General features: G+C 39.0%; 47 protein-coding genes, 1 tRNA gene, 1 pseudogene and 1 other annotated feature. Of the genes and pseudogenes, 16 read left to right on the top strand and 33 right to left on the bottom strand.

The window, feature by feature from the left end:
• Positions 1 to 405 precede the first annotated feature (405 nt).
• The 12 genes from F606_RS0116670 to F606_RS0116615 form a co-directional block, all read right to left on the bottom strand.
• Positions 406 to 687, bottom strand: coding sequence for a hypothetical protein (locus tag F606_RS0116670; RefSeq protein ID WP_019555029.1), 282 nt, complete (start codon positions 685 to 687; stop codon positions 406 to 408).
• Positions 688 to 870: 183 nt separating this feature from the next.
• A complete protein-coding gene (gene aroF, locus F606_RS0116665; protein WP_019555028.1) occupies positions 871 to 1,902 on the bottom strand; it encodes a 3-deoxy-7-phosphoheptulonate synthase in 1,032 nt (343 codons plus the stop codon).
• A gap of 21 nt (positions 1,903 to 1,923) precedes the next feature.
• The gene (gene pheA, locus F606_RS0116660; RefSeq protein WP_019555027.1) at positions 1,924 to 2,787 is read right to left on the bottom strand and encodes a prephenate dehydratase; all 864 of its coding nucleotides are present in this window, start codon (positions 2,785 to 2,787) and stop codon (positions 1,924 to 1,926) included.
• 48 nt (positions 2,788 to 2,835) lie between these two features.
• Positions 2,836 to 3,086, bottom strand: a binding site (T-box leader).
• Between the two features lie 124 nt (positions 3,087 to 3,210).
• Positions 3,211 to 4,710, bottom strand: coding sequence for a glycerol kinase GlpK (gene glpK / locus F606_RS0116655; RefSeq protein WP_019555026.1), 1,500 nt, complete (start codon positions 4,708 to 4,710; stop codon positions 3,211 to 3,213).
• A gap of 193 nt (positions 4,711 to 4,903) precedes the next feature.
• On the bottom strand, positions 4,904 to 5,293 hold the full coding sequence (gene dhaM / locus F606_RS0116650; protein ID WP_019555025.1) for a dihydroxyacetone kinase phosphoryl donor subunit DhaM: 390 nt from the start codon (positions 5,291 to 5,293) through the stop codon (positions 4,904 to 4,906).
• A 1-nt stretch (position 5,294) separates the two neighbouring features.
• The gene (gene dhaL, locus F606_RS0116645) at positions 5,295 to 5,930 is read right to left on the bottom strand and encodes a dihydroxyacetone kinase subunit DhaL (RefSeq protein WP_019555024.1); all 636 of its coding nucleotides are present in this window, start codon (positions 5,928 to 5,930) and stop codon (positions 5,295 to 5,297) included.
• A gap of 15 nt (positions 5,931 to 5,945) precedes the next feature.
• Complete coding sequence (dhaK, locus tag F606_RS0116640; RefSeq protein ID WP_019555023.1) at positions 5,946 to 6,935, bottom strand: dihydroxyacetone kinase subunit DhaK; 990 nt, start codon at positions 6,933 to 6,935, stop codon at positions 5,946 to 5,948.
• A 152-nt stretch (positions 6,936 to 7,087) separates the two neighbouring features.
• Complete coding sequence (locus tag F606_RS0116635) at positions 7,088 to 8,302, bottom strand: anaerobic glycerol-3-phosphate dehydrogenase subunit C (protein WP_019555022.1); 1,215 nt, start codon at positions 8,300 to 8,302, stop codon at positions 7,088 to 7,090.
• Positions 8,303 to 8,313: 11 nt separating this feature from the next.
• Positions 8,314 to 9,561 carry an anaerobic glycerol-3-phosphate dehydrogenase subunit GlpB gene (glpB, locus tag F606_RS0116630; protein ID WP_019555021.1) on the bottom strand — a complete coding sequence of 416 codons (1,248 nt, stop codon included), beginning with the start codon at positions 9,559 to 9,561 and terminating at the stop codon, positions 8,314 to 8,316.
• A complete protein-coding gene (gene glpA / locus F606_RS0116625) occupies positions 9,558 to 11,165 on the bottom strand; it encodes an anaerobic glycerol-3-phosphate dehydrogenase subunit GlpA (RefSeq protein ID WP_019555020.1) in 1,608 nt (535 codons plus the stop codon). Before glpA ends, glpB begins: the two co-directional genes overlap by 4 nt.
• Positions 11,166 to 11,277: 112 nt before the next feature.
• A complete protein-coding gene (gene glpK / locus F606_RS0116620) occupies positions 11,278 to 12,777 on the bottom strand; it encodes a glycerol kinase GlpK (protein WP_019555019.1) in 1,500 nt (499 codons plus the stop codon).
• Positions 12,778 to 12,858: 81 nt separating this feature from the next.
• Positions 12,859 to 13,593 carry an MIP/aquaporin family protein gene (locus F606_RS0116615; protein ID WP_019555018.1) on the bottom strand — a complete coding sequence of 245 codons (735 nt, stop codon included), beginning with the start codon at positions 13,591 to 13,593 and terminating at the stop codon, positions 12,859 to 12,861.
• A gap of 468 nt (positions 13,594 to 14,061) precedes the next feature.
• Between F606_RS0116615 and F606_RS0116610 the strand changes: the two genes are divergently transcribed.
• Positions 14,062 to 14,388, top strand: coding sequence for a helix-turn-helix domain-containing protein (locus tag F606_RS0116610; protein WP_019555017.1), 327 nt, complete (start codon positions 14,062 to 14,064; stop codon positions 14,386 to 14,388).
• Between the two features lie 167 nt (positions 14,389 to 14,555).
• On the top strand, positions 14,556 to 16,112 hold the full coding sequence (locus tag F606_RS0116605) for an ABC-F family ATP-binding cassette domain-containing protein (protein WP_019555016.1): 1,557 nt from the start codon (positions 14,556 to 14,558) through the stop codon (positions 16,110 to 16,112).
• A 44-nt stretch (positions 16,113 to 16,156) separates the two neighbouring features.
• Here the strand turns inward: F606_RS0116605 and F606_RS0116600 are convergent, their stop codons facing one another.
• Both F606_RS0116600 and F606_RS0116595 read right to left on the bottom strand, forming a co-directional pair.
• Positions 16,157 to 16,756, bottom strand: a complete 600-nt coding sequence (locus F606_RS0116600) for a DMSO/selenate family reductase complex B subunit (RefSeq protein ID WP_019555015.1) — start codon at positions 16,754 to 16,756, stop codon at positions 16,157 to 16,159.
• A 15-nt stretch (positions 16,757 to 16,771) separates the two neighbouring features.
• Positions 16,772 to 19,030 (bottom strand): DMSO/selenate family reductase complex A subunit, encoded by a 2,259-nt coding sequence (locus tag F606_RS0116595; RefSeq protein ID WP_019555014.1) that lies wholly within the window; start codon positions 19,028 to 19,030, stop codon positions 16,772 to 16,774.
• Positions 19,031 to 19,205: 175 nt separating this feature from the next.
• On the opposite strand from F606_RS0116595, the gene F606_RS23375 reads away from it, so the two are divergent.
• Together F606_RS23375 and F606_RS22020 are read left to right on the top strand one after the other, a co-directional pair.
• On the top strand, positions 19,206 to 19,337 hold the full coding sequence (locus F606_RS23375) for an NAD-dependent epimerase/dehydratase family protein (protein WP_169558437.1): 132 nt from the start codon (positions 19,206 to 19,208) through the stop codon (positions 19,335 to 19,337).
• Positions 19,295 to 20,146 carry a TIGR01777 family oxidoreductase gene (locus F606_RS22020; protein WP_169558436.1) on the top strand — a complete coding sequence of 284 codons (852 nt, stop codon included), beginning with the start codon at positions 19,295 to 19,297 and terminating at the stop codon, positions 20,144 to 20,146. The genes F606_RS23375 and F606_RS22020 overlap by 43 nt, the downstream gene beginning before the upstream one ends.
• An 82-nt stretch (positions 20,147 to 20,228) precedes the next feature.
• Here the strand turns inward: F606_RS22020 and larE are convergent, their stop codons facing one another.
• The 5 genes from larE to F606_RS0116565 all read right to left on the bottom strand — a co-directional run bounded on the left by larE (position 20,229) and on the right by F606_RS0116565 (position 26,831).
• Positions 20,229 to 21,044, bottom strand: coding sequence for an ATP-dependent sacrificial sulfur transferase LarE (gene larE, locus F606_RS0116585; RefSeq protein WP_019555013.1), 816 nt, complete (start codon positions 21,042 to 21,044; stop codon positions 20,229 to 20,231).
• A 333-nt stretch (positions 21,045 to 21,377) separates the two neighbouring features.
• Positions 21,378 to 22,616, bottom strand: a complete 1,239-nt coding sequence (locus F606_RS0116580; RefSeq protein WP_019555012.1) for a hydantoinase/carbamoylase family amidase — start codon at positions 22,614 to 22,616, stop codon at positions 21,378 to 21,380.
• A 46-nt stretch (positions 22,617 to 22,662) separates the two neighbouring features.
• Positions 22,663 to 23,919, bottom strand: a complete 1,257-nt coding sequence (preA, locus tag F606_RS0116575) for an NAD-dependent dihydropyrimidine dehydrogenase subunit PreA (protein WP_019555011.1) — start codon at positions 23,917 to 23,919, stop codon at positions 22,663 to 22,665.
• Positions 23,920 to 23,955: 36 nt separating this feature from the next.
• Positions 23,956 to 25,347, bottom strand: a complete 1,392-nt coding sequence (hydA, locus tag F606_RS0116570; RefSeq protein WP_211210090.1) for a dihydropyrimidinase — start codon at positions 25,345 to 25,347, stop codon at positions 23,956 to 23,958.
• An 11-nt stretch (positions 25,348 to 25,358) separates the two neighbouring features.
• Entirely contained in the window at positions 25,359 to 26,831 is a 1,473-nt protein-coding gene (locus F606_RS0116565) for an NCS1 family nucleobase:cation symporter-1 (RefSeq protein WP_019555009.1), read from the bottom strand.
• Positions 26,832 to 27,325: 494 nt separating this feature from the next.
• Here F606_RS0116565 and F606_RS0116560 point away from each other — a divergent pair, with 494 nt between their 5' ends.
• The 4 genes from F606_RS0116560 to F606_RS0116545 all read left to right on the top strand — a co-directional run bounded on the left by F606_RS0116560 (position 27,326) and on the right by F606_RS0116545 (position 32,466).
• The gene (locus F606_RS0116560) at positions 27,326 to 28,486 is read left to right on the top strand and encodes a PucR family transcriptional regulator (RefSeq protein WP_019555008.1); all 1,161 of its coding nucleotides are present in this window, start codon (positions 27,326 to 27,328) and stop codon (positions 28,484 to 28,486) included.
• A gap of 193 nt (positions 28,487 to 28,679) precedes the next feature.
• A complete protein-coding gene (locus tag F606_RS0116555; protein WP_019555007.1) occupies positions 28,680 to 30,002 on the top strand; it encodes an aminotransferase class III-fold pyridoxal phosphate-dependent enzyme in 1,323 nt (440 codons plus the stop codon).
• 51 nt (positions 30,003 to 30,053) lie between these two features.
• The gene (locus tag F606_RS0116550) at positions 30,054 to 31,157 is read left to right on the top strand and encodes an iron-containing alcohol dehydrogenase family protein (protein WP_019555006.1); all 1,104 of its coding nucleotides are present in this window, start codon (positions 30,054 to 30,056) and stop codon (positions 31,155 to 31,157) included.
• Positions 31,158 to 31,317: 160 nt separating this feature from the next.
• A complete protein-coding gene (locus tag F606_RS0116545; RefSeq protein ID WP_019555005.1) occupies positions 31,318 to 32,466 on the top strand; it encodes an ABC transporter substrate-binding protein in 1,149 nt (382 codons plus the stop codon).
• A 237-nt stretch (positions 32,467 to 32,703) separates the two neighbouring features.
• Here the strand turns inward: F606_RS0116545 and F606_RS0116540 are convergent, their stop codons facing one another.
• Positions 32,704 to 33,618: a YitT family protein gene (locus F606_RS0116540; protein ID WP_019555004.1), complete on the bottom strand. Its 915-nt coding sequence runs from the start codon at positions 33,616 to 33,618 to the stop codon at positions 32,704 to 32,706.
• A 356-nt stretch (positions 33,619 to 33,974) separates the two neighbouring features.
• Between F606_RS0116540 and F606_RS0116535 the strand changes: the two genes are divergently transcribed.
• The 3 genes from F606_RS0116535 (at position 33,975) to F606_RS0116525 (ending at position 37,636) form a co-directional block, all read left to right on the top strand.
• Positions 33,975 to 34,748 (top strand): DeoR/GlpR family DNA-binding transcription regulator, encoded by a 774-nt coding sequence (locus F606_RS0116535; protein ID WP_019555003.1) that lies wholly within the window; start codon positions 33,975 to 33,977, stop codon positions 34,746 to 34,748.
• On the top strand, positions 34,726 to 35,628 hold the full coding sequence (gene pfkB, locus F606_RS0116530; RefSeq protein WP_019555002.1) for a 1-phosphofructokinase: 903 nt from the start codon (positions 34,726 to 34,728) through the stop codon (positions 35,626 to 35,628). Before F606_RS0116535 ends, pfkB begins: the two co-directional genes overlap by 23 nt.
• Positions 35,629 to 35,755: 127 nt before the next feature.
• Positions 35,756 to 37,636 (top strand): PTS fructose transporter subunit IIABC, encoded by a 1,881-nt coding sequence (locus F606_RS0116525; protein ID WP_019555001.1) that lies wholly within the window; start codon positions 35,756 to 35,758, stop codon positions 37,634 to 37,636.
• Positions 37,637 to 37,704: 68 nt separating this feature from the next.
• Here the strand turns inward: F606_RS0116525 and F606_RS0116520 are convergent, their stop codons facing one another.
• Positions 37,705 to 38,364, bottom strand: a complete 660-nt coding sequence (locus F606_RS0116520) for an MgtC/SapB family protein (protein WP_019555000.1) — start codon at positions 38,362 to 38,364, stop codon at positions 37,705 to 37,707.
• Positions 38,365 to 39,014: 650 nt separating this feature from the next.
• Between F606_RS0116520 and F606_RS0116510 the strand changes: the two genes are divergently transcribed.
• Positions 39,015 to 39,401 carry a hypothetical protein gene (locus F606_RS0116510; RefSeq protein ID WP_019554998.1) on the top strand — a complete coding sequence of 129 codons (387 nt, stop codon included), beginning with the start codon at positions 39,015 to 39,017 and terminating at the stop codon, positions 39,399 to 39,401.
• Positions 39,402 to 39,605: 204 nt separating this feature from the next.
• Entirely contained in the window at positions 39,606 to 40,844 is a 1,239-nt protein-coding gene (locus F606_RS0116505) for an LCP family protein (protein WP_019554997.1), read from the top strand.
• Positions 40,845 to 40,882: 38 nt separating this feature from the next.
• Here the strand turns inward: F606_RS0116505 and gyrA are convergent, their stop codons facing one another.
• From gyrA to F606_RS0116485, 4 genes are all read right to left on the bottom strand, one after another.
• Positions 40,883 to 43,315, bottom strand: a complete 2,433-nt coding sequence (gene gyrA / locus F606_RS0116500) for a DNA gyrase subunit A (RefSeq protein ID WP_019554996.1) — start codon at positions 43,313 to 43,315, stop codon at positions 40,883 to 40,885.
• Between the two features lie 243 nt (positions 43,316 to 43,558).
• Positions 43,559 to 44,722 carry an ABC transporter permease gene (locus tag F606_RS0116495; protein ID WP_019554995.1) on the bottom strand — a complete coding sequence of 388 codons (1,164 nt, stop codon included), beginning with the start codon at positions 44,720 to 44,722 and terminating at the stop codon, positions 43,559 to 43,561.
• On the bottom strand, positions 44,719 to 45,879 hold the full coding sequence (locus tag F606_RS0116490) for an ABC transporter permease (protein ID WP_019554994.1): 1,161 nt from the start codon (positions 45,877 to 45,879) through the stop codon (positions 44,719 to 44,721). The genes F606_RS0116495 and F606_RS0116490 overlap by 4 nt, the downstream gene beginning before the upstream one ends.
• Positions 45,880 to 45,884: 5 nt before the next feature.
• Positions 45,885 to 46,898: an HlyD family secretion protein gene (locus F606_RS0116485; RefSeq protein ID WP_019554993.1), complete on the bottom strand. Its 1,014-nt coding sequence runs from the start codon at positions 46,896 to 46,898 to the stop codon at positions 45,885 to 45,887.
• 506 nt (positions 46,899 to 47,404) lie between these two features.
• On the opposite strand from F606_RS0116485, the gene F606_RS21480 reads away from it, so the two are divergent.
• Complete coding sequence (locus tag F606_RS21480) at positions 47,405 to 48,298, top strand: LysR family transcriptional regulator (RefSeq protein WP_019554992.1); 894 nt, start codon at positions 47,405 to 47,407, stop codon at positions 48,296 to 48,298.
• A 27-nt stretch (positions 48,299 to 48,325) separates the two neighbouring features.
• Here the strand turns inward: F606_RS21480 and F606_RS0116475 are convergent, their stop codons facing one another.
• From F606_RS0116475 to F606_RS0116455, 5 genes are all read right to left on the bottom strand, one after another.
• Complete coding sequence (locus tag F606_RS0116475) at positions 48,326 to 49,234, bottom strand: Ppx/GppA phosphatase family protein (RefSeq protein ID WP_019554991.1); 909 nt, start codon at positions 49,232 to 49,234, stop codon at positions 48,326 to 48,328.
• Between the two features lie 131 nt (positions 49,235 to 49,365).
• Entirely contained in the window at positions 49,366 to 51,108 is a 1,743-nt protein-coding gene (locus F606_RS21475; RefSeq protein WP_019554990.1) for a methyl-accepting chemotaxis protein, read from the bottom strand.
• Positions 51,109 to 51,423: 315 nt separating this feature from the next.
• Positions 51,424 to 51,855 carry a peptidylprolyl isomerase gene (locus tag F606_RS0116465; protein WP_019554989.1) on the bottom strand — a complete coding sequence of 144 codons (432 nt, stop codon included), beginning with the start codon at positions 51,853 to 51,855 and terminating at the stop codon, positions 51,424 to 51,426.
• A 62-nt stretch (positions 51,856 to 51,917) separates the two neighbouring features.
• A complete protein-coding gene (locus tag F606_RS0116460; protein ID WP_019554988.1) occupies positions 51,918 to 52,685 on the bottom strand; it encodes a sulfite exporter TauE/SafE family protein in 768 nt (255 codons plus the stop codon).
• Positions 52,686 to 52,786: 101 nt separating this feature from the next.
• Complete coding sequence (locus F606_RS0116455; RefSeq protein ID WP_019554987.1) at positions 52,787 to 53,779, bottom strand: pyridoxal-phosphate dependent enzyme; 993 nt, start codon at positions 53,777 to 53,779, stop codon at positions 52,787 to 52,789.
• A 391-nt stretch (positions 53,780 to 54,170) separates the two neighbouring features.
• Between F606_RS0116455 and F606_RS0116450 the strand changes: the two genes are divergently transcribed.
• Together F606_RS0116450 and F606_RS0116445 are read left to right on the top strand one after the other, a co-directional pair.
• Positions 54,171 to 54,247, top strand: a tRNA-Pro gene (locus F606_RS0116450).
• Between the two features lie 392 nt (positions 54,248 to 54,639).
• Complete coding sequence (locus F606_RS0116445; RefSeq protein WP_019554986.1) at positions 54,640 to 55,233, top strand: nucleoside/nucleotide kinase family protein; 594 nt, start codon at positions 54,640 to 54,642, stop codon at positions 55,231 to 55,233.
• 51 nt (positions 55,234 to 55,284) lie between these two features.
• Here F606_RS0116445 and htpX read toward each other — a convergent pair whose 3' ends face one another.
• The 3 genes and pseudogenes from htpX to F606_RS23740 form a co-directional block, all read right to left on the bottom strand.
• The gene (htpX, locus tag F606_RS0116440) at positions 55,285 to 56,148 is read right to left on the bottom strand and encodes a zinc metalloprotease HtpX (protein ID WP_019554985.1); all 864 of its coding nucleotides are present in this window, start codon (positions 56,146 to 56,148) and stop codon (positions 55,285 to 55,287) included.
• Between the two features lie 57 nt (positions 56,149 to 56,205).
• The gene (locus tag F606_RS0116435) at positions 56,206 to 56,934 is read right to left on the bottom strand and encodes a TerC family protein (RefSeq protein ID WP_019554984.1); all 729 of its coding nucleotides are present in this window, start codon (positions 56,932 to 56,934) and stop codon (positions 56,206 to 56,208) included.
• Between the two features lie 158 nt (positions 56,935 to 57,092).
• A pseudogene (locus tag F606_RS23740) lies at positions 57,093 to 57,211 on the bottom strand (IS200/IS605 family transposase); the annotation flags it as partial.

The raw sequence follows: 57,211 nt of genomic DNA, 5'->3' as shown, positions 1-57,211 counted from the left end.
TTAGTTGTTGTTTTCAAACGCAAGCGTTCGAAAACCGCACATCTGGCTTGATACATGTTGGTGTACATATATCTTTTTGTTTTCTACATTGTTTAGTTTTCAAAGAACACGTTGCTGGCACTTGCTTAAGTCAGCTTGTATAGATTATCACATCCGCAAGCGGCTGTCAATATCTTTTTTTGAAACCAGTTGATGACTTGCGTTAAAGACAAGTGAATCGGTGATTTCGTTTTTCGCCGTTGTTCTTGGCGACTTATAATATACTACACGCTTTCAACTTGACTGTCAATACTTTTTATTGAAATTTCTATTAAATTTCAATAAAAACAATTTTCTTTCGAAACGCACTTTGCTAATGACGACTTTCCTACTATATAAAAATCCCGCTCTGATTTCATCGAGTACTTAATCTTTGCAAACCTTACTGCTGCCTTCTATGTAGCGGATAAATAAACTGTCATCTAATATTTCATCATCCATTTGAACCCCACATTGATGCAGTTGAATTGAAACCCACATTTTATTTTTCTTACTGCCCTGTTCTTTGTATTCTTCCGTATATCGTTCTTTCATCGCCTGAGCAGTACTGTAACTCGATGTTGCATTTAAAATTTCCGTAAATACATTTTCTTCACCTGCTCCATATTCTATTTTTAAGATCAAAAATAGTTTCATGTTTTTTTTCATAATACATACACCCCTCATCATCTTTATTATCTTTCCATTTCACTAAATTGCATTTGTCAGAAAATTGTCCTGATTAATTATAACGTATTTCTAGATTTCTGCAAATCAATTGTCCAGTTGCTATTGTTTTGTAAAAAAAGCTGCTTTTTACATCATGCAAAAGCAGCTTCCTACTATATAATATTATAAAGTATCAATTGCGAGTTTTTCTTCACGCATAAATTTTGCTAATTTAAATACACCATTCATGACTTCATTATAATTTTCCGGTGTCAATGACTGTGGACCATCGGAAAGAGCTTTCGCTGGATTTGGATGTACTTCCACCATTATACCATCAGCCCCAGCCGCAATTGCCGCATAGGCCATAGGTTTTACCATTCTCCATTTTCCGGTTCCATGACTAGGATCAACAATAATTGGTAAATGGCTTAAATGTTTAACAGCTGCAATCGCACTCATATCAAGTGTATTTCGTGTATATGTTTCATAGGTACGAATTCCACGTTCACAAAGCACAACATTTTGATTGCCTTCACTCATAATATATTCTGCAGCATTTAACCATTCATCGAGGGTTGCTGCTAAACCACGTTTTAAAAGAATTGGTTTACTGCCACGACCGACTTCTTTCAACAATCGGAAATTCTGCATATTACGAGCACCAACTTGCAGCATATCAGCATATCGCGAAACGGTTTCTACAGCTTCTACCTCTGTCACTTCTGTAACAATCTTCAGCCCTGTCAAATCACGTGCTTCAGCAAGATAGCGCAGTCCTTCGTCTTCCAGTCCTTGAAATGAATAAGGTGAAGTCCGTGGTTTATAAGCACCGCCGCGTAAAAATTGAGCACCTGCTGCTTTTACAATTTTTGCCGACTCAAATAACTGTTCTCTTGATTCGACCGCACAAGGTCCCGCCATAACCACAATGTTGCCGCCGCCAATCTTAACACCATCCACATCAATAATACTCGAGGCTGGGTGAAATTCACGACTGGCAAGTTTGTAGCTTTTAGAAATTTCCACGCTTTTTTCCACACCATCCATAGCATCAATCGCTAAACAAGCCATCAGTCTTTTATCCCCGATTACACCAACAATTTTTTGTGATGCACCTTCCATAATTTGCGCTGTCAGTCCAACACTTTGTATGGATTCAATAACCGCTTTTATATTCTCTGCTGTTGCTTCTGTAGTCATAATGATAACCATAATAATACCACCTTTTTCTTTTTATTTTTTTATATTTTCATCAACATAAGTCACGGGAAATGACCCTAAGTTTTTGAGCCATAAACTTTTTTGCTGAATTGCCAAAATCGCGGCATTAACATTTTGTTCCTGCGTAGACCCATCCACCTCAAAGAAAAAAATGTATTCGCCAAGCCCCGTTCGAGCTGGTCTCGATTCAATCCGCGTCATGTTGACATCACGTTTCGCAAATTCTGACAAGACCGCACAAAGACTACCCGCTTTCTTACCATCAATCTGACAAACTAAAGAAGTTTTATTCGCCCCCGCGATAACAGCTTGTTTTATTTTTGTCAAAACAAAAAAACGAGTGCAATTTGTCAAAGTGTCCTGAATCTCTGTATCCATAGTCGTCAAACCATAAAGTTCACCAGCACGCTGCGTTCCAATGGCAGCATACCCAGGGGGTCCGCTTGCAACAATTTCAGCTGCCCTGGCTGTACTGGCTGTCTGACGAATTTCAATGCCTGCATAATTCTTTTTTAGATATTCCCGGCACTGTGCCAAAGGCTGCGGATGCGAAAGTATTGTCGTAATGACGTCTTTAGGATATTTTGTCATGAGTTGATTATGGACCGTCCAGACGATTTCCTGTTCTACTTGCAAATCAACTTCATGCGCCAAAGTATCCAACGTAATATTAATAGATCCTTCTATTGAATTTTCGACTGGAACAACACAACGTTCAATCACACCATCGGCGACAGCCTGAATGGCTTCATAAATCGTATCATAAGCAAATAAGTTCCAATCGCCTGCTTGTTTATAATTCAAATATAATGCTACGGCCTCACTATGTGTACCTTTTGGTCCTAAAAAACCCAATGTGTTTTGCTGTTTTAACAAATTAGTCTCGCACTCCTTTCTATATGTATCAAAAAACCCCCGTCCTAATAAAAGGACGAGGGTTATACTCGCGTTACCACCTTAGTTATTCATTCAAAAATGAATATCTCTGTAAAGTACAGGCTGAAAAACCGATACTCTCCTTTTTTTAACGGCAAAGGCTCCGACACCACCTAAAGAAATGTTTCAGCGGGTAACTCCAAGGTGAACTTCAACAAATTTTCATATACCGGGTTTTCAGCGCCCCCGGTTCTCTGCAATAATCTAAAATGTTTACTTTTCCTCTTCATTGTCTTTGTACAAAATTAAATTATTAACAGTATAACAGGTAATGTTAACTTATGCAATAATATTTTTTCATATTGCATATAGGCATCTCTCACAAACGAACATTCGTCCCTCTACGATTTGAATTTTAACCAATCAAACTTTATCAACCCAGCTCATAACATGCGAAACCGCATTTTGCCAGCCAGTGTAATAGTCTTCTCGTTCTATTTCTGTGATCTGAGGGGTAAAACAAACATCTTCTTGCCATTTTTTCTTTAATTCGTCCGTATCTTTCCATATGCCAACAGCTAGACCAGCAAGATAAGCAGCTCCAAGTGCAGTAGTCTCGCGAATTCGTGATCTTTTTATAGGAATGCCCAAAATATCTGCCTGAAACTGCAGCAAAAGATTATTATTACTTGCTCCGCCGTCAACTTTCAAATCTTGAATCTTCATTTTTGTATCGGATTCAATTGCCTCCACAACATCACGAACTTGATAAGCCATCGCCGCCAATGCCGCTCGTACAATATGAGACTTGGTCGTATCATTTTTCAAACCAATCATCAAACCACTTGTTTGCATATCCCAATAAGGGGCACTTAACCCACGAAAAGCCGGAACAAAATAGACACCACCAGAATCTCCCACTTTTTTTGCCAGCCATTCAGATTCAGCTAGCGTATCTAAAATACCAAGACCACTCTTAAGCCATTGAATCGCTGCTCCAGCAACAAAAATACTGCCTTCTAGTGCATATGTAACTTTACCATTAATGCCCCAGGCAATGGTTGTAATCAAGCCATTGTTCGACTGATAGAATTTTTGCCCGGTATTCATTAAAAAGAACGAACCTTCACCGTACGTGTTTTTTGCCATTTGAGGCTCAAAGCAGCATTGTCCAAACAAATCCGCCTGTTGATTGCCCGCATCACCGGCAATTGGTATTTTAATCCCAATTAAACTCGGATCTGTATAGCCATAAATTTCACTAGATGAACAGACTTTCGGCAGCATACATATAGGAATATTTAAATACTGCAATAAATCTTCATCCCACTTTAATTCCCGCAAATTATAAAGCAGCGTTCGGGATGCATTCGAATAATCCGTTGCAAAAATCTTCCCACCACTCAGTTTCCACATAACCCACGTATCCATAGTTCCAAAAAGCAGCTGCCCCGCTTCAGCTTTTGCCTGCGCACCCGGTATATTGTCTAAAATCCACCGTATTTTGCTGCCAGAAAAATATGAATTGATAACCAGTGAGGTTTTTTGGCGAAAATCTTCTTCTAATCCCAATTTACGGAGTTCACGGCAAATATCCTCTGACTGCCGTGACTGCCAGTTTATGGCATTATAAATTGGTCTACCAGTCATCTTATCCCAAACCACCGTTGTTTCCCGCTGATTTGTTATGCCAATTGCTGCAATTTCTTCTTTTTTAATTCCTGATTTTTCAATTGCTTCCTGTGCAACAAGAAGCTGTGTACTCCAAATTTCCTCTGCATCTTGTTCCACCCAGCCCGGTTTTGGATGAAAAGATACAATCTCCTTTTTCGCTACCGATACAATATTAGAGTCGTTATCAAAAATAACAGCCCTGTTTCTAATTGTGCCTGTATCTAAAGCCAATATATACCTTTTTTTCATGCCAAATTCTCCTTCATCCTGACTGCAAAAGCCGCTGCTTTTCTTTCAGTTTTGAGATAACAAAAATAAGATGAAAATTAGTTTCATCTTATTTTATCCCATTTATAATCTTATGAAATATTATAGCATTCTTTTATCAATATCTCAAACATCACCCATAAACACTTGTCATCTTTCGCCTGTTTTTTATCTGTTATATTTTCCGCAACGTACATGCTCCAATAGCGGTTTTCAGAACGTCTTTGAGCATCGCCCCCGTTGATGCCTGCACCGCTGCGACAATCGTACCTTCAACAATAGGTGCATCTGCAATACATACATTTTGTCGGAGTTCTTCATCTAAAAATTCTAGTGCTGTTTCTGCGCTTAATACAGCACTGCCCAAGTCTACCATAATTAGTACACCATTTCCTGTATTTGCTTTCAGAATAGCCTCTTGGATTTTGAAGGCATCTGTGCCAATTTCGCCGTCGGCAGTCCCTCCGGCGGCAATAATATTTACATCTTTTGCCATTTGTTGGGCGATATCTTTAATTCCATCTGCAACTTTAGAACTGTGAGAAACAATAACTATGCCTACCATCTTAAACGCTCCCTTGACTACGAAAAAAATCAAGTAATGCCTTTATCATAATAAAAGAAGACGTTGCTCCAGGATCTTGATGTCCAATGCTGCGTTCACCCAAATAACTAGCGCGCCCTTTCGTTGCAACAATTGTTTTTGTATATTCAACACCATTTTGAGCCGCCACCGACGCTAGATTTAAACAATCCAAGAGTCTTTTACCATCACGAATTCCTACGGAGAAAGCTTCCAACGCGGGTTCCAATGCATCGAGCATTGTTTTTTCGCCACGACTTGCCTTGCCCCGTTCTTTTATCCCCGTTATGGCTGCTTCCCACATGGCTTGCACCGTAATGGCGTCCAATTCAAATTTGCCGGTTGCCGGCACCGCAGCTCTAAGAATAGCTGTACCATAAAGCGGTCCAGCTGCCCCGCCAACGGAAGAAATTAAAGTCATGGCTACAGTTTTTAATACAAAACCAACATCTTTATCTTCATCCAACCCACTTAGTTTATGAATTACGGCCTCAAAGCCTTTCGCCATATTAATCCCATGATCCGCATCACCGATTTCCCGGTCTAGCTCCGTCAAATATTCTTTATTTGTGATAATAGCCTGCCCGATGGCTATTATTGCTGCAACATGCTTGCTCATCAATAGAACGCCTCCTTAATTTTGCACCAATGATGGTGTATCGGCTGGTGCGAAGAGCAATTCCTTTAATTCAGTATCCAATTTTAAAATGGATATAGAGAACCCCCCCATATCTAATGCCGTCATATAATTGTTTACATATGTTTTGGCAACTCGTATTTCTTTACTGGCTAAAATTTGAGAAACTTTACGATTTATAATGTACAGCTCCATAAGCGGAGTAGCTCCTAGCCCATTTATCAAAACCGCAACTTCATCTTTTTGGCTAACATTCAACGCATTGAGTATTTTATCCATAAGCTGGCTGGTAATTTCATCCGCAGTTTTTAACGCCTCACGATGTGTACCTGGTTCGCCATGAATTCCTATGCCGATTTCCATTTGATTTTCATCCAGAAAAAAACTCGGTTTACCAACTGCGGGGACGGTGCAAGATACAAGTGCCATTCCCATAGAACGTACATTGTCAATTACTTTTTCCGCGACTCGTTTTACATCATCTAAATCTGCACCGGCTTCTGCCTTGGCACCTGCAATTTTATGCACAAAAATAGTTCCCGCAATACCACGACGCCCAGTTGTCCAAGTGCTGTTTTCTACAGCCACATCATCGTTAACAATTACTTTTTCTACTCGAATTCCATCCGCTTCAGCCAATTCACCGGCCATTTCAAAATTCAATACATCGCCCGTATAGTTTTTTATAATAAGCAGTACGCCTTTTTTTTGATCTACAGCTTTAATTGCTTCATACACTTGATCTGGAGTAGGTGAAGTAAAAACGGACCCAGCAACTGCGCCGTCTAACATTCCTTTTCCAACAAAACCACCATGTGCTGGTTCGTGACCACTACCGCCGCCACTTACCAATCCGACTTTTGGGGAAATTACCTCTCTTACGAGCACATTAAATCCTGGTAATCTTCTTACGGTCGGATGAGCAGATACAATACCTTGGAGCATTTCTTCAACTACTTGGTCAGGATCATTAATAATTTTTTTCATTGAAATGGAACCTCCTCATATCTATTTATTGATATATTTCTCTACTGCAAGTCTTCTTCCTCTAAAAAGCTGAAAAATATAATAAAGAATAGCGCTATACCCCATTCATGACAAATGCCAGAGAGAATAGTTAAGGTAGCTATCCATATTGTTTAAACATCATAAGCTGCGCTCAGTACCTCAATTGGATGAACGGCTTTAATCCCCGCCCCATGTTCTATCTGCATGCGGCAAGTACCACACTCTGAAATGACGGTATCTATCGAAGATGCTTTGATCTTTTGGAAAAGTTCTTGACCCACCTGCATTGAAATTTCATATTTGTCTTCTTTAAAACCATAATTTCCTGAAATACCGCAACAACCTGCATCTGCATTTTCAACAACAAGATTTGGCACAAGCGATAATAATTCTAGTGCTGGTAAGCCGATCCCTTGTACACGCAAATGGCAAGGTGCATGATAAATATAGCTGCCACCTTCATGATTAAAATTCTGATCAAAACGATTTTTTTCATGCAATTCTAATAAAAACTCACCAGCATCATATACAAATTTTGCATTTTCATGCAGACCAGGAAAATCAAATAGTTCCGCATATTCTTGTTTGAGCATCAACGAACAACTTGTGCAACAAGTAAGAATTGGGTAGCCTTGCTCCGTCCACTTACGAATTAATGCCGTATTGGTACGCGCATTTGCCTCTGCTTCATCCAAATATCCGGTTACAACCAATGGTGAACCACAGCAGACGAAATTCTCATCAACAATAACTTCATACTTATTTTTCTGCATAACTTTTACAAAAGCAATGCCAACATTTGGATCATTTTCATTGATATAACAGCCTGGGAAAAACACGACTTTATCTGGATACGATTTTTGCTTGATTGCGCGAAATTGCTGTAAAAATGATTTGCTTGCATATTTAGGCATAGGCCGTTTCGATGCAATGCCAATCAGCTTGAGCATACCTGTTTTACGTCCGAGATCCGAACCTAAATTCGCGAAAAAGCTGCCAAATGGTATTTTACGCGCCATCTTTATCATTTTTTCCCCATGTGCCAATATATGATCTCTGAGCAAATGTGAATGACTTCTATAATATTCGCCGCGCTGTAACATATTTAACGTTGAAACTGCCACGCCTGACGGACAGGAAATATCACAATTCTTGCAATTTGAACAATATTCTAGTGATGCCTCTGCATCCGGCTCCGCAAAATTCATGCGACTTTGTGCCGGCCCAACCAGTTTAGGCCCACGAAACTTACTTGTTGCAGCTGATACTGGACAAGTTGTAATGCAAGATGTACAAGCTGTGCAATAATCGGCTGTTCCTTTTGGATTTTCTTCTAATGTCCCCATAATAACCCCTCCTAAAATGACATAGCTGCCTGATAAGCAGATACCAATGCCACACCATTTCCTGATTGTTCAAAGCAAAAATCATACCCGCTAAGATTACGCCCGGCAACAAAAACATTGTTTATAAAACAATTGCCAACTTCGTCCAGTGGACGCATCTTCTCATCTGTCTCAACTCCAACCTCAGCAAATGGTTGTTTTTGACTAGAAAAAAGCTTTTCATTGGCCCATTCTTCGGGGTTACCCTTAACCCGCACTGGAATATTAAAAATTGGTTCTTTTATGATAGGGAAAGTCTCCATTTGCAGTCCACCACCATAAAAACCGCCAGTTGCCAAAATAAAATGATCGGCTTGATACATCTGTTCTCGCGCAGCATTTTGCGTAGTGATTGATAGACACGTTTGATTGTTTACCGTAGAACCAATCACCTTAGCATTTTCAACCATCATTACATTGTTTTTTTTCAAATAACCTAAAAGCATACTTTGAAGTCTTAACCCGTTGGCGGCTGGCGGTAAACCCGTACTTTCAAGAACCTCACATTGTAAATCTTTTTTCATTTTATCCAAAATTGCATAATCAGGTTTTACCCCTAAAACTTGTGGTAAAATCACGACACTATTAGCTTTGACAGAGCCGCGCAGTTGCTTTAAGCAGCTTTCATAGCCTTGCGGTGTGTTAAGCCAACGAGCGATATCCAAAGTGCTTAGATCTCTGCCCGACTCTATATCAGCATCCACCATGATGGACGTATAATTTTTTTCCTTACCTAAACTTTGTTCAAGATTCTCTTTCATTACATGTATATAATGATCTTTTAAGCGGTTAAAGCCAATAAGAACAATCTCTTTGTTCTTTAAGCAAATATCTCCCAACATCGTTTTTGGAACCAGACAAGTGGGTTTCATTGTCCCGAGCGCAGTCACAACCCATTGATGTTTTGTAAGACTTCCACTGTACGGATAGTTTTCTTGTTCACACAACTCCATAAAAAATGCGACTGCATCTTCCACTATGTCAGTACCTATTTTTGTATAAGGATGCGCCTCAGGCAAAGCCCTAACTCCGTCAAGTGGCGTAGCACAAACAGTTTCATCGATTGGTCTCGCCATAATATCAATCAAACCACTATTTAAAGGAAAAGTACCCGAACCATATGTGATCAGCGTTACTTTTTTACCACGTTTCGCACTAACGGCAGCTGCCATCAAGCCAGCGAATCCAGCACCAATCACGATTACATCAGACTTTATCATTTTGGACTTCCCCCATTCACATTTAATCCAACACCATAGATGCCTCGCGCCATTTCAGTTTCACGCAATGCATTGCCCCAAAGAACTGGGCGAATACCTTTCCAGCGAGCCTGCAAAAATTCCTGGAGTTGCTGCAGTGATTGCTGCTTTTGATCGATGCTCTCCGCACGCGACAAAATGCCAACACTCCGCAACGAACAAAAATTCCCCTGACAAGTTCCCATTCCCATACGCGTTTTTCTTCGGATATCACTCAACGTAAAACTTGTACCTTCTTTGATAACTTCTTCAATTTCTGCCATTGTTACATTTTCACATTCACAGACTAATTGACGCTCGTCCGGGTTCTTCTCTAAGCGCTCTACTACACGCTGGAATCGATCCGCCCCCAGGCGACTCGCCGCCAGTTCTGTTCCATATGCTGGGAAATATTTGCGTGCTTTCGTCTTTACCTCTTCCGTTACCTCTGGTACCAATGCTTCTTCAGCCGTTCGACATGGCGTAGTCACTTGCAATTTTTTACAAACAATATCCGTCATTTTTTCTGCCATAAGTCGATACGTAGTAAATTTACCACCCGTAATCGTCATAAAGCCATCGAGTCCATCTTCCAAATGATCTAAAATCACAAAACCACGTGATGCACCGCGGCCTTTTCCACCAGATGCACTGTACAATGGTCTTGATCCCGCAAAGGCTCTCAAGACACGATATTTGCGAAGATTTTCAAATGTTTTCTCACCAATTTGCAGCAAACTTTCGATTTCTGAAAAAGAAGAGCTTGTATCTTCAGGATCTTTCACTGACATCGAAGTTGTCCCTAAAATCGTAATAGAACCATGTGGTACAAAAATATCTCCATCGGATGGTACATGCAAACGATTTACAATTCGGCTTGAAATTCTTTGGTTAAAGGCAATCAACGTCCCTTTATCCGGCTGTACATTGACATCAAGTCCCGCCAAAGCAGCAATTTGACCTGACCACGGGCCGGCAGCATTAACCACAAAGTCACAAGCAATAAAATAGGTCTGCTTTGTAAAATAATTGCGCACATCGACACCAATTACTTTACCATTTTTCGAAACAATCCGCATAACCTCTGTATAGGTTTGAACGCGACCACCATAACGCGCCGCTGAATCTATATTTTGCCATGCCATACGAAAACCATCAATGGCAGCATCGGGCACTCTGTAGGCTGCTATGATTTGATGTGATAAGTTTGGTTCTAATTGCCAAGCTTCTTGTGGTGTAATCGGAATTGCTGTGATACCACTTTTCTTACAGCCATCTACCCATTTCCCCTCAAAATCCGCATCATCTTCTGGCAGCCGAATAAATAATCCTTCCGTTGCTTCTACACATGATTTCCCGATTTTACGTAAAATAGAATTTTCTTCGATGCACTCTCGAGCAGCTTCTTGGTCCTTTACTGCATAACGGGCTCCACTATGAAGCAAACCATGATAGCGGGAACTTGTCCCATTTACCATATCCAGCTTTTCTAAAAGTAGTACATCAACGCCGCGCATCGCTAAATCACGCAGTATTCCAACACCAGTTGCTCCGCCGCCAATAACGACCACTGTTGCTTTTTCCATATTTTTATCCCCTTTACCGACAGTCTTACTTGTATTTTTTAATAGGAAAAGATTCTCTCATAAATTAATATAAGAGAATCCCCCTGCCTGCATTTAATACTTTACACGCGGCCTATTCTTCTTCTTCCCAATGCATGGAGTGTTTTACGGCACGCTGCCAGCCACGATAAAGTTTATCACTTACTTCTTTGTCCATCGCTGGGGCAAAGCGATTATCAAGCACCCATTTTTTGCTGAGTTCAGAGTAATCTTTCCACACGCCAACAGCAAGTCCAGCGAGATAAGCTGCGCCTAATGCCGTCGTTTCAATTACTTTTGGACGTTCAACAGGAACTCCTAAAACATCGGACTGGAACTGCATCAATAAATTATTGGCACAAGCACCACCATCCACTTTTAGGGCTTTCAGCTTTATATGTGAATCTTCTTCCATCGCACTCAAGACGTCGCGTGTCTGATATGCCATAGAATCTAAAGTTGCTCGAACGATATGCGCTTTTTTCGTGCCACGCGTCAGTCCAATGATCGTTCCACGCGCCTGCATGTCCCAATATGGTGCACCAAGTCCAACAAATGCTGGTACAACATAGACCCCGCCTGCATCTGGAACTTTTTTCGCGATCCATTCTGAATCCGAAGCAGATTCGAGCATATGCAATCCGTCTCTAAGCCATTGAATCGCAGAACCTGCTACAAAGATACTGCCTTCTAATGCATAGCTGATCTTACCATCAATCCCCCAGGCAATCGTTGTAACTAAACCATTATCTGACGAATACATTTTGTCGCCTGTATTCATCAGCATAAAACAGCCTGTACCATATGTGTTTTTTGCCATACCAGCTTCAAAGCAGTTTTGTCCAAACAGTGCAGCCTGTTGATCGCCAGCTGCGCCGGCTAACGGTACAGTAGCCCCAAATATGCCGGGATCGGTATGTCCATAAACTTCACTGGAATTATGAACTTCTGGCAGCATATTTGCCGGTACATCAAGATATTCTAAAAGTTTTTCATCCCATTTAAGTTCTTTTATGTTATACAACAAAGTTCTGGATGCATTCGAATAATCTGTCACATGAAGCTTGCCAGCGCTGAGTTTCCAAAGCAGCCATGTATCAATGGTACCAAAAAGCAGTTCACCACGATTCGCTTTTTCTCTAGCGCCCTCAACATGATCAAGAATCCATTTGATTTTAGTTCCAGAAAAATAGGCATCAATTACTAATCCCGTTTTTTCCTTAAACTCTTGTTCCAATCCTTTTTTCTTCAGATCATTGCTAATTGTTGCTGTTTGCCGTGACTGCCAAACAATTGCATTATAAATTGGTCTGCCAGTCGCTTTTTCCCAAACAACAGTTGTTTCACGTTGATTGGTAATCCCAATCGCAGCAATATCACTTTCCAAGATTCCAGCCCGCTCTATCGCTTCTTTCGCTACCGTAATTTGTGTGCTCCAAATTTCTTCTGCATCATGTTCTACCCAGCCTGGTTTTGGGAAAAATTGTGTGAATTCTCTTTGTGCCATTGCGATAATATTTGATTCATTATCAAAAATAATTGCTCGATTACTCGTAGTTCCCGCATCAAGTGCCATTACATACTTTGTTGTCATTTTAAAAGTCACTCCTCGTCATATTATTTACTTATAAAACTATAAATTTAAAAAATTTCACGAACTTCAATGAATCGTATTTTAGATGATTGCAAAAAGCTTAGCTAGAACAACCGCAACCGCTGCGCCAGCCATTGGGGCAACAATCGGCACCCAGGAATAACTCCAATCCGAACTGCCTTTGCCTGCAATCGGTAAAATTGCATGTGCGATACGAGGACCAAGATCACGTGCAGGATTTACAGCATACCCTGTAGGGCCACAGAACGATAAACCAACTGCCCAAACTGCAAGTCCCGCCATATAAGCTCCCATTCCATTTGTGAATCCAACAGGACCAGAAACCAATTTGCTGCCAAATGATATAAACAAGAAGAATAATAACGTACTCGCGATAAATTCACAAAGTGCATTTGCACCATAACTGCGAATTGCCGGAATCGTACAAAAAATTCCTAGTTTAGCGGATTTATCTTCCGTCACTTTCCAATGTGGTAAATATGCAAGCCATACCAATGCCCCCCCAACAATACCACCGAAAAGTTGTGCAATCATAATTTCAATTGCAACTGGTACGGAATAAGTGCCCATTAACAATTTAAAAAAAGTAACCGCCGTATTTAAATCACCTGTATTTCCAATTGCCAATCCACAACTGACTCCCATGACAACACCCATGGCCCAGCCCGTATAAACCACAATCGGACCACCGCCAAGACCTTTTGATTCTTTTAAAGATACATTAGCTACAACGCCACAACCAAAAGCGATCAGTACCGCCGTTCCAACAAATTCACCTAATAAAACATTATCCATTTTCATTGCTCCTCATATCAAATTTTCCGATACTCAAACATAGCGCAACACGACTTTACATATATTTGCAATATTAAGAATATTACAAATATATTCTAGAATTAACTTGTTTTCCCCTCCTTGAATCTATCCGTAGATTTTTTGTCTTTAGCATCCATCATGCAATTTAAAAACTTTTTATTGTAGTTATGATTTACAGAAAACGGTTTTTCGTTTTTCAATTGCAAACAATACTAAATTACATCTCTGAGACAGATATTATCATATTATTTCGTATCAGTCAATACGTAATATTATGAATATTTTCTATATTAAAATGTTTTTTCGTGTTTAAACATTTCAATATAGAGAATATGATATAATACTATAAATAAGAGTTTTATCGAATTGACAATTTTAACTTGAAAATCATTGAAAACTCTGTATAATTTCGTATATACCGTTACGAAAAAGGAGGTGTACGCTATTTTGACACGAGAAGACTATATTAAATCGCTCATAAAATCACACGGTTATAACTTAAAAGAATTTTCAACGCAAATTCAAATGCCGTATACTACTTTATTATCTATTTTAAATGGTTCTATTGGTGGCGCAGCGGTGGATAATATGTTAAAAATCTGCTACGCACTGCATATAAAAATCGAAGATTTAGATCAGCTGGAAACAGATGCTGGAATGGTAACCAAAAATCAAGATGATGAAGCGGATATAGATGCTTATCTATTAAAACTAATCCGTGATCTTTCCACCGAAAAACGTATTGCACTTAAAATTCTTTTAACGAATATGTAATCGAAAAATATAACATAGTATAACCAATAAGGTTGACTTAGTCTAAAAACTAGCCCAACCATTTTTTTATTTTCAGCAAAATTTTTTTGAAAGATTTGCTTTCACGCTGACAATACGATATTCTACAATAAAATAAAGTAATAAAATGAATAGATAGGTGGCTGTAAATGAGTGTATTAAATGTTGAACATGTCTCCCATGGCTTTGGAGCAAGAATTATTTTAGAAGATGCGTCTTTTCGACTCTTAAAAGGTGAACATGTTGGTTTGATTGGTGCAAACGGGGAAGGAAAATCCACTTTTTTGAATATTATTACGGGACAGCTGACTCCTGATCAAGGTAAAGTGTCCTGGTCCAACCGTGTATCCGTCGGTTATCTAGACCAGCATGCCGTTTTAAAAAAAGGTATGACAATCCGTGATGCCTTGCGTACCGCATTTGATGATATGTACAAACTCGAAGCCGAAATGCTCGCCTGCTATGATAAAATGGGCGATGCGACTCCAGCTGAAATCGATAAAATGATGGCAGACGTAGGTGACATTCAAGACATTCTTGAAGCCAACAGCTTCTATACAATCGATTCAAAAATTGACGAGGTATCAAATGGTCTCGGACTTCGTGATATCGGGCTTGAAAAAGATGTAGCCGATCTCAGCGGTGGTCAGCGAACAAAAATACTTCTGACAAAATTATTACTGCAAAACCCAACCATTCTAATTTTAGATGAGCCAACCAACTATCTCGATGTTGAGCATATCGCCTGGCTTACAAATTACTTAAAAAATTATGAAAATGCCTTTATTCTTGTCTCTCATGATTTACCTTTTCTCAATGATGTTATCAATGTGATTTATCATGTAGAAAATGCTGCATTAACACGTTATACTGGCGATTACAACCGCTTTCAAGAAATGCATGAAATTCGCAAGCGGCAAGAATCTTCTGCTTTTGAACGGCAGCAGCAAGAAATCGACCGTATGGAAGATTTTATCCAACGCAATAAAGCCCGCGTAGCAACACGTGGCATGGCTAACAGCCGCCAAAAACGGTTAGATAAAATGGAAGTGCTCGAAAAGCCCAAAGAAAAACCAAAACCTCATTTTCAATTTAAAGAAGATCGTACGCCAAGCCGGTTTGTCATTGATGCGAAAAAACTCGTACTTGGTTATGATGAGCCCCTCACCAAAGCCGTTAATTTACAACTGGAACGAGGGCAAAAAATTGCCATTCGCGGGGTAAATGGCCTTGGGAAAACCACGTTGCTCAAAACATTGCTCGGACAGATCCCCGCCCTTGCTGGCCATATTGAATTGGGTGAGTTTGTTGAACCAGGCTATTTTGAACAAGAAACAAATCAGGGAAATGACAATACAGCTATCGAAGAAGTTTGGGAAGAATATCCTGGCATGACCAACTATGAGGTCCGGGCTGCCCTCGCTGCTTGTGGTCTTACCAATGAACATATAACGAGTAAAATGCGCGTATTAAGCGGTGGTGAAGCCGCCAAAGTACGACTTTGTAAAGTCATGCAGAAGAAGATCAACCTCTTGGTTTTAGATGAACCGACGAACCATCTCGATGCCGATGCCAAAGATGAATTAAAACGTGCTCTTAAAGAATATAAAGGCACTGTATTACTCGTATCGCATGAGCCTGATTTTTATCAAGATTGGGTTTCCGCTGTCTGGAATGTTGAAGGCTGGACAACAAAAATCGTATAAAAATAAAGACCTGCGCTGTGGCACGGGTCTTTATTTTTTTCAGTTTATATTTTTTTATCACCAGATACCGTTAAGGCATCACGATGCGGCGAAATAATCAGGGCCGGTTTTGTTATAGCAGTATCCGGCAAACCAGGCGTGCTGCGGACATCCCCATATTTTTTCTGCAAAGACGACAATGTTCCATAATCTAAAACCCGCATTGGACAGGCATCAACGCAGACTGGATTTTTACCAACGACTAATCGATCTAAACAAAAATCACATTTTACGGCCTGTTTCGTCTGCGGATTTAATTGTATCGCACCATATGGACAAGATTTAATACATTGCTGGCAGCCAATACACTTTTGTTTATCGATCATGACAATACCATCTTGTTCCCTCTTTTGCAGGGCTCCAGTTGGACAGGTTTTCGTGCAGACGGCTTGTTCACAATGATTACAGCTAACGGAAATCCAGAAAGCGTATACCTGGGGCTCCCAAGCCGGACCGTTTTTTTTAAAAGTTCCGCCCGCTACTTCATATACTTTTCGAAAAGAAGCTGTCGCCTGTAGATCATATTTATCCTTGCAGGCAATCTGGCAGGTACTACAGCCAGTACAATGTTTTTGTTCAAAATAAAAAGCAAGTTGTTCTCCCATAGCGCTCCTCTTTTCCTATACCTTCTTGATTTCAACTAAATTCGTATGTTGTGGATTGCCAAAAGCCAATGGCGTTGGTTGATATTTTGTCAAAGTATTGATACTCCCCCGTTGATCAATTCCCTGGGAATCTGGCATCCACCAAGCTCCCTGCGGTACGGATACCACACCTGGCATAATCCGTGATGTCACCTTGGCCGGCAGTTCAATTGTACCCCGTTTATTATAAACCTGAACCCGATCATTTTGTCGAATGTCGCGAGCGGCAGCATCTATTGAATTAATCCATACTGCTTGCCTCTCTACTTCCTCCAGCCATTTGACATTATCAAAGGTTGAATGAGCGCGGCGCTTAGAATGGGCACCTATACATTGCAACGGATACTTTTCAATCAGCGGGTCTGCTGGGCCTTCCCAGGCTGGTATATATTTCGGTATTGCCGGTATTTTAGCTGGTTTTTTCATCTCCCATAACCGCGCTGAAAATAATTCGATTTTTCCTGATGGTGTGGGGAAGGAATACTTACTAGGATTCGCGATCTGGTTTTCAAAGGCAATCGCGGGTCTATCGTGCTGCCAGCGATAAATACCTTGTGCTTTAAATGTTTCATAGGCTGGGAATCCTGGATTTTGTTTCGCCGTTTCTGACACTAAATATTGCAGCCACGCATCCAATGATTTACCTTCGGTAAATTCATCTTTTAAATTTAGTCGCTCAGCTAAATCGCTGACCCAATCATAGCCATTGCGACATTGACCGACTGTCTCGACAGCTTGATTCATATATAAGACATAATCGCCATAGGCCCATGATTGCACAATATCATTGCGTTCCATCATATTATCGGCAGGCAAAATAATATCGGCAAACTTGGCACTAGCTGTCATAAACTGATCATTCACCACAATGCATTCTACAAGCGATTCATCCTGCAATAACGCCGCTGTTTGATTAGCATCCGAATGCTGATTTACCAGACAATTACCGGCAATATTAAAAATCAGCTTAATATTCGTCGATAAACAGTTCACTCCCTGTACGCTAAAATCGCCTCCCATCCCTTGACCATGCAAAATCGCATCCGGCCAGCTAAAGACGGAAATTTTTGCCTTACAAGGATTTTCGTAAGGAATCGCTGCGACGAAATGATTACGCGCTTCATTCCCCTTGCCAGAAGCCCAGCCGCCCGCAATTCCAATATTGCCGGTCATCGCTGCTAAAACTGGACCACTTCTAGCAATCTGTTCTCCATACGCATGACGCTGTGGCCCATACCCTTCGATCAAAGCTGCCGGCTTTGTTGTCCCGTAAGCTCTAGCCAATTCGATAATCACATTTTCTGGTATACCTGTAATAGCTTCTGCCCAAAGCGGCGTTTTTTCTGTTTTATCCGTACTCAAACCCAAGATATAAGACTTATAAGAGTTGCCGGGCAAAATCCCCTCTGGCATATGTTGTTCATCAAACCCAAGGCAAAATTGATTTAAAAATGCCATATCATATAAATTTTCCGTTATTAAAACATATGCCATCGCCGCTAAAAGCGCACTATCGGTAGTCGGCTTAATCGCAATCCATTGATCCGCTAAACTTACAGCCGTATTGGAATAAATGGGATCAATCACAATAATTTTGGCACCTGCTACTTTGGCTTTTTTCAAATAATAACTTGTATTGGTCCCCCAAACCGTGTCGGCTTGATTCCAGCCAAGCAAAATCAATAATTTCGAATTTACCCAGTCTTCGCGACTATTACCGGTCTGATTCGTACCATATGTATAAGGAGTAGCAATACTCGTACAAGCTGAACTATACGTTCCATAATACGAAAGATAGCCGCCATAGAGGCTCAGCAATCTTTTTAGCCAGGTTCGTTCCGAGACTTGCCCCGCATTACCTGTCCCGTAATTTAAATAAATAGCCTCCGGACCATAAGTCTGCATCACCTGTTTTATTTTATCAGCAATATAATCCAGTGCTTCCGGCCAAGTGATTTGTTCAAATTCCCCCTCGCCTCTTTTGCCAATACGTTTTAATGGATATAACAAACGATCCGGATGATACAGCCGATCTCGATAGGCACGACAACGTAAACAGCCTCGCAACTGAAAATACGAAGGTGTATCCGGTTGATCATCTTCATTCGTAATACCAACAACACGACCATCACGAACCTGTACTTTAAGCAAACACCGCCCGCCACAATTATGCGACCCCGAAGTATAAACAAATTTTTCCTCTTTTTGATCTAACTGTACGACTTTTTCCTGCATCGCTGTGTCCTCCATTTTCTTTAAGACATTCTATATATTTTATCATCCTCACTGCCCGTAAACAAATACCAAAACTGCCGTTTAATTCAGTCCGACGCAGGAATTCCCCTAAACCAACAGAACTGTAGCTGTATAAGAATAATTTTATGCGACTTAATGGCGAGGAGAATGTATTATGAATATTTTGCTTACTGGCGGTACCGGATTTATTGGCAAAGCCCTAACGCAGCAGCTTTTAAGTCAGGGACACGCGGTTACGTTACTGTGCCAAAAAGAAATACCAAAAACTCCGGACTATCTTATTTAATCAGTCCTGATGCCAGTCTATTACTACCACTAAAACAAATAACCGCTTTCGACGCGATTATTAATCTGGCCGGCTACAATATCGGCAAAGATTTTTTTTGGAACCGGACAATCAAACGAAAAATTCTCGAAAGTCGAATTCAACGAACAAAACAAATTGTAACTAGCCTGCTCGCTGCAAAAAAACAAGGCCTGGCAATACCAGCTTTATTAATCAATGCCTCTGCCGTCGGTTATTATGGGATAAATCCAGGGGGAATCATTACCGAAGATTCCTCCTCTGGCAGCGGATTCTTAGCAAAAGTTTGCCGTCGGTGGGAAGAAAGTGCCGATCAAGCCGCCGAAGCCAATGTAACCGTTATACGACTGCGTTTTGGAATTGTCCTCGGAAACGGCGGCGGAGTACTAAAAAAAATGACAATACCTTTTTCCTTCGGCATGGGTGGTATCCTTGGCAATGGCGACAACTGGGTTTCGTGGATTCATCGCGATGACCTGATAGCCAGCATCCTCTTTGCCCTCTCTGGGCAATTAGCTGGTGGTCCCTACAATGTGACGGCCCCCAATCCAGTCTCAATGCAGGATTTCGGCAAAGCTCTGGGGGCGGTTCTGCATAAAAAATGTTGGACCAAAATGCCCCCCGCTGTAGCTCACCTCATCTTTGGTGAAATGGCGGATGAAATTTTACTTTGCAGTCAAAGAGCAATTCCCCAGGGCTTAACATCACAAAATTTCACGTTTCGTTATCCGACACTTCCCGAAGCACTTCACCAAATATATAACCCTAAAAAACACCATGATACAAAATAAATTCTCACAAAAAAAGTATTAGCACAGCGCTAATACTTTTTTCATGAAAATTTATTCGTAAAAAAACGTCTCCTAACGCTTATTAATTTGGCAATGTCTCATTCATGCTGCCCATCCGATAGCCAGCTAAATCAATCGTTACAAAAACAAAACCTATTCCCTTGAAATATTCTGTAATTTTCTTAGCAACGCCAGGTTCCACCAATTTACCAATTTGCTCGGATGAAACTTCAATTCGTGCCAAATTTTTATGATACCGCACCCGAATTTGACCACTACAATACTGTTTCAGATAAGTTTCGGCCTGTTCTACTTGTTTCAATCGTTCTGGTGTGATCTTCACTCCATAGGAAATTCGCGATGACAGACAAGCACCGCTTGGCTTATCCCAGCTTGACAGACCCCACTCTTTTGAAACGGCTCGAATTTCCGCCTTGGTTAAACCAACTTCCAATAAAGGACTTCTGACTTTGGTAAATTCAGACAAAGCTTCCATTCCCGGACGATAATCATCCACATCGTCCGCATTTGACCCTTCCAATACCCACGAAAGCCCCTGACTCAATGCCCAATTTTCCAATACAGAAAAACGTTCTCTTTTACAAAAATAGCAACGTTTGCTTGTATTCGCAATAAATTCCTGACTTTTAAGTTCACTAATTAAAATTTCAGTATGTTTTATATGAATACTCTTGGCAAACTCAATGGCCGACTGCCGCTCCCCTTCGGGAAGTGTTTCTGATAAAGCCGTAACCGTAACAGCATTATCACCCAAAACCTTTTTCGCTGCTGCTGCCAAAAACGAACTATCAGCCCCCCCAGAAAAAGCTACCGCGACTTTCCCCAGATCAACCAACACTCTATTAAGTTTAGCTAATTTATTATCAATTTCTTCCATATTATGCATCTCCAAATTCAATTTCTATAATAATAGATTGCAACTATATAGAACACATAAAAGAAACCTTTTAATCGCTCCATCCTATATTTCACCTTTAAACTGTTTTTAAACATAAAAAGACCAAGGAATAACTCCCTGGCCTTCAGTATTTCTGATCAGCTTAATACATAGTATTCTTGCATGTTTAATTATTCTTATAATTTATATAATATCACCTGTAGAATACATAGTCAATATGTTTATAATAAACTACAATCCATTTTGTTATAAAGCAAAAAGACCAGAAATTTGATCTCTGGTCTTTTCTAACGCTGCCGTTCTGTGCCGCCATTATGCTTTTAAAGCCTTGTCGGCTAAACGCAAAAATGCACTAGCCGTAATCTCTAGATCAGCATCTGGTGTATCTTCTTGCTTACAATGTGACAGTCCTTTTGCTGACATAGCAAACATCATAATTGACGGTACTATTTTAGCCATTTCAGCTGCATCATGGAGCGGACCGGAATACATCGTAGTATCTTCTCCCGTTTCTTCTTTGACTGCTTCTTTACAAAGTTTAGTCAAGTGTGGATCAAAAATAGTCGGTTCAATATTCCAGATTTTTTCCCATGTCACTATCACATTATGTGTTTTAGCAGCGGCTTGTGCTGCTGTATGCGCTTCGGCAAACATCGCCTTTAATTTTTCCGGATCGATTGATCGCTGATCGAGCGAAATCGTACAAGTTTCCGGCACAATTGTAACAACATCCGGTGTTACACTGACTTTTCCGACGGTACAGACACCATCATATTTTAAAGCAATTTCACGAAAACTCAAGCTCGCTTGAGCCGCTGCTAAAAAAGCATCCTGACGCATTAAAGTGGGGAAAGAACCAGCATGAGCTGCCTGCCCTTTAAATTTAAGATAATGACGTTCACAACCGGTAATGCCATAAACACAAGCAACGGATTTTTTTGTCTGTTCTAGAACTGGACCTTGCTCAATGTGCAGTTCCAGATAACCGGTAATATTTTTATCGGCAAATTCCGCATGAACTTCCATAATATGGTCAAGATCCACATCATAGGCTTTTAATGCATCAACCAAAGGAATACCATCATTATCCTTGAGGTCAATAATATCTTTTATATCCATCGTCCCTGATACAGCTGAAGACCCTATTAGACTGCGACCAAAGCGTCCACCTTCCTCATCGGCCCAGTTTACAAGATAGAGTGTTTTTTTAGGCTTTACACCATTTTTACCATACCGATGTATGACTTCCATTCCAGCAACGACGCCCAAAGCACCATCGAGCCAGCCACCGTTTGGTACGCAATCCAAATGGCTGCCAATCAAGATTGCCGCTTCCGATTCCCCCTCAATTTTTGCCCAGCTGTTACCAGCTTTATCAATGCTGATTGTTGCCCCTTCAGCGATCATTTTTTCAGCAAACCAATCTCTGGCTTTTTGCCAAGTTGGTGTCCAAGCAATTCGCTGCGCGCCATTTTCATCGGAAGTCATTGCTGCCAGTTCTCTTAAATTTGCCACTACCCGTTTTGCCCCTAATTTTAAGTCATATTCCATTTCGTTTCCTCCTAGTTTTACCATTTATCATAAAAACAACCTTAATTTAAACAATATTACGAAGCTCTTCCACCGGTTTATAATAGGAAGTTTTCATAACGATGATCTGTTTCGGACAAACTAAACTGCACAAAGAACAACCATCGCATTTATCCACATCAATCTGAATTTTATGATTGACGGCCTGAATGGCACCATATCCCGATTCATTGCAGGCAATCAGACATTTCTGACAAAAAATACATTCTTCAGCCGTGGTTAGTGTCGCTTTAGCGGTATACTCCCGACTCAAATTAGTATGTGATGTCATTTTCTTGGCAGCGATGCCACAGATATCGCTTAATTTCGCAATTTTTTTCTCCAACATATAGGCTTTCAAACCAGCCAGCATCGGCTTGATAATTTGAAAACCTTCCAACATCGCTGCCGTACAAATTTGCACGACACTTGCGCCTACGGCGATATATTCTATAGCATCCTGCCACGTACCAATACCACCAATACCATAAATTGGGACATCCACCGTACTCGAAATCTGCGCTACACATTTTAACCCGATTGGTTTTACGGCATAACCGGAATAGCCGCCATAGGTTGACTGCCCCTGTACGGTCGGCATGGGTGACAATGTATCTAAATCGACCCCCATTAGGCACTGCACTGTATTTATGGCCGCAATGGAATCTGCCCCCGCCGCCGCAACATTTTTCGCAATGGCCGTAATATCCGTAACATTTGGTGTCAATTTTACAATAACCGGCAACTCTACCGCTTCTTTAACCCATTTGGTAATCATCGCGGCAATTTCAGCGCTCTGACCTATCGCCGCCCCAACCCCTTGTTCCGGCATACCGTGCGGACAGGAAAAGTTTAACTCCAACGCATCCGCACCAGCACGTTCCATTTTGTAGGCAAGATTTTTCCATGAGGCTGCCGATAAATCTGCCATAATACTGGCAATCAAAATCTTATCAGGATATTCTTTTTTAAGAGCGCGGATTTCTTCGCTCCAATAGCTGCAGTCTTGTTTACTGACCAATTCAAAATTCTCAAAGCCTATATTCTGTCCTTTTTTATCTTTGAGAACACTAAACCGCGGACTCACATCGCTGATTTGCATATCATCTGGTTTGATGGTCTTGATGACAGCTCCGCCCCAGCCCATTTGAAACGCTTTTCGGATAAAGTTCCCGTCGGACGTCGGTGGCGCCGAGGCTAAAATAAAAGGATTTTCAAAATGCAGTTTACCGATATCGATACTTATATCCACATCATCTGTGGATTTTATTTCATTTATATTCATAAAAAACTCTCTCCTCAATGCACCGGACATAATTCCTTAAAGAATCATTGGTGCTGACCGTTTTATAAATTTACCAGCACCGACTTTCCCGACAAATTTGCCAGATTCAGCAATAATTTTACCAGCAGCAATCGTCATAATTGGATAGCCTTTTAGCTCAAAACCTTCATAAGGCGTATAATCCACATGTTCATGTAAAATTGATTTTGTTATCGTTTGCCGTTTTTCTGGATCAAAAATCACCAGATCAGCATCACTATCAACAGCTATCGTGCCTTTTTGTGGATACATACCAAATATTTTAGCTGGATTTGTCGCTGTAACCTCAACCAACTTTGTCAGTGTCAATTTCTGATCACGGACACCTTGTCCAAATAAAAGCGGCATACGTGTTTCAATGCCTGGTGCTCCATTCGGAATTTTAGCAAAAAATTCGCGACCCATTTCTTTTTGTCCTTCCATAAAGAACGGGCAATGATCGGTTGCCACTGCTTGGATATCGCCTTTAACAAGCCCCTGCCATAAAGGTTCCTGGCTGTCTTTTTTGCGAAGCGGTGGTGACATGACATATTTTGCTCCATTAAAATCTGCTTCACGATAATTATCTTCATCTAAAAATAAATACTGCGGACAGGTTTCTGCCATAATCGGAAGCCCCGCTTCACGAGCTCGTTTAAGCTCTACCAGTGATTCTTTACAACTCAAATGAACAATATAAAGCGGTGCATCTACCAATTCAGCCATCGCAATTGCCCGGTTCACAGCTTCTGATTCAGCTAAATTAGGACGACTCAAAGCATGATAAATCGGTTCGATTTTATTTTCTGCTTTGAACTTTTTCACCAAATAATCAATCACATAATAATTTTCGGCATGAACACAAACCAACCCACCATGATCTCTGGTGATCTTTAAGACCTTCATGAGAGTATCATCGGTAACCCGATATCCATCATACGTCATAAATAACTTGAATGAAGAATAACCCGCTTCAATAATAGCTGGCATTTCTGCCATGATTTCATCTTTCATATCCGTAATCGCAATATGAAAACCATAATCGATGGCGGCTTTCCCCGCCGCTTTTTTTTGCCAAATCTCGGCTGTTTGCGCTAAAGTCGCAGCTTTCGGCTGAATGGCAAAGTCAACGACAGTCGTGGTGCCGCCGCAAGCCGCCGCAATCGTGCCAGTTGCAAAATCATCACTCGAAACGGTCCCGCCAAAAGGCATATCAAGATGTGTATGGACATCAATGCCTCCTGGCAAAACATACTTGCCGGCTGCATCAACGATTTTTTTGGCTGAACAAGTAAGGTCTTTTCCCATTAAGCAAATCTTTCCATTTAAAATAGCGATATCTGCTGTATATATATCACTGGCGGTAACAATCGTCCCACCCTTTACGATAAGATCAAATTCTTCCATCATACCAATCTCCCCTATTCTTCAGTTACCGTTTCTTCTGCCCCAACCGGTACCGGCATAATTTTCATAAGTACAATATAAGAAACAAAAGATGCCCCAAAGCCGACAAACCAGGCATAATCAAAAAGCCAAGACAGCGATGGAACAACTTTACCAATCAAAGCAGCGCCAACACCAACAAGTAAAGCTAAAACTGCCATGATATTCACACCTTTTGTATACGAATATTCGCCTTGTTCCTTATAAAGATCTTCCAGGTTCAATTCCGTTTTACGCAAGATAAAGTAATCCGCAATCATAATAGCGGCAATCGGCCCGAGAAAACCAGAATAAACATTTAGCCAGTTGAAGATGTACATGCTAGGGTCTGATAAAAGCTTCCATGGCATAATCAGCACAGCACATACACCAGTAATTAAAACACCAGTTTTAAATGAAATATGTTTAGGGGAAATATTGGAAAAATCATTTGCGGGTGACACAAGATTTGCGGCAATATTAACCGATAAGGTAGCCACAATAATACCAAACAACGAAAAAGCTAACACTAACGGGTTCGAAAATTGCAATAATAAATCAACGGGGTCCCAAATTGCTTTTCCATAAACAACAATCGTTGCCGAAGATATGACAACACCCATAATGGAAAAAATCGTCATCGTCGGTGGCAAACCAATTGCTTGCCCTAACATTTGCTCTTTTTGCCCCTTGCCAAAACGAGTAAAATCAGGAATATTCAACGATAAAGTCGCCCAAAAGCCAATCATCCCAGTCAACGATGGTACAAAAACCGGTAAAAATTTATCCCAGGTATCTAGTTTGCCTGTTTCGGCAAAAATAGGACCAAACCCATGTGCTTCATTAACAATCCAAACTAGTAAAATAAAGGTCATAATCAAAACGAGTGGTGCTGCCCAGTTTTCAAATTTACGGATTGAGTTCATCCCTTTATAAACAAGTAAAATATTCATAACCAAAAAACCAATAAACGTAATCATGGCTGGTAAGCTTAATCCGGCAATATTGATATCCCCGCCGAACGTTTTCCAAGCTGGAAACAGTGCGATAAAAAAGTTATTAACCGCTGTTCCGCCGATAAAAGCATTAATACCAAACCATCCGCACGCAACACCGGCTCTTAAAATTGCGGGAATATTAGCGCCAAATGTTCCAAATGATGCTCTAGCTAAAACCGGAAAAGGAATTCCATATTTTGTCCCTGGATGTGCATTTAAGAGCATCGGAACCAACACAATCAAATTTCCTAATGTAATCGTAAAAATAGCCTGTTTCCAATCCATACCTAAAGCAATTAACCCACTTGAAAGCATGTACGTCGGAATGCAATGTGCCATGCTGACCCATAAAGCCGCAAAATTGTATGTACTCCAATTTCGCTCTTCTAATGTCGTTGGTGCTAAATCTGCGTTATAAAGACTGCTATGTGATACATCTGTTTTTAGTTCAATTAATTTTTCCGTAGCCATAATACCATCTCCTATACTTTTTTTGAATTTACAAATAAAAAAATAACCCTTCATATCCATTGATAGTAAGCGTCATTGCTTGTGATCTCGATATGAAATTACCCCTTCAAAAATGCAAAAACGCTCAAGGCATATAGCCTTGAGCGTCATTGCTCCATTGAAACTCTTCACATTTGCATTCTTGAATTGATTTTCAGTATAGCATTCGCAAAATCCATCGTCTATGTTCTACAGCACAAAAAACTCTGTGCTATCCCCATAGCAAAAATCAACCTGAATTTTTTATTTTAATTAAGAAGATTTTCACCTTTTCTATTTAGATAATTCATGCTATACTGAAAAATAAATAAATAAATAAAGTAGAGCCAAATCGCCCCACTCGCTCAATGCTTGAGCGATCAAGATACATTTTTTGTATTCTTTATGGAGATTTGGCTTTTTTTATTGCACATATCGCCCTCCCTGACAAAAGAAAAAAATAAGGACGGATGCTTATGTCAATTCGATTGGCTTATCTTTATCAAAAAGCAGAAAGAATCTATCGCATGAAGTTGATTGCTGGCGAATCTGGTATCAATCATAGTGTCCAATGGGTTCATATGATTGAAGATGAAACAGCCGCTACCTTTCTGCGCGGCAATGAACTCGTCTTCACAACTGGTATCGGTCATCAGGGTGAAACGTGGCTGCTCTCCTTTGCCAAAGGTCTTGTCAGCCATCATGCCGCTGGTCTGATTGTCAATACGGGACCTTATATCAAGACAGTACCACCTGAACTCATTCAATATTGCAAAGAAAATGAATTTCCTTTATTCACCATACCATGGGAGATTCATCTTGTGGATGTGACACGTTATTTTTGCCGCTGCATTATTCATCGGGAACAAAAAGAACTCAATGTAGCCGAAGCTTTTAAAAATGCCATTTTTTTTCCGGAAAAAAGTTCCTATTATCAAATTCAACTCGAATCACAAGGTTTTAACATTCACTGGCATTATTGTGCTGTAGTGCTGGCTGTACAAACAGATAAAGAAGATCACAGTGAAAAACTACTAAATGAAATTCAATCCTTTAGTGAGATCATTATTAGCCATCTGGTAGAGCATTATTGTATCTCCATCCACAATAATCAACTGCTCATAATCTTTGCTAACACGGAGGATAAGCCCCTAGAAACTTGCATTGATAAAATCTTGCAGCATTATGAGAAAAAAAATCGGCTTTATGCTTGTCATATTGGAATTGGCCAAAATAAAGGCGGTCTTTTGCTGTTAAGCAAAAGTTATAAGCAGGCCATTTCGGTACTGCGCCTTTCGCAAAAAAATAAAATCGACAAAATTTATTACAAAGATGTCGGAATCTACAAAATCCTGCTCTCTAGCGGTGATATCAATGTGCTATATGAAATTTATAATGATACGCTTGGCAGTCTGGCCGACTATGATGCCGCCAATAAAACCGACTATTTACTGACGTTAAAATGCTATCTTGAAAACGATGCTAGTGTACAGACCGTCGCCAAACTAACCTTTGTTCATCGCAACACCATCAATTATAAACTAAAAAAAATCAAAGAAATCATGAACTGTCCGATTAACAGCGTCGAAGACCGCCTACGAATTTTATTAGCTTACAAAATCAAGGATATCTTATGAACACTTGAAATAAAACTGTGTCTTAGCACAAAAGACTTTGGGTTTCAATTGATTGTATTTGATTTTTGCTGATGCTATAATCAACCCAGCGAGACAAATGCATACATAAAAATGCAAAGCAATGGAGCTTTCGATTAAAGCCTTTCATTGCTCTTTTTTATTTCAAAATTTATAAAGATAGAGGCGATTTTACATGACAGAACAAGAAATCAAAGAACAAGATTTAAAATACAACTTACACTCTTGGTCTAAACAGGGTAATTTAAATCCAATTGCCGTAGAAAAAAGTGACGGCATCTACTTTTTCGATTATGCTGGCAAACGGTATACTGATATGTCATCTCAGCTTGTTAACCTTAATCTCGGTCACAGCAATAAAGAAATCGTTGCTGCAATTAAACAGCAGGCGGATCAATTCTGCTTTATGGCACCAGGCTATGCCGTAGAATCACGTTCAACTCTCGCTAAAATGGTGATTGAGCTGATGCCGGACAACATGGGCAAAGTATTTTTTACCAACGGTGGGGCCGATGCCAATGAAAACGCCATCAAAATGGCGCGAATGTTTACGGGGCGAAACAAAGTTTTCAGTCGTTATAGAAGTTATCACGGATCAACCTTTGGTGCTGGAAACTTAACCGGTGAACCACGCCGCTATCCACTCGAACCCGGAATTCCCGGCTTCATCAAATTCTTTGATCCTTATGTATATCGTGAAGCAATCAATTTTGCCGACGAAGAAGCGGCCACTGCTTTTTATATCACAAAACTGCGCGAACAGGTTCTCTATGAAGGTGCCGATAACATCGCTGCCATTGTCATGGAAACCATTACAGGTTCAAATGGTGTAATCATCCCGCCCAAAGGTTATCTCAAAGGTGTCCGCCAAATTTGCGATGACTATGGCATCATGATGATCTGCGATGAAGTCATGGCGGGTTTTGGTCGTACCGGTAAAATGTTTGGCTTTGAACACTTTGATGTGAAACCGGATATCGTCTCGTTTGCCAAAGGAATTACCTGTGGTTATGTGCAGCTCGGCGGCGTGGCTGTCAGCAAAAAAATTGCTACTTATTTTGATGACCATACTTTACTTTGCGGTTTGACGTACAGTGCCCATCCGCTCGCCTGTGCCGCCGGTGTTGCTGCCCTCAAATATTATAAAGAGGCTCATATTTTAGAAAATGTCGAAAAAGTCGGTAAAGTACTTGGTGAACTGCTCGAAGCTTTAAAAATGAAACATCCTTGTATTGGCGATGTCCGTTATATCGGTCTATTCTCCGCCCTGGAACTTGTAAAAGATAGACAGACCAAAGAGCCTCTGGTCGCTTATGGACAAGATCCAAAAGGTATCATGGGTGGTATTATTAAAAATCTAATCAGTAAAGGTTTCGTAACGTATTCACACGAAAACATGATTATGGTTGCACCACCGCTCATCATCACCGAAAACCAACTGCAAGAAGCAATGACCATTTTAGATGAAGTGCTGTACAGCGTTGACCAAACACTCTAATAAAAATTGATACTACGCTTGGGGTCACCACCAAGCTTTAGGAGGTATTTTATGTTTCGTTTTGCTCTACCGACAAAAATAATATTCGGCAAAAAATGTGTAAAAGAACATGCTGCTGAACTACATACGCTCGGCAAAAAAGCTTTTATTGTCACGGGAAAATATTCAGCAAAATTAAATGGTTCGTTACTAGATATCCAAGAAGCCCTTGAATCCATTGGTATTTCTTATATTCTCTTCGATCAAATCACCAGTAATCCAACAATTGATCAAGTACGCGCAGCAGCGCAAATTGCCCGTGAAAAAAAAGTTGATTTTGTTATTGGCATTGGAGGCGGCTCACCGCTTGATGCAGCCAAAGCTATCGCCGTGCTTGCCACCAATGAACTTGATGACCAACAATTATTCACCGGGCCCTATCCTCAGCCATTTCTGCCAGTTGCAGCCGTTCCAACGACAGCGGGAACCGGTAGTGAAGTGACACAATATTCTATTCTCAGTAATGCGAATTTGGAAACAAAAACCTCAATAGCACACAACGGTATTTTCCCGAAGCTAGCTTTTCTCGATGCTCGTTATACGGCAAAACTGCCAAAACGCGTAACCATTCATACTGCCGTTGATGCTTTGTCCCACTCTCTGGAAGGTTATTTATCCGTTAAAGCAACCACATTCAGCAATATTTTTGCCGAAAAGAGCTTACAGCTTTTAGGTGAATGCCTACCGTATATCAGCAAAGATCCCACCCTTGAAATTCGTGAAAAATTGCTTTATGCTTCCATGCTCGGCGGTATCGTCATTGCTCATACCGGCACAACAGCCGTTCATTCAATGGGATATTCCTTAACCTATTTTAAAGGAATTGACCACGGTCGTGCCAACGGTTTGCTGCTCGCCGAATATCTGCGTTTTCTTGATGTATCGTACCATGAGAAGATACACACAATCCTTCAGCTATTGCACATGAAGACAATTGATGAATTTGCGGCAAAAATGCATCATCTTTTAGGCGAAACCGATACAATCACCGCTGAAGAAGTTAAACTTTTTAGTGAAAAAGCAGCAGGTGCCGCAAATATTGCCAATACCTTACTACCACCAACCGAACAGGAGTTGGCGGCAATATTCCAGAAAAGTTTAAAATTTGTCTCGTAACCAAACAATGATCAGACCTATTTTTTCATTTGGTAGAAAATAATATAAAATCTCGCAATGATGCCTGGCGCAAACCAACACTCCGAGCTAAGGAGTATTGGTCTTTGTGCTAGGTTCTTTTGCTTTTTATAGAAATCGTACGATAAAAGGAGGCTTTTCCATGGTTAAACAATATTTATGTATTGCAGGTTTAATCCTTTCTGTTTTTGTTTCTGGCTGTGCCGGAATTGGTGACTCCAAGGACATTAAAATCGGTGGTAATCTCGAAATGACGGGAAGTACCGCATCTTATGGACAATCTATGTCCAACGGCATCAAACTTGCTCTCAAAGAAGTAAACGCTTCTGGTGGTGTTTTGGGTAAACAAGTGACATTTACCGTTGCCGATAACAAATCTGAACCATCCGAATCGACTAATGCGGTTACAAAATTAATTACGCAGGATCATGTTTCTTTAATTTTAGGTGCCGCAGCCTCGTCGAACACCATTGCCGCTGCGCAAATTGCAGCTGACAATAAAGTTCCCTTTATCACACCATTTTCTACCAATCCAAAGGTAACTGTCAATGATGGCAAATTAAACGATTTTGCTTTTCGTGTCTGTTTCATTGATCCTTTTCAGGGAACTGTAATGGGGCAATTTGCTACAAAAACATTAAAAGTGAAAAAAGCTGCAATATTTATCGATAATAGTGCTGATTATTCGAAAGGATTAGCACAGTATTTTGAAGAAAGTTTTGTTAAAAATGGCGGTGAAGTTGTAGCAAAAGAAGCTTACTTGCAAAAAGACCAAGACTTCAAAGCTACTTTAACGAAAATCAAAGCCAGCAATCCAGATGTATTGTTTATCCCTGGTTATTATGAAGAAGTTGGTAAAATTATTAAACAAGCCCGGGAAATCGGTTTTACTATTCCGATCATCGGTGGTGATGGCTGGGATTCAACAAAACTCGTTGATATTGCAGGGCCAGATGCACTCAATAACACATATTTTTCCAACCATTATGCAACTGATGCCAAAACTCCAGAAATTGTAAAATTTATTGAAGCTTATAAAAAAGAATATGGTCAAGTGCCAGATGCACCAGCAGTCCTCGGTTATGATGCTGCATATATGGCAATTGACGCTATAAAACGTGCCAACAGCGCTGATCCACTCAAAATCAAAGATGCTTTGGTGGCAACATCCGGTCTGCAACTCGTAACCGGTAATATCAGTCTTGATGAAAACCATAATCCAATCAAATCAGCGGTTGTCATCGAATTTAAAGATGGCAAACAAGTCTACAAAGAAACGATCAATCCATAATATTTTCATCGCATATATATAAATTGCATTAAATATTCTATATGGCAATCGTCAGGAAGGGGGTATAGGGTTGAGTAGCCGTTACGGAGGAAGCAAACGATCCCCTATACCCCCTTCTGACAGACTGATAAGCTGTAATTTTTTTAATGCGTTCTATAATAAAACCATAAAAAAAGGAAATGACCAGCAGGAATAAACTGCCTTGGTCATTTCTTTTTTTTTATTTTGCCTTATTTATTAATGAATTGCCTTTTTCTTAAACATACCACCGACAATATCATGAACCGGATTAATCGTCACAAAAGAAGCCTCATCTTTTTCCATAACAATTTCCTTAAGTTTATCGACTTCCAAACGAGTTACCACACTATATAAAACCTTTTTCGGATCACCCGTATAGCCGCCTTCACCATGTAAAAGCGTAACCCCACGACCAAGTCGAGCCATGATTGCTGCTGTAATTTCTTCATGATTTTCCGTAACAATCATAACAGCATAGGATTCATCGAGCCCCTTAATGACAATATCAATCATCTTTGATATAACAAAATAAGCAACCAATGAATACATGGCTTTATCCCAGCTAAACACCAGACTGGCACTGCTTAAGATAAATAGATTGATGAACATCACTACTTCACCAATAGAAAAGCTGCTTTTTTTGTCTAAAATAATTGCCACAATTTCCGTGCCATCCAGCGAACCGCCATTACGAATAATGAGACCTACGCCTAGTCCTGTGATGATTCCGCCAAAAATTGCTGCGAGAAATAAATCACCCGTAAGTTTTTCGACGGGTCCAAAGTAAGCGGTCCAAGCCGATAGGGAAATAATTGCAAACGTCGTTGAAAAAGCGAATCTTTTACCAATCTGCTTATAACCAAGATATAAAAACGGTAGATTAAATAGGATAATAAAAATTCCTAATGGCTGCCCCGTCAACGCACTAGCCATAATTGAAATCCCAACCACTCCACCATCAATAATATTATTCGGGACTAAAAAAATTTCCAATCCTACGGCGGTAATAATCGAACCAATAAATAGACTTACATATTTTTTGATATAAGCCTGGACTTTTTTTCGATGCTTTGCTTTACGTTTTTGTTCCGCAGCTAATTCGGGATCTAATATCATTTCATTTTCGGTCATAAATCAGTTCTCCTTTTCTTTATATACTATATATTATACATACATAAGTTAAGTTCTGGCAAATGCCGATGCGCCTCACAGCCAATTACAGAGCATTAAAACCATATTTTAAAAAATGATTTAATCTGAATATTATGCATTTTAATCTAAAATTCCGCCTATTACTTGACTTTAAGCAAATATATAATACAGATGCATATTTAACCTTATATTTACTTAAATAATATCCTATTTTCCTTTAGGTGAACGGATTTATTTGTGATTGACTTTGACGTTTTATATGAATATTTTTTATTTTTATGATTGACTTTGACCTATTCTGAGTGATATATTTAGCTTAGAAAGGCGTGATTGATGTGCTCACTGAAGAACGGTATGCAACCATCTTAAAAATTCTTGATGAAAAAAAAGCTGTAACGGTTCTTGAATTAACCAAGATATTAAATTCTTCAGAATCGACAATCCGACGTGATTTAACAGCCCTTCATCAAAGCGGCAAATTATATAAAGTATATGGTGGTGCAACTTCGATCGACAATAATTATAGTACCCGTGAAGAAGATGTGACTACCAAACATGATATGCATATGAACGAAAAAGCGACAATTGCCAAAGCTGCCGCAGCGATGGTTGAGCGTAATGATTTTGTTTATATTGATGCTGGCACAACGACCGAACTTATGATAGAACATTTAACCGAATCGCATGCCACCTATGTCACGAATGGTATCATACATGCAACAAAATTAGTTACCCGCGGTTTTAAAGTTTTTGTCATTGGTGGTGAATTAAAGGAAACCACTGCTGCGATGATCGGTACGGAAGCAATGAATAATTTAAGATCTTACAATTTTACCAAAGGTTTTTTCGGCGTGAACGGTATCAGCACAAAATCTGGGTTTTCAACACCCGACTCGAGTGAAGGTTTGGTAAAGAGCGAAGCCTTGTCACGATGTAAAAAAGCTTTTGTATTGGCTGACAATTCAAAGTTCAATAAGATATCACCGATTACCTTCGCGAATATATCTTGTGCCACAATTATTACAACAACATTAACAGATAAAAAATATCTAGACTATACAAATATTATCGAGGTGAATGAAAATCATGATTTATACAGTAACATTTAATCCGTCTTTAGACTATATTATCCGTCTTGATTCTTTCACTGCCGGTGAAATAAATCGCACCAAATATGAACAAATTCTCGGCGGCGGCAAAGGAATCAACGTATCCATCGTTTTAAAAAATCTTGGTTTCAATTCTACAGCACTTGGTTTTATTGCTGGTTTTACTGGTAAAGAAATCGAACGCCAGCTTCAGAGTTTTGGCTGTAACAGTAATTTCGTCAAACTAGATGATGGCAATTCTCGAATCAATGTCAAAATTAAAGCTGAGAATGAAACAGAAATTAACGGACAGGGTCCCGTAATTAATCAAGCAGCACTCACTCAATTATTTTCACAACTAGATGCACTGCAAGAAGATGACATTCTCGTTTTAGCAGGCAGTATTCCAAACACTCTCCCAGATGACATCTATGAAAAAATCATGAGTCGTCTCATGGATAAAGGTATCCATATCGTGGTTGATGCAACCTGTAACTTACTATTAAATGTACTCAAATATAAACCATTCCTCATTAAACCGAACAATCATGAACTTGGTGAAATGTTTAATGTCGTTTTAAAAACCGATGCCGAAATCGTTGAATATGCGAAAAAGCTGCAAGGAAAAGGTGCCCAAAATGTTCTGATTTCCATGGCGGGCGACGGAGCAATCTTATTAACTGCCGATGGTCAATTCTTCAAAAGTGCAGCGCCAAAAGGAATTCTGGTTAATTCTGTTGGTGCAGGTGACTCAATGGTGGCCGGATTTATTACTGGTTATCTCGAGTCAAATGATCTGAAGCAAGCTTTTCATATGGGAGTAGCTACCGGTTCCGCATCAGCCTTCTCCGAAAACCTGGCTACCAGGCCGGAAGTTGAAGCATTGCTAAAGACAATCTAAAGACCTATAAATATCGGGTTCCAGGGAATTATACCAGAATGCGGGAATAATTCCTTCATATAAACCGAACTGATTGCCGGTGCAGTCAATCCATATCTTATTATGAAAACAAAGGGAGGATTTTATTATGCGTATTACGGACTTATTAAAATTAAACAGTATTTCCCTCGATGCAAAAGTATCTGATAAAAAAACCGCCATTGATACCCTCGCCGATCTTATGGAAAAAGGCGGTAACCTTTCAGACAAAGAAACGTATAAAAAAGCGGTATTCGCTCGTGAAGAATCTGGCACAACCGGCCTTGGTGACGGCATTGCTACCCCACATGCCAAAAGCAGTGCAGTAAAAGAAGCTGGTCTCGCAGCTATGGTTATTAAAGATGGTATTGAATTTGATTCACTTGATGGCCAGCCAGCAAGATTGTTTTTTATGATTGCCGCTCCAGACACTGCAGCCGATTTGCATGTTGAAGTATTAAGCCGTTTAGCTACACTCATTATGGACCCCGAATTTAAAGAAGCTTTAATTCTAGCAAAATCAAAAGAAGAATTTTTAAAATTAATCGATACAAAAGAAGCTGGAAAATTCAATGCCAAACCAGAAACGACCCCAACTGATGGGTATCGTGTACTTGCTGTTACAGCTTGTCCGACAGGTATTGCCCATACATTCATGGCTGCAGAAAGCCTTGAACAGCATGCTAAGCAAATGGGTATTCCTTTCAAAGTTGAAACCAATGGATCTGGTGGGGCAAAAAACACCCTAACCGCCAAAGATATCAAAAATGCCGAATGCATTATTATAGCCGCTGATAAAAATGTCGAAATGGCTCGCTTTAATGGCAAACCTGTTATTCAAACAAAAGTATCAAATGGTATAAATAAAGCAGAAGAACTTTTAAATAAAGCGATCAGCGGTACCGTTCCAATCTATAATCATACAGCAAATACCGATTCAGCTTCGTTTGATTCGGATGAATCGGAAAGCGTCGGCCGCCAAATCTATAAACATCTGATGAATGGCGTATCGCATATGCTGCCATTCGTTATCGGCGGTGGTATCTTAATCGCCCTTGCTTTCTTATTCGATGTGTTTGATCCAGCCAATCCAAGTAAATTCGGCTCTAATACACCACTCGCTGCTTTCTTCATGGGTGTTGGTGGTGCATCATTTGGTTTTATGCTGCCAGTACTCGCTGGTTTTATTGCCATGAGTATTGCTGACCGTCCTGGTCTTGCTGTTGGTTTTGTCGGCGGTGCATTAGCGAATTCCGGTGGATCTGGATTTTTAGGTGCACTACTTGCAGGGTTTGCAGCTGGTTACATCGTCCTCGGACTGAAAAAAATATCCTCGGGTCTACCGCAAACACTTGAAGGTATTAAACCTGTTCTTATTTACCCATTACTTGGTGTATTTTTCATGGGTGTCCTCATTACCTTTATCATCAACCCACCAGTGGCTGGTATCAACACTTGGATGATGGATACACTCAAAAACATGGATCCAAGCAGCAGAATTTTATTGGGTGTTATTTTCGGTGGCATGATGGCTGTTGATATGGGTGGTCCTGTCAATAAAGCCGCCTATGTTATCGGTACAGGCGCTCTCGCAAATGGTGAATTCGGCGTTATGGCCTCCGTTATGGCTGGCGGTATGGTTCCGCCACTTGCTATTGCCCTTTGCACTACATTTTTTGGTAATCGTTTTACTGAAAGTGATAGAAAATCAGGTATTACGAACTATATTATGGGTCTTTCCTTCATTACGGAAGGGGCCATCCCATTCGCCGCAGCCGATCCATTACGCGTTATTCCGTCTTGCATCATTGGCTCAGCAACAGCTGGTGCGCTTTCGATGGCTTTTGGCTGCACACTTCGTGCTCCACATGGCGGTATTTTCGTTGTACCAACAATCGGTAACCCCCTCATGTATTTGGCAGCAATCGCCATTGGTTCAGTGGTCGGCATGATACTGTTAGCAATTTTAAAGAAACCTTTAACGAAATAAATAGTAACTCAAAAAGGCGGACTCAAAATTTTTATTTTGAGTCCGCCTTTTTATTTTTTTACAAAAATCTATTCAACATCCACACTGATAATGCCCTCGAGTTGCTTTAAGGCCTGCACAATAAAAATCGTTTTCAACCCATTATGATTATAAATAAAAAGATCTATTATCATAATATCTTCTGTATCACTCTTTGCTTTAATACTTCTAATTTTAAGCTGTAAATCTTCCAAACATTCACTAATATGAACCAGCTGGCCCGGTGTATCTATTGTTTGAATCATAATCGCTAAGTTTTTTTCATGTGTTACCCAGTCATCCAATCGTGACAATGTACCGAGTGTACCAAACACTAACGCCGAAGTAAACAGTGCTCCAGAATAAAAGCCCGCGCCTACCGCCAGTCCCACACCAGCAACAACCCAAAGACAAGCAGCTGTCGTGAGCCCTGTAACCGTAAGTCCTTCTTTCATAATGGCACCAGCACCCAAAAAACCGATCCCACTGACCACCTGTGCGGCCAAACGAGCGGGATCTGCATTTGTCAAACCTTCAACCTGTTGATAAATGGCCTCGGAAAGAACCATGATCAGACATGAGCCCAAACAAACCAGTACATTCGTCCGTAAACCTGCTGACTTGCGCCGCGATTGTCGTTCATACCCTATCACACCACCCAAAATACAAGATAATGTCAAACGTAATAATAATTCCCATTCTGAAACCATATATTCACCCCACTTGTATTAAAATATTCTCCTAATTTTACAATTAGTCCTGCAAAAAATCAAGAATTCATGATATTCCATTTTTATCCAAAAAAATAACTTGCCTGTGGATATGTGGATAAAATAGTGCATAACTCTAAATATTGCACTTTATCCACACAAAACATCCATATTTTGTGCTTAAACAGAAAAAATATTCAGATTTACCTGTGGATAACTTTCGTAAAAGAAAAATTTATCCAGTCAAACAAAATTAATCAACGCCGCCATTGTACTTTTGCCAATAATGGCTTGGACAAAGTCTCTATCCGTAAAATAGCTGAAACGGTCAACGTCAACCGTGCTCGTTACGACTCATTTCATGGATGAAGCCGAACATTAGTTGCAACTGGCACTACGAGCGAGTTAAAAACCAGCATATCAGGAAAACTTCTGTCATTAAAAAGCGAAGACTCCCTGGCCCTGCTTACACAAATTCAACAAGCTGAGATTCCCTATGAGGATGTTTATATCTTTGGTAAGGATATCTATCTCCTGATGGTTAATGAACACCTTGCACGGCTTCAGGATTGGTCTTATGAGATCATTCATCCTATGATGGATGATGTATTTGTCCATTATATAAAAGCCCAGACAAAGAATGTCGCGAAATGATGCGTTGGCGCGCATTACTCGTTAAGGAATTCATTCAAATGAAACGCGACAATATTACCTTTGCCATGATGGTCATGAGGCCGATTGCTCAATTACTCGTTTTCGAATTTGTCATCAATACCGATGTCAAACATCTAAAAGCCGTCGTTTTTGATCAATCCGTAAGTGCCGAAAGGCGTGATCTTTTAACAGAGTTCACAGCCAGCGAATATTTTGATATCAAATATGTCGTCTCTAGTTTTGAATCAGTGAATCAAAAAATCGAAAGTGGTGATGCAAAAAATAGCATCACTTTATTATGGGGACAAATCTTTGCCTTAGTTATTTTCATTGTAGCCACACTGGGTCTCGCTATCAAAAAAGTCAGCAAAACACTCGATTAATAAAACATAAGCGGCCTGCGTTAATTCATGCTATATTTATGGAATTCTAAGATAAATCAAATCTTCTTGTGTTATTTTAAAATAATAATTGCACTAAAAATCATATAAATTTATAATAGAGAGATATGCTTTTAAATTATTAAAAATAACTAGACTTAAAAATCCATAAAATTAATTTTAAAATGAAGAAGGTATGTGTGTTTTATGAATCTTCCGCAAGACAAACCGAAAAAAATGACTACCACTACAAAGTGGTTTATTGCATTTATTGCTCTATTTATTCTCGCAGCATCTGCAGGAGCTCTTTTTGCAGCCTCCGGATATTTTGATGCTCCTAAACCACCGCCAAGCGAGGGTATGCTCTCAGCAAAAGATAAAGCAAATATTATGATCATGGGGGTAGACAGCCGCACTGATGATGTTGGGCGCAGTGATACCTTAATGGTAGCAACAATCGACCCAAAAAAAGATCAGGCTTCACTCCTTTCAATTCCCCGTGATACACGCGTCAAAATCAAAAATCATGGCTTTGATAAAATCAATCATGCCTATGCTTTTGGCGGGCATGAATTAACCAAAAATACTGTAGAAAATTTTCTCGGAGTAACACTCGATCATTACATCATTATTGATACACATGCCTTTCAACGTATTATTGATACCATTGGTGGCATCGATATTGATGTAGAAAAGCGCATGTATTATGAAGACCCTTGGGATGATGATGGCGGTCTCGTAATTAACTTACAGCCAGGCATGCAGCATATGGATGGTAAAACGGCTATTACCTATGTCCGCTACCGTGATGAAGAAGGGGACCTTGGACGTATTCAGCGTCAACAAAAATTCATGAAAGCGATTTTCGACAAAATAGCATCACCATCGATTATTATGAAAATACCGTCGATTATTAAAGAAGTCAGTAATTCGATCAAAACAGATATGTCGATTCGCCAAATGATTGAATTTGCTGGAACGATCAAAGAATCACAAAAAAATGGTCTAAAAACTGATATGGTTCCAGGCAGACCTCTTTATATTGATGAAATAAGCTATTGGATTCCAAATATCAAAGAATTAAGACAAACTTTGGCAAACGCCTTGGATCTCACTATGAATATGAGTATGACAACCGCGATGGAGCGTCAGATCTTGGAATACGAAAATTCCATTCCAGCAACGGCAAAACCAGTACCAGCAACAGATACATCCATTGGACATTCCACTAAGCGTAGTGAACCAACAAGTAGCAGTAAACAAAGTAAAACTGCACCCGTCAGCAAAGATAAAAAAAGTTCAAGTGACAGCAAAAATTCAGATGCAAAACCACTAGAAAAAATACCAGCTAAACAAGAACCCGGTAATGCACCGACTTCGGATACATCAGGACCATCAAAATCGACAAATGGTCCATCAGTTTCCGACAATACAAAAACTCAATAAAAATGAAGGCATGCCAAATGGCATGCCTTCATTTTATTTTACGTATCTGCTTTTTGATCCATGGCAGCTAAAGAAGCCACCTTATCATTTAAATCGGTTCGCATCAATTTCACACCCTGTGTGTTCCGGCTAATAACAGATACTTCATCGACATTGGTCCGAATTACAATGCCTTCTGTTGTAATGAGCATCAGTTCCTGACCTGGACGAACAACTTTAAGTCCAACAACCGTACCAGTTTTATCCGTTACTTTCATGTTGATGAGCCCTTTACCGCCGCGTGTCTGCGAACGATATTCTGAAGTCGCGGTCCGTTTACCGAAGCCTTCCTCTGTAACCGTAAGCACTTCCGCATCGCGTTTGAGGTTATCCATTCCCACAACAACATCCTTTGTTTTAAGACGAATTCCTCTAACACCACGGGCATTTCTTCCCATCGAGCGAACATCGCCTTCCGCAAAAGAAATCGCCATTCCAGCTGAAGTTCCTAAGATAACATACCGCGTGCCATCGGTCAGTTTTACCCCAATCAAATCGTCATCATCATCCAAAGTGATTGCAATTAAGCCACCCTTGCGAGTCGTATCAAATTCCATGAGTTCTGTTTTCTTAACAATCCCTTTGCGAGTTGCCATAAACAGAAAACGATCCGCTGTGAATTTTTGAATTGGAATAACCGCTGTAATCTTTTCATTTGGTTCTAGTTGTAAGAGATTGATAATCGCCGTTCCTTTAGCAGTTCGGCTTGATTCAGCAATTTCATACCCTTTCAAACGATAGACACGACCGCGGCTGGTAAAGAACAAAATGGTATGATGCGTTGTTGTAACAAGCATATTTTCCACAAAATCTTCTTCTTTTGTTCCCATGCCAGTCACACCACGACCACCACGTTTTTGATTTTTATATGTATCAATCGGCATGCGTTTAATGTAATTATTATGGGTAAGCGTAATAATTACATCTTCTTCAGCAATAAGATCTTCCATCGCGATTTTTGAAAAATCAGCTGTAATTCTCGTGCGACGAGCATCACCAAATTTTCGTTTTACTTCAATTAATTCTTCTTTGATTATATTTAAAATCTTTGTTTCATCAGCCAACACCGATTCTAACCACGCAATTGTTTTTAAAATTTCCTGATATTCTTCTTCGATTTTTTCGCGTTCCAAACCAGTTAATCTTTGGAGACGTAAGTCAAGAATCGCTTGTGCCTGTTTCTCCGATAAATTGAAACCAGTCATCAAACCTTCACGCGCGATATCCGCTGTTCTGGATCCGCGAATCGTCTTAATAACCGCATCAATATGATCGAGAGCAATCGTCAAACCTTCTAAAATGTGTGCTCTCGCTTTTGCTTTACTTAGTTCATAGCGAGTCCGGCGAGTAATGACATTTTTTTGATGTTCAATATAATAATAAAGAACTTCTTGTAATGTAAGAACACGCGGGCGACCATCAACCAATGCCAGCATGATAATACCAAAACTTTCCTGCAATTGTGTATGCTTATACAATTGGTTTAAAATTACATCTGGATTAATATCGCGACGCAGTTCAATGACCACCCGCATACCATTCCGATCGGATTCATCACGAAGATCCGTAATGCCCTCAACGGTTTTATCACGAACAAGTTCAGCAATTTTTTCTACAAGGCGAGCTTTATTAACCTGATAAGGAAGCTCTGTAACCAAAATACGCGGTTTACCATTGGACATAACTTCAGCCCGAGCCTGCGCCCGCATCTTCACTACACCACGGCCAGTTCGATAAGCTGATTGAATACCTTCCTGTCCCAAAATTAAACCAGCTGTCGGGAAATCTGGTCCTTTAATGACCGTCATGAGTTCCTCAATCGTTACATCTGGATTTTCTATCATTAATAAAACGCCGTCAACCACTTCATTCAGGTTATGCGGCGGAATGTTCGTTGCCATGCCTACAGCAATCCCAGATGAACCATTCACCAAAAGATTTGGCAATTTAGAAGGAAGAACGGTTGGCTCCTTCAGTGATTCATCATAATTCGGTGCAAAATCGACTGTTTCTTTTTCGATATCTTGCAACATTGCTTCCGCAACCTTTGACATACGTACTTCTGTATAACGCATTGCCGCAGCGGAGTCACCATCAACCGAACCAAAATTACCATGTCCATCAGCCAGCATGTATCTAGACGAGAAATCTTGTGCCATACGCACGATAGCTTCGTAAACGGAGGTATCCCCATGCGGATGATATTTACCTAATACTTCCCCAACGATACGGGCCGATTTCTTATATGGTTTATTGGACCCCATTCCAGCTTCATGCATCGCATACATAATACGACGATGGACTGGTTTCAAACCATCACGGACATCCGGCAATGCACGCATGACAATAACACTCATCGCATAATCGATATAAGAATTTTGCATCTCATCTTCAATTTTTACCGGTAAAACTCTACCTAAACCAAAATCCACATTCTCACCTCAAAATCATATTCTCTAAATCTATTTTAAAAAAATATATTAGCTTTTATCTCTAGCTCTTAATTATATCATTTTTTAGAAAAAATGTCCATAAGTCCACAGTTTATAAGGGTTTGTTAAAAACAATATATATTCTTTTTATGAGTATTACAAAATATATATAACAATAATAGAGATTCTGAAATACGTAAAAAAAAATGGTTTTATCCTAAAAGCAGGAACAATGTTCGCAGCTTATTCTCCAACTGCAACTGAAGTATGCACTATATTGATTTCAGTTTGACAAAATTTTTTATACCGATAAATCGACCACATCAACATAACACAGCCATACATATATAAAATAAAAATATCTTTATAACCAACAGGGGAAAAACCAGCCATCATAAAACTGCGTAAAGGCGAGGCAATATGGGTATAGGGAATAAAAAAAGCGGTTTTTTGGATAATCCACGGCATCGCACTGGATGGCCAGGTATACCCAGAAATCATAAAAACGGGAATGACACCGGCCAAAGCTAAACGATAAAAAAAGAAAAAATCCTTGATAAAAGATGCAATAACACTCGCTAATGTGGTCATGGCAAAAATAAAACCTAAACCGAGTAAAAATACTTGCCGCAAATCGCCTTTATATGGCAAATCAAACACAAAAACTGCAATCGTTAAATGCATAATAAAGGCTAAAGAAGCAGCTAGCATAAATGGCATAATCTTACCAATTATAACCTGACTAGCTGCATAGTGCGTATACTGTTTCGCTTTATATTCCATAAAAACAGAAGCAGTCGTCGGAATAAACATTGTCATTTGAAACGAAGTCATAAGCAGCCCAAATAAAAAAAACAACTTATAATCCAATGTTGGATTATACAATATCCGCGTTTTCATTTGTACAGGAACAATTTTAGTTTCTATATTCTTAATACCAGACTGATTACGCAACAAATTAACGGCCGTCTGCTGGGCAAACACATCAAATACATCCTGCGCTGCCGTAATAGCCGTATTCGTCACCATTAAGTTTGTCCCGTTAATTTGCACAACAATTTGAGAAGAGCGTCCATTTTTTATATCGTGCGCAAAATTTTTTGGGATTCCAATCCCAACCATTGCTTTTTTTTCATAAAGATACCGCTGCATCTCCTGTGGTGAATTCACATACTGTACAACCGAAAATCGCTCCGTATTTTCAAAGCCATCGATTAGTTTACTACTAAAATAGGTCTGGCTTTCATCACAAATAACCAAAGGAATCTGATCCACCGAATTTTTGCTGAATAACGTGCCAAACAATAATAAATAGCAAAGTGGAATAACGAACATACTAAAGATCAATTTTGGTTTTTGTGTCACGAGAATTTTTAATTCACACAGGGTAATAGTCCACCAAGTCATATTTTCACCTCTGCCTCAAGTAATACAGTTTTTATTCTTTTCTTACAAACCAAACCTGTCACGACAAAAGCTGCCATACCAAAACAGCATAAAATCAAACTATTGCGTCCTATATTTTCAGAAAACCCCATTAATAAAATATCACGAACCGGATCCGCAATATAATTCATCGGTAATAAATATGCATAAACCTGTGTAAACAGGTTTTTTGAGAATTCCGGCCATGAATAACCACTATATAAAAAAGCTGGCATAAAGTAAATAAATTCAATGGGATGAAACGGTACCATAACACTAGGCGCCATAGCCGAAAAAAGCATACCTATCGTAACCACAGCAAAAATAAATGAACTATATAAAATTAAAATATCAAAAAAGCTCCCGATAAACGGAATATTATAGACAAAAACATAAAAACCAATCGCCAATAGTGCACCTGCTAAAGATAAAATCCAATAGGCAGCTATTTTGCCAAATAAAATCACTAGCAGCGAATTTTCCTTCCATAAATCAAGATTTGTATATTCTCTCACAATAGCTAAAAAAACGGCCATCATGATACCAATCTGTACACCATTTGTCACCATCCCTGGTAACATAAAGGGCAGATAGGAATTCGTTGGATTGTTGAATATACGCAGCCGCATACTCACCGGAGCTACTGTATAGGCAGCTTGCCCAGGAAATTGTCCCATTGCTTCCACTAATTTTTTACCAAGACCGCCATTATATGTAGTAATAATTTCTCTGGCAAAGGACAATGCAGAATTCGGGTACATAAGATTTTTGCCATTGCTCGTAACGATCACACTCGAGCCAATACCCGTTTTAATATGTTTAGCGAAATCTGAAGGAATACCAATACCAACTAAAGCATCTTCACAATCCAAAACTTTTTCATATTCTTCCTGCGTTTCTACAACAGCCACAATGTCAAACCGCTCCGAATCCGCAAAAGCCGACACCAATGAACGACTGGCACTGCTTTGATCCTGATCTAAAACCACCACGGGAATATATTTTAAACTTTCCGCACTATAAACATAGCCAAAAAAAGCAGCATACAAAATCGGTAAAAAAAATAGAAAGAGCAAATTCTTTTTCTCTTTTAAAATAAACTGAATTTCTTGGAAAAAAATAGAAACTAACTTCATCATTTTTATCAACCTGCTATATGAAACTGCATCCCTGGACGGAGTTTCTCTGAATTCACCTGAATTTTTACATTAAAAGTAATAATATCTTTTTGATCCCGTTCACTCGTAGCACGATATGTTGCATATTCAGACTTTTTGCTAACATCAACAATTGTGCCATTCACGATAAGATTTGCATCCCGACCTTGCATTGAAACTGCCGTGCCAAGTTGGTATTTTGCCAAATCGGTTTCTGGTACTTTCAAATTAATCCAATTGTCATTCGGATCTTGTATACTCACCAAGGGAATTCCTGTCGAAATCATCGCTCCCACTTCAACATACTTAGCCGTGATTACACCATCAAATGGTGCTCGGATTTCTGTTTCATCAAGATTGACTTGGGTTTGATCTACAGCAGCAGCAGATTGTTCTATTTTACTGCGCAAAGATTCTTCATCAGCAATATTTTCTTGGTGCTGCATCACATTCGCTTCGGCTTCGGCCACTGAAGCTTCGGCTTCTTGCTTGGCTGCCACAGCTACCTGATATTTCGTCTGATAACTTTTAAACGTTTGTTCCGATACAGCATTACCTTCCAATAATTTTGCAAACCGGTCATAATCAGATTGTGCTTCATCAAGATTCGCTTCCGCCTTCGCTAATTGAGCCTTGGCCACATTGACAGTCGAAAGCAAAGTTTGATCTTTAATTTTCGTATTAGCGGAGGCCTGATTAAGTTGGGCCCGCAACGCTTTTTCACCAGCAACAGCCTGTTTGGACTCGGCTGAAATTTCACGGCTGTCAATACGAGCCAGAACTTGTCCTTTTTTTACAACATCGCCTTCTTTTACCAGCAAATCTACAACACGTCCTGCTATTTTTGAATTTATATCAATTTCTTTGGCTTCCGCACGTCCCCACACTTCTTTCGACTGAGCCGAACTTGTAGCACAACCACTAAAAAAAGCCGACATACTGATCAATAGAATTCCAAAAAGAGCTGGATACTTTTGATACCGAATTACATGAGCTAACATAATTTCCCCCTGCTAAAAACTTGTTGCAAAAACTATTTTGATCGAATTAAAATAAAAAAGCACAGAAACCAGTCCTTTGCAAATACGATAAACTTTACAAAATTTACAGGCAACTATGCTTGAGAACTTTATTTTATTCAAAAATATTCCATGAACAAGAAAATTTTTTAACTTATCGTCTGATGCTTTATTATAGTCAAAATTTATTCATATGTATAATACAAAAAAGAAAGCTGATTCATACAAAAAATGTATGAATCAGCTTTCTTTTTTTCAAGATAGTTTCTATAATGCCATCTATATACTATAATAAAACAACAACCTAAAATTATAAAAAATGATGATATATAGAACGCATTAAAGAAATTACATCCAGTCAATCAGTCTGCCAGAAATGGGGTATAGGGCATCGTTTGCTTCCTACGTAACGCCACGGAGCCCTATACCCCATTTTTGACGATTACCATATAAAATGTTTAATGCCATATATATAGATGGAGCCGCTGATGATTAATTTAAAAAAACTATATTATTTTCTAACTGTAGCTAAAGAAGGACAAATTACCAGTGCGGCAAAAAAACTCTGTATTTCCCAGCCACCATTAACCGCACAATTAAAAAAATTTGAAGAAGAACTAGGTGTCCAATTAATAAAAAAAGTCGGACGAAATATAAAACTCACCGAAGCGGGTGAAGCTCTTTATGAAAAAGGAAATCAAATTGTCGAACTCGTCACAAAAACACAAAAAGAAATCAAAGATATTGACAAGGGCGAGGTCGGAACCTTATCGATTGCCGCCGTCACTGCTTTAGGTGCTACATTTCTACCCGAACAAATCCTAAATTACAGCCAAAAATATCCCAAGATTTCTTTTCGTATTTATGATGCTGATAACCATATGATTACAAATCTCCTGACAAACGGTGTAATTGAAATCGGCATTGTTTTATGCCCGGTTGATACAACAATCTATGATTCAATTCCCCTGCCAACACAGTTGATGGTCGCTGCCATGCATCCAAAATGGAACCAGCATCCCACGCAAAACTCCATTACCTTGAAAGAATTGAGTGATAAACCATTGATTTTACATCGTTCAAGTGAACGCATCCGAGCTTATTATGAAGACAATAATCTAAATCCGAATATCATTTGTCTGCACAATGATATTCGTTCCATGATAGCCTTGAGCGACACCGGACTCGGTATTGCCATCATTCCAAAAACCAGTGCCTTGTTGAATCAAAATAAAAATTTAATCTATAAAGAAGTTTCCGAACCAATACTCCCCTTATATGCCAATATCATTTGGAGCCGCAATCGTTATTTATCAAATATCGCAAAAAACTTTTTAGAAATGTTGCAAAATTCACCAATGCCACTCGCAAGTAAAAAATAAATAATGTGAAAGAAAAAACGAGCTGGATTACTGACCCATAAGCTGATCATAAATATAGCCTTCCCGAACCCCGGAATCACTGTAGATAATCTTTTCACTGCCAAAATATTGCGCTAAAACAGAAGCAATAATGATCCCGGGAATGATCGTATGAATTCGTTCTGGTACCGTTTTCATTAAAATAACAGCTTCTTCCGAAGGCATTGGTTTACTGCGAGTAAAACGCCACACAATATCGGTCAAGGTTTCGGTCGGAATTTCAACATTTTTACGATTTATTTGAAAAAGTTGATTATATAAAATAACGGCCCCTTTAAATGTACCACCAATACCACAAATATTGAGATGACTTACATTTTTAAAAGCATCTGCACTTGTAATCATTTGCCTCACTTCCTGCATCATTTGCTCTGCTTCAGTTGGACTCGGCAAAAAATCAACGACATATTTAGTATGCAGGTACAAAGATCCAATCGGTAAACTTATTTTTTTATAAATTTTATGATCAGAATAAGCCACTATTTCCGTACTAGCACCACCAATATCAATTAATAGTCCAGATGATTCCATGCTATCATGCGTTGCTCCAATAAAGTCAAGTCTTGCCTCTTCATCCCCTGACAATACCCGTAAAGCAATACCAGTTCGCTGAATGATTTCCTCTACAGCCACTTTACTATTTTTTACATTTCGCAAGGCAGCTGTCGTAAAAGCTGTAATGTCCGTAATCTGAAAACTATCCAGAAAATACTTAAACTCTTGTAATATTTCACAAGTTTTTTCAATTCCTTCTTGCTTCATCATGCCATCTTTGATATAAGCTGCAAGTCCCACTGTATGTTTCTTTTTCATGAGCAACTCTATTTCGCCTGGCCCAATATCATAAACCGCCAATCGAATCGTATTTGAACCTATATCGATCATTGCATGAATCAAAATTGCCGCCTCCTATAAAATTTACATCTTTACATTCATTTTAATCGAAAAATAGACATCCGTAAATTGAAAAATTATAAAAAAGCAGTTGCACTCAGTTCAAAGAATTGAGTACAACTGCTTTTTTTAAATCAAATCCGGAATTTTTGTGTTTCATTTTGTAAAATTTGTGCAATGGAAGCTAATTCTTCACTCGATGAAGACACTTCTTGCATTGCGGCCGATTGTTCTTCAACCGAAGCAGATACCGTCTGCGATTCAGCAGCTACACTTTGGCTGGCCGCATCAATTTTCTGCGTTGCCGAAACAATACTGCGTTCACTAATGGCAATTTCTTTAATTTTACCTGATATTTCACGAATTTCCAGAGTTACGACATTCATCAAACTTGTTATATTCTTAAATGTATTTCCAGCATTTATAACACGTTCCGCACCGGATTGTACTTCTGTTGTACCACGATTCATAACAGTAACCGCATTTTCCGTTTCATTTTGTACTTCATTGATCAAAGCAGCAATATGTTTCGCAGATTTCTGTGATTCTTCTGCCAGTTTTCTAACCTCATCCGCAACTACAGCAAAACCGCGCCCCATTTCACCAGCTCGAGCAGCTTCAATTGCTGCATTTAACGCAAGTAGATTGGTTTGTTCGGCAATACCTGACATAACACCAATGATCTGCCCAATTTCACGGGAACGTTCACCCAGTTTTTGTACGACTTGAGCCGAATGATTTACTGTGCTTTCAATATGATGCATTTGTTCAACTGCATTTTCAATCTCCACATTACCCTCTGCAGCCGTATTTTCCGCTTTTTCTGTATGTTCGAGCATAACATCGGAGTTTTCGGATACTTCATTGATATTTTTAGAAATTTCTTCAACGATCCCTTTTGTATATTCTACAGATTGCGCCTGATCAGTGCTCGCCATAGCTACTTTATTAATAGAAGAAGCAATTTGAGTACTCACCATTGCTGATTGTTCAGCACTAGATGAGAGTTGTTCCGATGAAGAAGCAACCTGTTCAGCATTCTCTTGAATATTGCGAATTAATTTGTTGAGCGAAGTAATTGTAATATTATAGGAAGCTGCTAATTGCCCAAACTCATCACGAGAAAAAACCACGGCATGATCAGCCAGATTTCCCCCTGCAACCTCTTTGGAAATTCGCAATAATTCCTTTACCGAACGCTGAATATTCTTATTGATCAAGTATCCAATTACTAAAATAAATAGAATTCCAAAAAAAAGAACGATCGTTTGAATTACGTCAGTTTTTTTATAAAGCGATTTTGATTCTGCATTCAAAGTATCTGCCTTTTTCACATCCACGTCAACTAAGGCATCAATTTTCCCCTGCATTTCAAGATACGCTTCGCTTAGTTTCCCATTGGCCAAAGTAATGCTTTCCATTTTTTTCCCATCTTGATCTAATTTAAACAATTGTTCATTCAATGTAAAGTACGTTGCCATGTCTTTATGAATCTGATCGACCAGTTGTTGTTGCTCTACCGCATCCACTGGATTATTTTTCCCCAGATATTCAATATTTTTCATATAACGCTCACTGCTTTTATCAATTGCAGTTTTCGCTTCGTCCATCGCCTTTTTTGCTTTGTCACGGTCCGCTTTATCATCTGCATAAATAAATTTATATGTATTGATGCGAATTCGGCCAAATGCTTCATTAATCATATGTGAATCATCCATCATTTTCATCCAGGTATCGGTAATCTCATCCGACTTATGCGCTACAGTTGTGACTGCATACATACCATACACACCTAAAAATAAAGTAACAGCAAAAATACAAGCAAACGATACACGTAATTTTGTTTCAATACTTAAATTATTCAGTTTTTCAAACATATTTGATCCTCCTAACTTTTGATATCACTGCCAAAGTATATAGAACGTATTAAAGATTTTTTATGGCAATTATTGAGTAAGAAACTATAAAAGGGAGCAGCGTTAACGGAAAAATAGAAATACTTTAATGCGTTATATAATTTGATTATGTAATTTTTGGTAATGAAATCATAAATAAATAGTAACAACAATAGAACTATTAGTCAATATTTTTTAAGTATATAGTCCTATAGGTGTATCATTGGAAATTATAGGTAAAAAATGGCAACTGCCTAAATAATAAGCAGCTGCCGTTTATATAGATACTATATTGAGTTAATCTTCAACAACAGTAACATTTTCCATAAGGTCACCTTGTTCGATAAGGTCCATAATATCATACCCATCGATAATTTGACCAAATACAGTATGAACACCATCTAAATGCGGTTGCGGTTCTAAAACTAAGAAAAATTGACTACCACCGGTATCTTTACCACGATGAGCCATCGATAACGAACCACGATTATGTTTGTGCGGATTACCTTCCGTTTCACATTTAATACTATAGCCAGGACCACCCGTACCATTACCACTTGGATCGCCGCCCTGCACAACAAAGTCTGGAATTACGCGATGAAATTTCAAACCATTATAAAACCCTTCCTGAATGAGTTTAACAAAATTAGCTACGGTTCCCGGTGCTTCTTTGTCAAAAAGCTCAATCGTTATTTTACCATTTTTTGTTTCAATAATTGCTTTTTTCATAAACTTAAAAACCTCACTTTAAAAAATACTAATTTTATTATACTATAAATAATCCTATAGAATCAATTTTTCAACAAATCCAATAATTGTTTACCAATCAAAATAGCGGTCATTAAAATAAATAACGGTTTAACATAAGCAACACCTTTCGATAATGCCATTTTTGTGCCAAAATATGCACCTAAAATCATTGCAATCCCCATCGGTATTGCATAGACATAATTGACCAGACCCAAATACATAAATAATAAAGCCGCTGCCAAATTACTGGCAAAATTCAAAGCCCGTGCATTGGCTGCTGAACAGATAAAATCAAAACCAATACATAAAAAAGCAAAGAGGAGAAAAGAACCCGTTCCTGGTCCAAAAAAGCCATCATAAAACCCGAATACTAGAGCAATCATTGCACTAAAATACATTTTTTTCTTCGTCATCCCAGCATACGTTGATTTTTCTCCCCAATCTTTACGAAAAAGACTATAAACGGTTACAACAATCAACATCACAACCACAAGCGGCCGCAAAAAATCAGGTGGGATTTCCCTTACCACGAATACGCCCAGCAAAGAACCAATAAACGATAAAGGAAATAAGTATTTTATAATTTTAAAATCCACTTTACCCGAACGCATAAATGAAATCACACTCGTCAAAGCTCCTAAAAATGCAGCTGCCTTATTCGTTCCTAGTGCCACAACAGGCGGAAGACCTGTAAGCATAATTGCCGGAAGCGAAATCAGACCGCCCCCTCCTACAACCGAATCAATAAATGAAGCTAAAAAACCAGCTCCCATCAAAAAACATATCATCTCTAAACTAATTTCATCCATTTCAGTTCTCCCATCTATACTTACACGATATAATCATAAATACATATGTAAGTATATAATGTTATGAAATGACAGGCAAATTTTTTTAGAATGATTTACTTTTACTGCATACCCCGTCCCGTAAGCGGCACAATCACCTGATAATTATCCGGTTTTCCATTTTCAAAAAATTGCAAAGCCCCTGCTACCGCAACAGCTGAAGTCATTTCGACATACATTCCCTGACGAGCTAAAATATCCTGTGCATATAAAATAGACTCATCCTCTACTGTTATAACATCACCTTGACTATTTTTTATCGCCAGCAAAATTTCATCCATGCGTTGTGGCTGACCCACGGCAATGCCTTGTGCAATCGTCGGGGTGATTTGATGTTCAGGAAGATTGTGAATTTTTTGGTATAACGGTTTACAATGATCACTTTGTACAGCAATCAATTTTGGCAGGCGGCCAATTTCCTCAAAACCATAATAAAGACCTAATAACATTGTACCGTTTCCGACTGGAACAAATATGTAATTTGGAACTTGTTCATGTAATTGATGATAGATTTCATATGCTAACGATTTTGTTCCCTCAAAAAAAAGCGGATTATACACATGCGAAGCATAATATGCTGTTGTTACCGCCTCAAGTACAGCAGCAGCTGTCTTCTCACGCGCACCATCTACCTTGGTAATCGCTGCACCGTAAGCTTTGATTTGTTTTATTTTACTAGGTGAAGTTGACTCTGGAACATAAATAGAAGCTTTTATACCCGCAGCAGCTGCATAAGCGGCCATGGCAGCTCCGGCATTACCAGAAGAATCTTCGACAATTTCACGGATTCCAACATTTTTTAATTGATTTATCATCATAAATGCACCACGGTCTTTAAAAGAGCCCGTTGCATGAAACTGCTCTAGTTTTAAAAAAAGACTCAGTTTATTAATTTTCATTTTCAATAAAGGTGTTTCAACTTCACCTAAAGAAACTGAATTATGTAATATTTCACTTGGATCTTTAAATAACTTAAACAAACCGCCACATTCACATTTATATGACCTCGTATTTATTGGATAATTTTTTTTACATTTTGAACAATAAAAATACATTTTAAGAACCCCCAATTTAGAAATTCAAAAACAACCAAAATAAAAAAATTTAAATAGATATCTCCTCCTTTGCAAATGCAGACCAAAATCCTCAAGAATTACAACGAATATATATATAACATAAAATATGTATAATGTTTTAAAGCTTAGTTTTTATTTCTCTTTAAGCCAATTCATTTCCTTTATTTTAATAAAAATTTAAAGTTTAATTTTTTATTTTGTATTATGTATAATTTTTTTCATATTCTATTGACATGTTTCTTATTTAACCATATAATACAAGTACGTCAATAGTCGGATGAAAATAATTTTTCGACTATTGACAAATTATTATTTTTAGAGTATCATATTATATGTTACTGTAGTAACTAGTGAATCCCATATAACTTATCGGGGCATGGCTCAGTTTGGTAGAGCACCTGGCTTGGGACCAGGGGGTCGCAGGTTCGAATCCTGCTGCTCCGACCATCACGCAAAATCAACTTTCTCACTTATGAGAAAGTTTTTTTATTTATAAAATATTATTTTAAAGACTTGCCAAAAAACACAAAAAGGTGTATTCTATTAGTCGGGGAACTACTACATATATTATGTAGTAGATGGCAAAGGGTATAGAGGCGGCAAAAGCGAGAGCGGATCGGAAAGCTCTCGCTTTTGTTTTTTTATAGATTAAACAGTAGGAATGATGATTATATTTATATTTTAACTTTCTTTATTTATAAATCCTTGAATATATGGTAAAATAAATTACAGAATTTTATTATATATTGACTGATAAATACCAATGCTATTTCAAAAGTAATTACATACTTGTATCGTATAAAAGTTAGACAATAACTAAAAGAATTGGAGTCTTGGCTATGACGAACAAAATTTATGCGATTATTGGACCCCATGCTTCAGGAAAAACCCTGTTGATTCAACATTTAAAATTATTGGGTCTTCCTTATATTTTGAGTTATACAACAAGAAAACCAAAAGCAAATGAAAAAAATGGTGAGGATTATCATTTTGTTGATAAAGAAACTTTTTTCAAACTAGATTTAATTGAGAAAGTCACCTATCGAGGCGAATATTATGGGCTCTCCAAACTTGAACTTTTAAAAACCTTGCAAACTTGCAATCGAAGTATTATCTTACTTGAAGCCAACGGATTAAAGCAATTAACCAAGCTTTTATCAGAACGCATTGAATCCATTTATATAATGGCTGATTATGTAACACTCGTTGAACGGATGCTGATGATGAAAGAGTCAAATGATGATATCAAACATAACTTGGAATATGCTGAAAATAATGGTGAGTTTGAAACTTGGAAAGTCACCACACATGTTGTAAAAAATGTGCTTGATCCGAATATTGCCATCGACCAGATTTTATCATTTATGGGGCTCATGGATCGTAAAAAAATAAATCCATTACAAAACAGTAAAAATTTAAATAGTAAAATTTAAAAAAGGATCTCTATTCATATTTTAAAGTATGAGATAGAGATCCTTTTTTGATTATCTTAACGCTTTGGCTTGTTCTTTAAGTTTAGCAATACGTTGCACGGTTGCTGGATGCGTACTAAACAGATTCATTATTTTTTCCGTTGAACCAGCCAGCGGATTAATAATAAACATATGAGATGTTGCTGGCGTAGCCTGACGCATCACGACATTCTTTGCATAATAATCAATCTTTTCAAGAGCACTTGCAAGGGCTAATGGATTTCCACAAATTTTACCACCACTTGCATCCGCTTCATATTCACGCGATCGTGAAATTGCCATTTGAATCAACATAGCAGCCAATGGAGCTACGATGATGGTAAATAATAAGCCCGCCGTACCACCACTATCCTCTTCATCGTTACTGCGTCCCATACCAAAGATAGCCGACCATTGTGCCATTGTAGCAATCCATGAAATGACCCCAGCAATCGATGCTGCCATTGTACTAATTAATGTATCACGATGTTTGATATGGGAAAGTTCATGGGCTACAACGCCAGCCAGCTCATCATATTGTAATGTTTTCATAATCCCGGTAGTAACAGCAACGGCCGCATGTGATGGATTACGCCCCGTTGCAAAAGCATTTGGAACATCTGTATCTATGATATAAACTTTTGGCATTGGTAAATCCGCATTTGCACATAATTTTTCAACCATATTATAAAGATCCGGTGCCTGCGTCGGCGTTACTTCACGCGCATCATAAGCTTTCAGCACAATGGAATCACTATACCAATATGTGAAAAAATTCATTCCAAATGATATGAGCAGCATAATCGTTGCTCCATTTTGACCACCAAACGCACCGCCGACTGCAACTAAAATACCAGTAAGCAATGCCATGAGTATCGTTGTTTTTAACATATTCATAGAAAATATCCTCCATTATTTTTATTTAAATTTAAGACATCTTATTTAAAATGGATCTTACTTATAAGATACCATATTTTTAGTGGTTTTTAAATTTTTTACATGTATTTTATTAAAATACCAGCCAATTGATAAAACAATTGTAATGAATCCCCCTTCAATATAAGGTGCACCAGATATAAAATAATATCCTATGCTAGGATCGGTAACCATCATTTTGCCTGAAGTCCAGGCAAGTATTCCCGCACCAAAATAAATAATAATTGGGAATTTATTCATAAGCCATAAAAAAAATTGTGCACCACATAAAACGATTGGAATACTAACCAGTAAACCACAAAAAATAAGTATCCATTTATCACCGCTGACTGTATTCGCAACACCCGCCAATGATAAAATATTATCCATACTCATAATTAAATCTGCAGCTAAAATTGTTTTTATCGCTACAAGCAATGTGGAGGTCTTTTTTATTTCAACCACAGTAGAACCTCCATGATCTATTAAAAGTTTCATCGCAATATAGAGCAGTGCTAAACCACCAATAAATTGTAAATAAGCAATCGAGAGTAAGGTTGCAGCAAAACATGTCAGTACTATACGAATAAAAACCGCACCAAAACAGCCGATAAACATAGCTTTAAATCGTTGTTCTTTTGGTAAGTTCTTACAGGTTAACGCAATCAGAATAGCATTATCACCACTCATAATAAGATCTAATAAAACAATGCTGCCAAAAGCAACAAGCCACTCTACGGAAAAAATCGTACTAAAAATCATGTCCATGATCTTGTAATTCTCCTTTTATAGTCATGACCTCCGGTAAACCGGAGGCTTGCTCAAGCCCTGGAAGGGCATATTACTAACATAAGCCCCTCAAGGGGCGTCCGAATGGTCTAACCAACGTTTTACTTTTTCGGGCGACCCCTAAAGGGGCTTTTTATTTATGCCTTTTGCTTCTTGCTACCCGTAAACGGGTCCACAAACTCTTTTAAACTCATTTGTTCTGTTATTTGATCTTGTTCTAGCTGATTCCTAATGTAGTTCTCTATCTGCTTTTTAT

This window comes from Propionispira raffinosivorans DSM 20765, assembly GCF_000381065.1.
Taxonomy (GTDB): Bacteria; Bacillota; Negativicutes; order Selenomonadales; family Selenomonadaceae; genus Propionispira; species Propionispira raffinosivorans.
The sequence above is the reverse complement of the archived record's forward strand: the minus strand, read 5'-3'. Positions and strand labels throughout refer to the sequence as shown.

What these genes read in the sequence shown, in the direction of transcription:
- F606_RS0116670 (WP_019555029.1), bottom strand. Translation starts at nt 687, where the DNA reads ATGAAAAAAAACATGAAACTATTTTTGATCTTAAAAATAGAATATGGA.
- aroF (WP_019555028.1), bottom strand. Translation starts at nt 1,902, where the DNA reads ATGGTTATCATTATGACTACAGAAGCAACAGCAGAGAATATAAAAGCG.
- glpK (WP_019555026.1), bottom strand. Translation starts at nt 4,710, where the DNA reads ATGAAAAAAAGGTATATATTGGCTTTAGATACAGGCACAATTAGAAAC.
- dhaM (WP_019555025.1), bottom strand. Translation starts at nt 5,293, where the DNA reads ATGGTAGGCATAGTTATTGTTTCTCACAGTTCTAAAGTTGCAGATGGA.
- dhaL (WP_019555024.1), bottom strand. Translation starts at nt 5,930, where the DNA reads ATGAGCAAGCATGTTGCAGCAATAATAGCCATCGGGCAGGCTATTATC.
- dhaK (WP_019555023.1), bottom strand. Translation starts at nt 6,935, where the DNA reads ATGAAAAAAATTATTAATGATCCTGACCAAGTAGTTGAAGAAATGCTC.
- F606_RS0116635 (WP_019555022.1), bottom strand. Translation starts at nt 8,302, where the DNA reads ATGGGGACATTAGAAGAAAATCCAAAAGGAACAGCCGATTATTGCACA.
- glpB (WP_019555021.1), bottom strand. Translation starts at nt 9,561, where the DNA reads ATGATAAAGTCTGATGTAATCGTGATTGGTGCTGGATTCGCTGGCTTG.
- glpA (WP_019555020.1), bottom strand. Translation starts at nt 11,165, where the DNA reads ATGGAAAAAGCAACAGTGGTCGTTATTGGCGGCGGAGCAACTGGTGTT.
- glpK (WP_019555019.1), bottom strand. Translation starts at nt 12,777, where the DNA reads ATGACAACAAAGTATGTAATGGCACTTGATGCGGGAACTACGAGTAAT.
- F606_RS0116615 (WP_019555018.1), bottom strand. Translation starts at nt 13,593, where the DNA reads ATGGATAATGTTTTATTAGGTGAATTTGTTGGAACGGCGGTACTGATC.
- F606_RS0116605 (WP_019555016.1), top strand. Translation starts at nt 14,556, where the DNA reads ATGAGTGTATTAAATGTTGAACATGTCTCCCATGGCTTTGGAGCAAGA.
- F606_RS0116600 (WP_019555015.1), bottom strand. Translation starts at nt 16,756, where the DNA reads ATGGGAGAACAACTTGCTTTTTATTTTGAACAAAAACATTGTACTGGC.
- F606_RS0116595 (WP_019555014.1), bottom strand. Translation starts at nt 19,030, where the DNA reads ATGCAGGAAAAAGTCGTACAGTTAGATCAAAAAGAGGAAAAATTTGTT.
- F606_RS23375 (WP_169558437.1), top strand. Translation starts at nt 19,206, where the DNA reads ATGAATATTTTGCTTACTGGCGGTACCGGATTTATTGGCAAAGCCCTA.
- larE (WP_019555013.1), bottom strand. Translation starts at nt 21,044, where the DNA reads ATGGAAGAAATTGATAATAAATTAGCTAAACTTAATAGAGTGTTGGTT.
- F606_RS0116580 (WP_019555012.1), bottom strand. Translation starts at nt 22,616, where the DNA reads ATGGAATATGACTTAAAATTAGGGGCAAAACGGGTAGTGGCAAATTTA.
- preA (WP_019555011.1), bottom strand. Translation starts at nt 23,919, where the DNA reads ATGAATATAAATGAAATAAAATCCACAGATGATGTGGATATAAGTATC.
- hydA (WP_211210090.1), bottom strand. Translation starts at nt 25,347, where the DNA reads ATGATGGAAGAATTTGATCTTATCGTAAAGGGTGGGACGATTGTTACC.
- F606_RS0116565 (WP_019555009.1), bottom strand. Translation starts at nt 26,831, where the DNA reads ATGGCTACGGAAAAATTAATTGAACTAAAAACAGATGTATCACATAGC.
- F606_RS0116560 (WP_019555008.1), top strand. Translation starts at nt 27,326, where the DNA reads ATGTCAATTCGATTGGCTTATCTTTATCAAAAAGCAGAAAGAATCTAT.
- F606_RS0116555 (WP_019555007.1), top strand. Translation starts at nt 28,680, where the DNA reads ATGACAGAACAAGAAATCAAAGAACAAGATTTAAAATACAACTTACAC.
- F606_RS0116550 (WP_019555006.1), top strand. Translation starts at nt 30,054, where the DNA reads ATGTTTCGTTTTGCTCTACCGACAAAAATAATATTCGGCAAAAAATGT.
- F606_RS0116545 (WP_019555005.1), top strand. Translation starts at nt 31,318, where the DNA reads ATGGTTAAACAATATTTATGTATTGCAGGTTTAATCCTTTCTGTTTTT.
- F606_RS0116540 (WP_019555004.1), bottom strand. Translation starts at nt 33,618, where the DNA reads ATGACCGAAAATGAAATGATATTAGATCCCGAATTAGCTGCGGAACAA.
- pfkB (WP_019555002.1), top strand. Translation starts at nt 34,726, where the DNA reads ATGATTTATACAGTAACATTTAATCCGTCTTTAGACTATATTATCCGT.
- F606_RS0116525 (WP_019555001.1), top strand. Translation starts at nt 35,756, where the DNA reads ATGCGTATTACGGACTTATTAAAATTAAACAGTATTTCCCTCGATGCA.
- F606_RS0116520 (WP_019555000.1), bottom strand. Translation starts at nt 38,364, where the DNA reads ATGGTTTCAGAATGGGAATTATTATTACGTTTGACATTATCTTGTATT.
- F606_RS0116510 (WP_019554998.1), top strand. Translation starts at nt 39,015, where the DNA reads ATGATGCGTTGGCGCGCATTACTCGTTAAGGAATTCATTCAAATGAAA.
- F606_RS0116505 (WP_019554997.1), top strand. Translation starts at nt 39,606, where the DNA reads ATGAATCTTCCGCAAGACAAACCGAAAAAAATGACTACCACTACAAAG.
- F606_RS0116495 (WP_019554995.1), bottom strand. Translation starts at nt 44,722, where the DNA reads ATGACTTGGTGGACTATTACCCTGTGTGAATTAAAAATTCTCGTGACA.
- F606_RS0116490 (WP_019554994.1), bottom strand. Translation starts at nt 45,879, where the DNA reads ATGATGAAGTTAGTTTCTATTTTTTTCCAAGAAATTCAGTTTATTTTA.
- F606_RS0116485 (WP_019554993.1), bottom strand. Translation starts at nt 46,898, where the DNA reads ATGTTAGCTCATGTAATTCGGTATCAAAAGTATCCAGCTCTTTTTGGA.
- F606_RS21480 (WP_019554992.1), top strand. Translation starts at nt 47,405, where the DNA reads ATGATTAATTTAAAAAAACTATATTATTTTCTAACTGTAGCTAAAGAA.
- F606_RS21475 (WP_019554990.1), bottom strand. Translation starts at nt 51,108, where the DNA reads ATGTTTGAAAAACTGAATAATTTAAGTATTGAAACAAAATTACGTGTA.
- F606_RS0116465 (WP_019554989.1), bottom strand. Translation starts at nt 51,855, where the DNA reads ATGAAAAAAGCAATTATTGAAACAAAAAATGGTAAAATAACGATTGAG.
- F606_RS0116460 (WP_019554988.1), bottom strand. Translation starts at nt 52,685, where the DNA reads ATGGATGAAATTAGTTTAGAGATGATATGTTTTTTGATGGGAGCTGGT.
- F606_RS0116455 (WP_019554987.1), bottom strand. Translation starts at nt 53,779, where the DNA reads ATGTATTTTTATTGTTCAAAATGTAAAAAAAATTATCCAATAAATACG.
- F606_RS0116445 (WP_019554986.1), top strand. Translation starts at nt 54,640, where the DNA reads ATGACGAACAAAATTTATGCGATTATTGGACCCCATGCTTCAGGAAAA.
- htpX (WP_019554985.1), bottom strand. Translation starts at nt 56,148, where the DNA reads ATGAATATGTTAAAAACAACGATACTCATGGCATTGCTTACTGGTATT.
- F606_RS0116435 (WP_019554984.1), bottom strand. Translation starts at nt 56,934, where the DNA reads ATGGACATGATTTTTAGTACGATTTTTTCCGTAGAGTGGCTTGTTGCT.